Here is a 57,671-nt window from a genome sequence, read left to right as displayed (position 1 = left end):
TGATCAACATGGACAAGGTTTTTAGATTTTTTTTATTAATCCATTTCGCTGAGGGAATCCATATGACTCGCTATCATAGCGATGATCGTGCTAGCTTCTTCCTTACTGAATATAAAGTTTGTTTCATCTTTTATCAGATCATCATCTGCTGTGCGAATCCGGTTAATCCGTTTTAGCACTCCATCACCGGTTTCCTGAACAACTCCGAATTGATAGGTGACCTCCACTTCATTTTCTTGAATATAGGCTGTCACTTCAGGTGTTTCCCATTCCACATCGATTTCGTACATCTCAGTCTCTTCGGTTAGTTCTGTTTCATCGTATTCATCATCGAGATCATATTCATATTCGATGCCATCCCCTTCCAAATAGTTATGGAAGCTTTCATGGACAGCATCAACGATATCTTCAATATCAGATAAGATCACCTTGCTAACCTGGCCTAAATCCGGATCAAAGGATTCCATATAAAATTCTTCATTATGCGGATCGAAAAACAGAGTGGAAAAATAATCCCTCTCATTGTCATCCAACTCTGTATAAAATTCGATACGTGGATGTTTAGCTCCTCGCTCCACGATCAAACTGCCATTTCGATCGTATTTTTCACAAATTGATTTAAGATGATCCTGCAATTCCCCGCTTACTCTGTCGAACCATTCTAAAGACATCCAACATCCACATCCTTTCATAATTATTATTTCCCAGAAAAAGCGAACCTGTCGTTTCCATTTAAAGCCAGATGCATTTTGTCTCTTCGTTAAGTTAGGGTTTCTTAAGGTTGAAGCTTAATGGAAAGAGGATTATTTAGGTTAGATGGAGTTAAAAATCTAGGGTAAAATAAGTAAAAAAATTCGAGCTGATTAGTCATAAAAAAATGATTTAAAGGAAAATTAAATATATGCTTTAAATACTGATATATCTCTGAGAAGGCTGGAATATTTAAACAGGATTTTCCGCCCATATCGGGGTAGAAATACAATTTACTCTAATCAATATTTAGTTCGTAAACTACCCATTAGTTTTTCTTATTTATTGAAGGCGGCCTTCTCTGTAACTCCGGCTCTCGCATATGGCAGCAGAAATTAAACCTTTGTGTCCTTTAACATAAGAAAGACTATCTCAAGAAAATTGAATAAACCTGTTCAAGTACATATACTTGGGCAGTTTTTTTTGCGTTTACCAAAGAAAATAAAAAAACTTTCACCACCATGCTACTTTCACCTCGTAAAAGTTTATATAGAGTGTGAAAGGGGGTGAGCGACATGGCAAACCAAATTCCAGTATCAAGTACGTTAAGGATTGATTTTGAGACGGGGTTAAATGAAAAGGGGTCTATTGTTTTCAAGCGTAGGTCATTTTCGAACATCAAGGTTGAGGCGACGGCGGATCAGTTGTTTTCGGCAGCTACAGCGATTGCAAGCGTGCAGAATTATCCAATGGGTGAAGTGACCCGAGTGGATACGAATTCATTGATTGGCTAATCGGCTTTTAGCAAAAGGTTGGAAAAACAGGAGGTGATACAAAATGGCTAGAGTATTGGAAATGATTTTCGTAACAGAGGAAGGAAAGTCTGCGACGATTTCCGTTGAAAATCCAAAAGAACCAGTTGATGCAAATACAGTCAAACTGGCAATGGAGCAAATGATTGCGGGGAATGCCTTCCTTGCATCATCGGGCGACTTTGTCAGTATTAAAGGAGCACGCCTTGTCGAGCGTAATGTCGAGGATGTTGAACTTATCTAACTTGTCAGCAGGCAGGCTCATCTTTTAAGGACGTGTCCTGAAATGGGTGAGCCTGTTTTTTACCATACCAGAAGAGAGGTGAACAAAAGTGGATCAAATCCTGCCATTTATCAGTGATATCGGATTTCCGATTATTGTTACCCTTTATTTGCTTCATCGGATTGAAACAAAATTGGATACATTGAACGAAACCCTTGTCGAGCTGCCGGATCGTTTGCAAGAGGGATTCCAAAGTCAGTTCAGAGGATAGGTAGGGAGCATTATGGATGTTATCATTCATAGTGCTTTTTTTATTTTTGCAAAAGGGATCCTACCACATACCGATTAAGCTAACGAGTAAAAATACTATATGTAAAATTATCTTGAGAACATTTTAATTTATAAAAATAACGAGAATATACGGTATATTATCGGTTTTATTTGCACATTGTTTACTGAAAAGGGAAAATATTATTTTTTTTTAAAAATGTAACAATTATATTAAAATGTTGTGGTAGTATAAAAAAGTCAGAAAAATCCGAACAAAAAAAGAGTATTTTCAAATTACATATTTGAAAGATTATATGGGTAGATGTATTTCAATAATTTTCACGCCTTATAAAGACTGAATATTTAAAATATTGAACGAAGCTTGATTCGAAAATTAAATTGATTACACACCCTAGGAGGATTCTACTTTAGAAATACTATCATCATTTTTAGCACTAACAATAATTATTTCATCCATGACAAATTCATTAAATGCCAGCTGTAAAGGGGCAGAAGTTTATAGTGTACAACAAGAACTTGTGGGAGAGGTACAAGATAAGAACTTCCTTTATTTCGAATTATGGAATCAACTCTAATAAATAATTAACACGATTATTTTATTTGGATTATTAACTTAAAGAATTGGAAACCATTTGAATGAATTTTTTTAAAAGCGTTGCAATTAGTTTTGTAATCAGTTTAATAGTCTTGGGCACTTTAGTAATTGTTTATCATTTTTTATCTAGAAATAATACAATAGATTTGGAAAAACTTCTAGAAAGGGAAGAATATCATTTGTTAGATGGGGTGAAAATTTACAATTCAGAAAATGATGAATTGAATAATCTAATTATTAATGAGATAACGAATCTTAATAAAGAATTATCTAGTATGTTTGGAACTATTAAAATGGATGTTGAGATAAATATAATGGTATTTGAAGAATTAGAGGAATTACAAAAGTATGCGGAATTAGAAAATATCGGAGCTTTTTTTGATAAAAATTATAATTTAATTGCATTGGTTAAACCCGATAACCTTGTTAGGGAAGCAGATGAATGGTTCTTTAGAAGGGATTTACGTCACGAGTATACACATTATTATTTAAATAAATATCTAAATGAAAATAAAATTACAGCCGTTCCGAAGTGGTTCGATGAGGGATTGGCCGAGTACGTTGCGGTTACTATGGATGGGGTTGAGACTACGGACCCATTAGAGGAAGTAATTAATTTTGAATTGTTGAAGAGTAGGGAAGATTGGGCAATGCAAAGAAGAAACCATACAGAGTTATATCCTCAATCACATTATGGAATCAAATATATAATTGAAGATAATGATCTGAGCATAATAAAAAAAATAATAGATGATAGCTATAAGTTAGACTTTTCAAAATCCTTTAAAAGACATACTAACATAGACATAAATGAATTTCATAAGTTAATCAATTGAAATATTGCATGTTAAAGACTACGTATCTAATCTTTTTTTAAACTCTAGTATTTCGGCAGTTACTAAAGCAACAATCGTTTTATTTTAGCACATTGTAAAGTGTGTTGGGAGTTTAAAATGGGTAAATAAGAAAGGAAAGAAACGCCTATAAAGGGGAGAGGTGATGAAGAAGTTGATTGCTCATTATTCATTTCCACGTTTAAAAGTAGGTGGAGTTACATTGAAAAAGGTAATTCAGTTGAATTACCTTTTTTTACGTTATAAAAACCGCTTTCGAACACTTGGCGATGGTAGCATACAGCTTTCTTCTTTTTTCCCAAACCATTTGTAACGGTTCTTGGCAATGAAGTCATAAACGATGTTCCGGATGAAACTTGGAACGATGGTAAAAACGTAAAACAGTTTCCATGCCCCTTGTAAGCGACGGCAAATCCTCAGAGCTGCAGTCGATTTATAGTAGGTCTTATCCTTTTCGATCAGCACTATACTATCAATATTTGCAGGAACATCGTACTTTTTCAGCAACTCTTGTCCAGCTTCACTTTGAAGCGAAGCAAAATGAAAAAGCCCCTTCGGATCCCGCTTTATAATGAACTGTACACTCGAATCGCAAAAATTGCATTCACCATCAAATAAAATGACCGAATTCATGAACATTCCTCCTAAAGAGAGACGTTATCATACTCATGCTTCTATAATACACTACCCGTTTTGGTAAGGCGAAGACGTATGGAACATTGCTTGGGGTTTTAACTGTCTCTTCTATATTATGTCATGTTTTAATAAGGAGAAATTAAGGGTAAGGAATAGCTTTTTTAGTAGTTAAAAAAAGGAAATTTCGATATAATTACAAATAATGGGTTTGTTTACTGAATGATCAAAAGGGTTGAAGTACTTTTTAGGGGGAGTAACCTTTGCTTTTTCAAAAAATGACTGTAGGATTCCTAGTTGTATGTTGCCTTGCTGCTTGCGACGAACAACAAATCATCAAAAAAGAAATGATTCAGATACAAAAGAAAACAGAAGTGCAAGATACATCCTCCAGTAATCTCCCATCTTACAATGCACCGAAGTATCTGGGGAAATATTTGTATAGCTATTGGGTAGCGGAAGGTTCGTTCCTTGTTATTCTAAGAGATGAAATTAGCACATTTACAATGCAGAGGATCACAAAAGATGACATAGGACCAATTAGGCACTTTGAAATAATTGAACCAACCGATAACAAGATTACTGGTGTACTTTATAGTGTTGAGAAACAAAATAGAACTTCATTATTTACGTTAGAATTAAGCGAAGATAAAACGGAATTGACTATTACATTACCAAACGAAAAACCAGTTACTTTCAAAGAAACAGAAATGACTCCAGAAGAATATAATGCTAGTTATACTTGGAAATGAAATGTTATTTGAAGGAACAACTAAATTAACTCATTAATGACCTTGAAAGTGCTTATTTAAATACCAAAAGGTACGAAAGATTTCTGCAGATAAGAAAGCAGGCAAAGAAACATGGAATGAATTGTTTGCTTGATAAAGAATGAGACCAATAACCTCTAATGTGAATGGTGAATGATGGTGGATTGGATCAAATCGACTTAAAACGGAATAATTCGACGCACAAATCAAATAATTCGTCCTAAAACGAAATAATTCGACGCATACATCGAATAATCCGTCCTACACACTAAATAATTCGACCTACAGAGAGATAATTCGTCCTTCACACGAAATAATTCGACCTACAGGGAGATAATTCGTCCTTCACACTATTTAATTCGTCCTACAGGGAGATAATTCGTCCTAAAACGAAATAATTCGAACCATACACCGAATAATTCGTCCTACACACAAAATAATTCGACCTACAGGGGGATAATTCGACCTACAGGGAGATAATCCGTCCTACACACAAAATAATTCGACCTACAGAGAGATAATTCGACCTACAAACTAATTAATCCGTCCTACAAACGAAATAATTCGACCTACAAAGAAATAATTCGTCCCACACACTAATTATTCCGTCCTTGATTGATGTTGAAGTTCCAAACGCCAATTATTGCATCGCATAAAGCTCCCTGGAGGGTATTCGAATTCACATTCGGAAATAAGATTGAAGTCAAGCTTGCGACAAATTGCATTTGAAGCAGGATTATTGATGGACGGGAATGCGTGAATATACTTGTATTTCCGTTCGGCTTTGACTTTTGCTATTACAGCCTTCACTGCACGGGACGCAATCCCTTTCCCCTGAAATGATGGGAGGACACTCCACCCAATTTCGTACACAGTTTCATCATTCCACACGGTTCGCCAGTAGCCAACGGAACCAACTGCTTCTTCCTCTGGATACAGGATGATGCTAAACATACACCCTTTACTTCCAATCTCAAGATAACGTTTGTGGCGTTTCAAAATTTGTTCTTTACTCTCTGGACCTCCGAGATGTTCCATCATTTCTGGGGAATTTAGGTGAAAAAGTAAATCAAGGTTTCTATCTTCCCATGGTTTAATCTGTAAACTGTTTTCTTTGCTGCGTTCTGAAATCTCGCTCACCCCTGACATTATATTATACTCTTAATCAATACTTTCTTTGCTGAGTGTGAGATTCCTTTATTTATATGTATTTATTGTTCTATCTATTAACCTGCTTGAAAATCCTAGAAACAACGATTAATCGACATGGAAACTATTGGACATTATTAAATTGTGAGTTTTCAGATTATGTAGATGAATGTTTCCCATTAAATGCTATAATTTACAGGTGGTTCTATCAATGACAGGGGCGGAGATGATGAAATGAAATCTTCAGTAAATCAGTTTTCCACTCAATTTGAATGGATATTGAATGTGATTAATGTTGGTGTCCATATCGTTAATAAGGATGGAGATACCGTATTCTATAATAAAATGATGGCTCATATCGACGGGCTGGATCGTGAACAGGTGTTAGGAGAAAATATCTTTCAACTGTATCCATCATTGACTGATGAATCCAGTACGCTGCATGTAGCATTGGAAAAAGGCATCGAAACGATTGAGTCCATTCAAACATATGTTAATTTAAAAGAGAAAAAAATAACTTCTATTAATAGCACGTATCCTCTATACGAGGACGGTGAAATTATTGGGGCAGTAGAAATAGCAAAGGATATTACTAAGGTCATGAGCATGTACGATCAAATTGTTGATTTGCGTTCCCAGTTGGCCGAGACCCATAAGAAAAATAAGTTCTTTGAAGGGACAGCCACCTATCATTTTAGTGATTTAATTGGGAGTAGTCCTGCTTTTCAAGAAGCTATTTCATTAGCAAAAAAAGCGGCTCGTACACATTCTCCAGTCATGATTTATGGACCTACAGGGACAGGAAAAGAACTTATTGCTCAAAGTATACATAATGTAAGTGCTCAGCGAAATCAACCATTCATTGCGCAAAATTGTGCGGCTGTTCCAAAGGAATTAATGGAGGGGCTACTGTTCGGCACAACGAAAGGGGCTTTTACCGGAGCGATGGACCGACTCGGGATTTTTGAACAGGCAAATGGCGGTACCCTGTTTCTTGATGAATTGAATAGCCTCGACCTTGGTCTGCAGGCAAAATTGCTGCGAGTATTACAAGAAGGCGAGGTACGCCGTGTTGGAGGTTCGAAGGAGCAGAAAATTAATGTAAAGATCATTGCTGCGATGAATATTTCTCCTGATGAGGCGTTAGAGCGAGGAATTATTCGCTCGGATTTATTTTTTCGTTTGAATGTCGTAACCATTCAAATGCCTTCTCTTCTGGAACGTAAAACGGATATTCCGGAAATAGTAAATCACTTTATTCAAAAATTCAATAAATCATTCTTTTCGGATGTACGCGGGATCAGCCAAAAGGCTATGCAACGGCTTCTTCAATACTCGTGGCCGGGAAACATTCGTGAACTGGGACATGCCATCGAGTTAGCATTTAACGTCATGGACACAGGGGAAGTTATGATTGAAGAACATCATCTTCCTGCTTATTTATTCCCTACAGGAAAATATTCCGCCTCAAATGCGCAGAGCCATCATCCTCCATTAAAAGATAAGATTGATTTACCTGTCGTTCTTGAAGAAATGGAAAGGGAAATGATAATAAATATGTTTGAGAAATATAATGGGAATATCAGCAAAACAGCTGAGGCCCTCAATATTAAAAGACAAGGATTACAATATAAGTTAAACAAGTACGGTATAGAAAAAGTTTTTGCCGCAGGATCGAAGGAATCAAAATGAATGGGGAGTAGTTGAAAGCGCTATCATTCACTTAAACTTTTAGCGAATTGTTGTTCAATAGAATAAGTATGTAACTTGAAGAGGGATCTCGCGAATAGAGACCCTCTTTTTTCAATCTCAAAAGGATAAGCATTAAATCCGTATCACTTTGGCGCAAAGAATTTGGCTGCAAAATATTAGGCATAACGAAAAATATCTTGCGGTTTAAGGGGACGATCCGCCCTCTTTTTCCTATGTTTTTCTTGTTTTGGATGTTGGCATCATTCTTGCAAGTAGTATAGATATAGCTTCTTAAGATAATGAGGGGGGAATTTTAATGAGTTTGATGGGAATGGAAGTAAAACATGAGGAATACCTTGGTGGACGTAGACATTATAATGAGATTGAATTGTGGAAAGATGTAACGGAAGAGCAATGGAATGATTGGCTCTGGCAATTAACCAATACAATTAAAACTTTGGATGATCTGAAAAAAGTTGTGAACTTGACACCGGAAGAAGAAGAAGGGGTTCGGATTTCAACTCAAACAATTCCTTTAAATATTACACCTTACTATGCATCCTTGATGAATCCTGATGATCCTCGCTGTCCGATTCGTTTGCAGTCTGTACCGCTTTCGGCAGAAATGAACAAGACTAGATATGATTTGGAAGATCCGCTGCATGAGGATGAAGATTCTCCTGTTCCAGGTTTAACGCATCGTTATCCGGATCGCGTTCTATTTCTTGTAACGAACCAATGCTCTATGTACTGCCGTTATTGTACTCGTCGTCGTTTTTCTGGTCAGGTTGGCATGGGCGTTCCTAAGAAGCAATTAGACGGGGCGATTGAATATATTCGTAATACTCCGGAAGTGAGAGACGTTTTGATTTCTGGAGGAGATGGCCTATTAATCAATGATAAGATTCTCGAATACGTATTAAGTAACTTACGTGCGATCCCACATGTGGAAATCATTCGGATTGGTACTCGTGCACCGGTCGTATTCCCGCAGCGTATTACAGAAAATTTATGTAATATTCTGAAAAAATATCATCCAGTTTGGTTAAATACGCATTTCAATCATTCGCTTGAACTGACGGAAGAAGCCAAAAAGGCATGTGATATGTTGTCGATGGCTGGAGTACCACTTGGTAATCAGGCTGTTATTCTTGCTGGTATTAACGATAGTGTTCATATTATGAAAAAGCTTATGCACGACTGTGTTAAAGCAAGGGTAAGACCTTATTACATTTATCAATGTGATTTATCTGAAGGGATCGGCCATTTCCGTGCCCCGGTTTCAAAAGGACTGGAAATCATTGAAGCGTTACGTGGCCATACATCAGGATATGCAGTACCAACCTTTGTGGTGGATGCTCCTGGCGGAGGCGGAAAGATTGCCTTGACTCCGAATTACCTTCTTTCGCAAAGTCCGGATAAAGTGGTCTTACGGAACTTTGAGGGAGTTATCACGAGCTATCCAGAACCGAAGAACTATGTTGCCGGCAGTGCAGATGCTTACTTTGATGAAGTGTATGGTACCGAAGGAAGAAAAGGAGCTGTGGGGATTTCTGCTCTGATGACAGACGAAAAATTCAATTTGGTACCAGAAGGCCTACGTCGCCTTGACAAGAGAAAATCGTATGAAACTACTGATGAACATGCTTCTTTAAAGGATCGCCGTGATAAACGTGATGAAATGAAGGAAAAATTAAGGTTAGCCCAAGAAAAAAAGAACGCCATGGTCGGAAGTTCTGAAGGCAAGGGGGAATAAAGATGGAATGCTTGTGGTGTAATGCCCCCAACGTTGAGGAAAGTGAAAAGAAGGATTGTTACTGGATTATGCCTGATGGTAAACGATCAATAAAAGTTCTTCAGGTTCCAGCCCTGAACTGTCCAAATTGTGGAATCTATGTGTCTGATTCGATGAATCAAAAGGTGGATGAATCCTTATCTATATATGACGTGAGTGAGTATCCTGATGAGTTTACGTATGAACAGCTTCTTCAGGCTCCTGTAAAGAAATTGTTTAATTGGAAATAGAATGCCGGGAGAAGTAGATGATGCATCACTTCTCCCGAATTTTAGTTAAGGAGGGTATACATAATGTCTGTTCAAAAGCTGCCTTTTTTCACCCGAATTGAGACTGGGGAATGTTTTACGATGGAACTCTATCTTGATCATGCAAATCATCGCTTACGCATTGATGATTATCGGGGGAATATCAAAAAAGCGATAACTCGAGCTCTAGTCATCGCTCAAGAGCATGGCTTTACAAAAGTGATACTTAAAGCTAGACAAGAAGATTTATCTGCGACATGGGTCCATGGATTTATGCTGGAAGGAATATTGAGTAAGTATTTTAATGGGAATGACGCTTATTGCATGGCATTGTATTTAACCAATGAAAGGCGAACAAGCGACTATTGGATGAAGGAAGACAAGATTCTCCAAGATGTCATTGATATTCCTAGAATAATAGAAAAGCAGCAACTACCTGAAAATTATTCCCTTCGATTTGCTGAAGTTGAAGATGCACATGAGCTGGCAAATTTATACGGTGCAATTTTTGAAACCTATCCAACACCAATGAATGATGAGGGTTATATCAAAAAAGTGATGGAAGAAGGTACGATCTTTAGTGTTATCGAATATGAAGGGTCCATCGTTAGTGCAGCATCCGCGGAAGTAAATGAAATGTATCATAATGCTGAACTAACTGACTGTGCAACGATTCCTCATCATCGAAAACATGGTTTTATGAAGGTACTTATCTCAGCATTAGAACAAGAACTTATCAAGAAAAATATTTATTGTTCCTACTCTTTAGCGCGATCTTTGTCAATGGGCATGAACGCTGTCTTTCACCAGCTGGGATATGAATATGGAGGAAGATTTACGAAGAATTGCAATATTTGGGATAAGTATGAGGACATGAATATTTGGGGTAAAGATTTATCTTCTGTAAATGGATTCTTTAAATAGGAGGAAAAGTTTATGGCTAAATACACATGGGTTGATAAAGATACCTGTATTGCGTGCGGGGCATGCGGTGCAACAGGTCCTGAAATTTATGACTATGACGAACAAGGAATTGCTTTCGTTATCTTGGATGATAATCATGGGAGTGCTGTAGTTCCTGAGAATCTGTATGATGACATGCATGATGCTATGGAAGGCTGCCCTACAGAATCAATCCTGATTCAGGATGAACCTTTTAGTTGGTAAACTCGGTTTTATAGATTCATATTTGCCATCTATTCTTTCAATCAGTTAATAGGATTTTTCCAATAGTTTAAGAGTTTTAGTGAACTAGAACTTCATAAATGTGTAGTAGGTAAAAATGTAAATAAAGGAGAGATGAAATGAAGCGGAATCATTTAATTAAGCCCATTCTAGATCATAACTATCCCACTGTCTCTCATGGGAAGGGAATATATCTTTATGACACGGATGGAAAGCAATACATCGACGGATCATCAGGTGCGGTTACGGCGAGTATTGGTCATGGAGTTTTAGATGTTGTTGAGGCAATGACAGAGCAGGCAAGTAAAGTTTCTTTTGCATACCGATCTCATTTTACAAGTGAAGCCGCAGAGACTTTAGCCGAAAAGCTAAGTGAGTTAGCTCCAGGAGATTTAAATTGGTCGTTTTTTGTGAACAGTGGGTCGGAAGCAACCGAAACGGCGATGAAGATAGCTATTCAACATTGGCAAGAAAAAGGATTTGAGCGGAAAAATCGTATCGTCTCACGCTGGACGAGTTATCACGGGATTACGATGGGTGCTTTATCGATGTCCGGTCATGTGTCAAGAAGAAAACGTTTTGTTCCGTTATTAGAGGATTTTCCTAGTATATCTGCTCCGTATTGTTATCGATGCCCTTATGAATCTTCAGGCTGTAAACTGCAGTGTGCAAATGAATTAGAGACGTCCATTCAAAGACTTGGTTCTGAGAATATTGCCGCCTTCATCGCTGAACCAATTATCGGGGCATCTGCTGGGGCTGTTACTCCGCCGGATGGTTATTATCAAAGGATTAAGGAAATATGCGAACGCTATGACATTCTCTTTATCGCCGATGAAGTTATGACTGGAATCGGTCGTACAGGAAAAATGTTTGCTATGGAACACTGGGGAGTTACCCCAGATATCATCGCATTGGGGAAAGGTATGAGCGCTGGCTATACTCCAATTGCAGCCACTTTGGTTAGTGATCGGGTTATGGAACCCATTTTAAAAGGTTCAAAGTCAATCATGGCTGGACACACATATAGTGCAAATCCTCTATCTGCTGCCGTTTCTTTAGAAGTGCTTGCCTACATTGAACGAATGAATCTGGTTCAGGCAGCGGAAGAGAAAGGACAGTATCTATTGGAGAAATTACATGGGCTGGCTGAGAGATTTGACATCATTGGTGATGTACGAGGAAAAGGGCTTCTCCTGGGACTTGAGTTTGTTTCAAATAGGAGTTCAAAAACTCCATTCGACTTGCAAGATGGCATAACCACAAGAATTGTCAATAAGGCATTTGAGAAGGGATTGTTGATCTATCCTGCTTCAGGCGCAATCGAAGGAATCGCGGGTGATGCAGTTATTATATCTCCGCCGCTAGTTATTACAAATGAAGAAATTGATAGTCTTGTAAAGATACTGGAAGCTTCAGTTGAGGAATTGCAGCATGAATTGCACTCGGAAGGTCTGATAGAGAACAAGCAGGCTATTTAGGAGGAACCATATGAAGCAGGTCATTTCGAAAAAAAACAAAATTGTGACCCTGGAAGAAGCACTCGAGTATATTACTGATGGATGTACTCTCATGTACGGTGGGTTTGGGGGAGTGGGGACTCCGCCAACACTCATACAGGGCATCCTGGACAAGGGTGTTAAGGAACTAACATTGATTGGCAATGATACGGGATTCCCTGATATTGGAATTGGTCGGCTAGTGACTCTTGAAAGAGCCAAAAAGGTCATTGCCTCTCATATCGGATCTAATCCTAATGCCGGTCGGCTCATGACTGAAGGAAAGCTGCAAGTGGAATTTTCTCCGCAAGGAACATTAGCTGAAAGGATTCGTGCAGGCGGAGTAGGCTTGGGCGGGGTTTTTGTTGATGTCGGGATTGGAACGATAGCTGAAGAAGGCAAGGACAAAATGGTAATCGACGGAAAGGAATATTTGATCGAAACCGCTTTGACCTCGGAAGTGAGTATCGTCTATGCCAAAAAGGCAGATCCGTTGGGGAATTTGGTTTTTGACAAGAGTGCCCGCAACTTCAATCCGCTGGTAGCGATGGCAGGAGCCTTTACTATAGCAGAAGTTGAAGAAATTGTTCCGGTAGGCGAATTGGATCCGGAGTGTATTGCCACGCCAGGTATTTATGTAGATATGGTGATTCCAACAAAAGGGGTGAATTGGAAATGGGCATGGGAGTAGATGTACGAAATCGCATCGCCAAACGCGCTGCCAAGGAAATCCATGACGGATTAATCGTCAATTTAGGTATTGGCATCCCTACCTTAGTGGCTGATCATTTACCTCAAGATATCCATGTGCTGTTTCATGCGGAAAACGGTGTTCTTGGAACAGGCCCCAGTCCAAATCAGGGGGAAGAAGATCCTGCTCTCTGTAACGCAGGAGGGTTCCCGATTACGTCTGTAATGGGGGCTTCTTACTTTGACAGTGCAACTGCATTTGGCATGATTCGTCGAGGATACATCGACATTACCATCCTTGGGGCATTGGAAGTTAGTGAAACAGGGGATTTAGCCAACTGGATTGTCCCAGGCAAACGGGTACCGGGGATGGGCGGGGCAATGGAGCTTGCCCAAAAAGCCAAAAAGGTGATTGTCTTGATGAATCATGTAAACAAGCAGGGTGAATCGAAGATATTAAAGAAATGCACACTTCCTTTAACGGCAAGACATAGTGTAGATTTAATCATTACTGATATGGCTGTCATGGAAGTTACAAAAGAGGGATTGGTGTTAAAGGAAGTTATGGCACCTTATACAGTTGATGATGTGATTGCGAATACAGAGGCATCGTTGAAAATCGGGGCCACTGTCAACAGCATTGAATAGGTAAGAGGAGGAAGAAGCATGAATGAGGTTGTCATCGTTGCTGGAGCGCGAACTGCAGTTGGATCCTTTGGAAAATCACTCCGGAATGTTAATGCTACCGAATTAGGCCGTCAAGTATTGGAAGGCTTAATGGAAAAATCTGAATTAGGCAAAGAAAAGGTCAATGAAGTGATTTTCGGACATGGCTATGTCCATGGAGGCGGACTTAACTCGGCCCGAATTTCATCGCAGATGGCAAATTTCCCGCATAGTGTCCCAGGCCACGTTGTAATCAAAGCATGTGGATCAGGTTTAAAGGCCATTACCAATGCTGCATTAACTATCGCTGCTGGTCAAGAAGACATAATCATTGCCGGCGGAGTGGAGAGCATGAGCAATGTGCCTTATATCGTGAAAAATAGATGGGGCGGTAAATTTGGAAACGTAACGATGGAGGATGCTCTGCTGGCAGATGGATTAATATGTTCCTTGGGAAATGAGCATATGGGAATAACAGCCGAGCGCTTGGCTGAAAAATATGGTATCCGTCGTGAAGAACAGGATCAATTTGCTTATCAAAGCCACAAGAAGGCTTGGAAAGCTATGGAAGAGGGTCGCTTTGATCGAGAAATTATTCCGCTCAAAATCAAGGATCGAAAAGGGCTTCAAATCTTCAATCAAGACGAAGGGGTACGCGAGGACATTCATCTGAGTCAACTAGCCAGTCTTCCAGCAGTATTCAAAAATGAAGGAACCATAACGGCAGGAAATGCCTGTCCCATGAATGATGGAGCAGCAGCTGTACTATTAATGTCCAAGCAGCAAGCAGAAGAAAAGGGATTAAAACCGCTGTTGAAAATCAAGGCTTTCGCCAGTGCAGGTGTTGAACCTGGAGTTATGGGGATTGGACCCGTACCAGCGACTCGAAAGGCATTGGCAAAAGCAGGTCTATCGTTAGAGGATATCGGACTGATTGAACTTAATGAAGCCTTTGCTGCCCAAGCACTTGCAGTGATCAAGGAGTTAGATTTGAATCCGGATATCGTCAATGTCAATGGAGGGGCAATTGCACTTGGTCACCCTGTAGGAGCAACAGGTGCAAAATTGACAGTCACACTGATGCATGAAATGTTGCGTTCCCAAGTTAAGTACGGAATGGTAACGTTATGTATGGCAGGTGGAATGGGACTTTCAGTAATCTATGAGAATATGTGTATAAAAGGAGGATAAAAGTGCCGGATTTTAAAAAACGAATTAACCAATGGATCAAGGATCATCGGGAAGAAGGAACAGACTTATTGCAAAGGTTGGTGCAAGCACCGAGTACCCAAGGAAATGAAGCAGACGCTCAGGCTATCGTCGCCCAAAAACTAGAGGAAATGGGCCTGAAGGTTGATATTTGGGAGCCTAACGGTGGGGAACTGAAAAAGCATTCCTATTTCTATTCTCCTCGCAGCGAATTTTCCAACAGTCCTAATGTGGTAGGAATTATGAAGGGAACTGGAGGCGGCCGCTCCATTATCTTGAACGGACACATCGATGTGGTTCCGGATGGTGATCGGGATCAGTGGGATGACGATCCATATAGTGGAGCCATAAAGAATGGGAAAATGTTTGGACGTGGCGTAACAGATATGAAGGGAGGCAATGTATCCCTTATCCTTGCTATGCAGGCATTAAAGGAAAATGGCATCCATTTAAAGGGAGATGTCATATTTCAAAGTGTGATTGAAGAAGAAAGCGGCGGAGCCGGAACGTTAGCAGCCGTCTTGAGGGGATACAAAGCCGATGCTGCCCTTATCCCTGAACCAACGAATATGAGGATTTTCCCCAAACAGCAAGGGTCGATGTGGTTCCGAGTTTTGGTAAAAGGCCGGTCAGCTCACGGTGGAACCAGGTATGAAGGTGTAAGTGCCATTGAAAAAAGTATGACCGTAATAAATCATATTCGTGCTCTGGAAGAAAAGCGAAATGCACGTATCAGTGATCCGCTTTATCAGAACACACCTATTCCGATTCCAATCAATTTAGGCGTCATTGAAGGCGGTAATTGGCCTTCCTCAGTTCCTGACCTCGTGAAAATTGAAGGTAGAATGGGTGTTGCGCCAGAGGAAACAATGGAGCAGGCGAAAAACGAAATGGCTAATTGGCTGTTACAGATCAAAGAAGTTGATGAATGGTTCAAGGATAATCCGCCCGTTTTAGAATGGTTCGGAGCACGCTGGGTTCCAGGGGCAATTGATGTAGAACATGAACTAATGAATACGCTCGTCAATCAATTTCGGCAAGTTGCTGGACAAGATCCGGTCATTGAAGCCTCTCCATGGGGAACTGATGGAGGATTGTTGACTCATGTCGGTGAAACGCCTGCAATTGTTTTTGGTCCTGGAGTAACAGAGGTTGCCCATTATCCAAATGAATATATCTTACTGGACAATGTGTTCGCGACAGCGGAGATTATTGCCCTTACTTTAATTCAATGGTGTGGAATTGAACAATTGCAGGATGAGTCTTATGTGGCCTTGGCAAGTAATGAAGACAAATGATAACGTAATTGGGAGTTACCTGATGGAACAATGTCTATTTAAAATTAATTGGGCTCCATCCATTCAATGTGTTACTAATTGGAAGAGACAGAGAAAGAAATTGAATATCAACACACTACAGATAGATATGATGAATTGATGTCTAAGCCCCGTTTACTTAAAAGAAATTATTTTGTTTTTAGCCAGTAAAGTGAAGCTTCAATTGGTGAAGTAACCTTGGTAGTGAACGTATCAGGTTCTTACCTTCAGATAGAAAAGGGTAAATACATAGTCTTCCGCAAATAGGTTGTGGGAGACTATTCATATCTAATGAACTCTACTATTACCAACAATACGGCTGTTAAGACAAATCTCTTTAAATATTTCTTAAAGTTATAATTTTAATAGAAAATGAGGTAGTAACCAATGGACATGAATCTCATTGAAAATCAAGAACCGACAGTTAAAAGAAACTTAAAAGCAAGGCATATGACCATGATCGCAATTGGAGGTTCTATCGGAACTGGCCTATTTTTGGCAAGTGGTACAACTATCCAAAGTGCAGGACCTGGTGGTGCTCTCGCTGCATATGTATGCATTGGAATTATGGTGTATTTTCTTATGACAAGCTTGGGGGAAATGGCGACATATATGCCTGTATCAGGTTCATTTTCTTCCTATGCTACACGCTTTGTAGATCCAGCATTTGGTTTTGCACTTGGCTGGAATTATTGGTTTAACTGGGCGGTTACCCTTGCTGTGGAAATAGCTGCGGCAGCCATCATCATGAAATTCTGGCTGCCTGAAGTGCCAAGCATAATATGGAGTGCATTGTTTCTTGGACTCGTCTTTATGCTGAACGCCTTATCCATTAAAAGTTATGGTGAATCAGAATATTGGTTTTCCCTAGTAAAAGTCGTGGCCATTATTTTCTTTATCATTATTGGATTATTGACAATCTTAGGGGTTTTTGGTGGAGAGGTGATAGGATTTGAAAACTTCACCATGGGTGAGGCGCCTTTCAAGGGCGGATTTTTATCGATCATTAGTATCTTTCTAATCGCTGGATTTTCTTTTCAAGGTACAGAACTAGTTGGTATAGCCGCTGGTGAAAGTGAGAATCCTGAAAAAAATGTTCCGAATGCGATTCGCCAAGTATTTTGGCGCATCTTATTGTTTTACATCGGAGCCATTTTGATACTCGGGCTGTTAATTCCATATACAAGTCCAAGTTTATTAGGCGGGGATGTAGATAATATTTCTGTAAGCCCTTTCACGCTCGTTTTTGAACGGGCAGGATTCGCGTTCGCTGCTTCTGTCATGAATGCTGTTGTTTTGACATCATTACTTTCTGCAGGGAACTCGGGGCTTTATGCATCAACTCGAATGTTATGGTCGATGGCAAAAGATAATCAGGCTCCAAAGTTTCTAGCCAAAGTTAACCACAGGGGAATCCCGATGAATGCCTTGATTCTCACAGCAATAATTGGAGGACTAGCTTTTTTAACATCTGTTTTCGGGGATCATGTATTTACATGGCTATTAAATGCTTCAGGATTAACGGGATTTATCGCTTGGATTGGAATTGCCGTAAGCCATTATCGTTTTAGACGTGCGTACGTAGCACAGGGCGGTGACATAAACGAGTTAAAATACAAAGCAAAATGGTTTCCATTCGGTCCGATTCTTTCATTTATACTTTGTATGGTTGTCATTGCAGGGCAGAATTACGAGGCGTTTCTAAGCGGCAGTATTGACTGGTATGGGGTCGCAGTCTCCTATATTGGTTTACCAATATTTTTAGCGATATGGTTAGGGTACAAGGTTTTTCATAAGACAAAGGTAATTTCATTGAAAGATTGTCAATTTGAGAAATCAGCATAGGAAAAGTAAACTGAATTTCAAAGTCAGTATCGTAACGAGCATTGTGAATGTTATCATTCATGATGCTTTTTTTATTTGTGTGGTATAAGATATTGAAAAAAGGCTTAGCAGGGTTGAAGATAAATTGAATTCGATGAATAAAGGGAAGTAATGAGAAGTAACGCTGTTTTTTACCAAAAAACAGCGTTTATAGAATAGAAATGCACTAATTAGACCATAGTGGACGAAAACCTCAGTTATATCTCCGAAAATAAGAATATATCGACGAAAACCACAATTATATCTTCGGAATTAAAGAACTCAGTTTTCCATCATTAAAAGTCGCAGAGTTTCTTCCATTCCTTCTATGTATGGAGTTTTAGGGATGGGGCCGATGCGTTTTTCATATTTTTCTCCATTCAGAATGAATCCTTCTTTAGTTAAATACATGATTTCCACTACTTCCTTCATGAAAGGAGTTAAACAAGCCGAGTATCTGAATGATGTTTTTTGTTAGGGGAAGGAACATCCTTTTCTGTCCAGTTACCTGACGGGCAATTTGGATGATTTCGTTTCCGGTAATTAGCCCAGGCCCAAATAAAGGAACGTAGCATTTAACAGAAGAAACATTTAAGGAAAATATGGGCTGTGGTTTTTGAAGGAGTTAGCGGATGGTAGAGGTATCTTTTTAACCAAATATCACAATAACAGTTATGGTGGCAAAAGCAAGTAAATCAGAACTTGATTGAAAAAATGGAACTCGACTACATATAGTCGAGTTCCATTTTTGTGAGCTTTCGATTGACGCTAAATTTCAATGATTATTGGAAGGATCATTGGTTTCTTCTTCGTTTGGTTATAGAGATATTGCCCTATTTCCTTCTTAATAGTTTGTTTAATGATATTCCAACGGTATATTTTATCACTTTGTAATTCGTTGACTGTTTTCGTGACAAGGCGATTTACCTGTCTAAGGAGATCTTCGGAATTTTGAATATATACAAATCCACGGGAAATGGTATCCGGTCCTGACACTATTTTTCTTTCCATTTTGCTTAGTGTTATGACAATTACGAGCATCCCGTCTTCGGAAAGCTGCTTACGGTCCCGCAGTACGATTTCTCCAACATCACCAACGCCCATACCGTCAACAAAGGTATTGCCAGCAGGAAATTTTCTGGTTTGACGGGCGACCGAGTTTTCAATATCCACGACATCGCCATTATTGATAACGAAAATATTGTCCTTCTCTACCCCGACTGACTCAGCTAATATTCGATGTTGGTGCAACATCCTATATTCACCGTGAATGGGTATGAAATACTTAGGCTTCATCAGGGTAAGCATGAGTTTTAACTCCTCCTGGTAGGCATGTCCAGAAACATGCATGCCTGTTACACTTCCTGATCCGTAAATGACCTTGGCCCCCAGCTGAAACAAGTTGTCGATGATACGTGATACATCCCGTTCATTTCCGGGGATTGGAGTAGAGGCAAGAATCACTGTATCATCAGGTAATATACTCATATCGCGATAATTCGAACTGGAAAGGCGAGACAGGGCAGCAAACGGCTCCCCTTGACTTCCCGTACATAAAACCGCGACTCTTTCAGGAGCAAAGTTATCGACTTCATGTGCTTGGATCAGCATCCCATCAGGAATATCGAGGTACCCACGCTCCATGGCAACAGATACGACGTTAACCATACTTCGTCCTAATAAGGCGAGTTTTCGGTTTGTCTTCCGGCAAGCGTTCACAACTTGTTGGACGCGATTAACATTTGAAGCAAAGGTAGATAGAAAAACTTTCTGTTTAGCCTGCATAAAGGCCTCTTCAATATGGCTACCAACAAGATGCTCTGAAGGACTTGAGCCAGGGCGTTCAGCATTAGTACTTTCAGATAATAAAACCAAGACACCTTCACTCCCGATTCTAGCCATTTTATGAATATCAGGATATTGCTTATTCATAGGAGTTAAATCAAATTTGAAGTCCCCTGTGTGAACCACTGTACCTTCTGGGGTATGTATGGTGACTCCTAGACAGTCGGGTATACTATGATTAGTTTTGAAAAAATCTAGATTTATATTCCCAAATTCAATCTTTGAATCAGAGTCAATCTGAATTAATTCAGTATCACCCAATAGTCTATGTTCTATTAATTTTAATTCAATTAAACCAAGTGTTAAACGTGTGGCATATATGGGTACATTTATTTTTTTTAAGATGTAGGGGATACCCCCTATATGATCTTCATGCCCATGAGTCACAATTAAAGCGCGGATATTATTTATATTTTCCTGCAGAAATGTAATATCAGGAATAATTAAATCAACTCCTAATAAACTTTCATCTGGAAACTTTGCACCACAGTCGATAATAATAATATCGTTTGAATATTGGATCACATACATGTTTTTACCGATTTCATTCACTCCGCCTAAAGCTAGTATGGACAGAGCATTATCTTTCGTACTCATTTTTAGGCCCTCCTTTTATAGCAATAATGGTTAGTCTTTCCTTATGTATCCCTTATAATTACTGAAAATTGTTTTGTGAGGGAATTTAGGATTATGCTCCAATTTTAAAGAAGGGGAGAAACTAGAAAAAGAAAGTCTGTTCATAAAATGACGACTATAAATACAATGCATATAAACAACAAAAACAGATGGCTAGCTAAATCAGTTATTCCATCTAAAAAGAAAATTAGCTTTTAGTCTACGATCTGATAAGAAATGGCTTATTGAAGAATTTGTTGGAATGCCATAGACATGTTGAATCGCGAGGGAAATTTCACTTCAAAAATTAGGGTTGCTTCGGCAACTTTTTTCGTATGCATCTGAAGAGACCTTTTGGGTATAAGGTTTGTTATAATAAGTTGAATCATGTTGGAAAAGTTATAGAAATGAGGAAAAAATTTGAAAAAGGTATCACTTGTTATATTTTCTATTTTATTATTATTAGGGTTATTGGGTTGTGAAGCGGAGAACAAGAAAGCCAATTCTGAAGAAAAAACAGTCAAAGAAGATGAAGAAAAATCAATCAAAGAAGATGAAGAAGTTAAATCACTTTATACGGTCGACAGTTATATGAAGTCAGTAGAAGAAAACCTTGAAGCAAAATCGGAAATTTTAATCAGTAACATGCAGGAGTTACATAAATACACCATTTACTCTAAAGTGGAATTATTGGATTTTGTAGCATTTGTAGATGACCCTTCAGAGTTTGACTTATCCATTACTATGTTCTCAATGGATAGACAAGCTAATGAAGTCTTTAAAGAGGGTAAGGATTCTACTATCTTTGCAGGTAGTCTGGGTATGATTGAAAATGTAAGATACACCCACCTTTTAGGTAATCAAACAGATGACTTTTGGGATTTCTACGAAAAAAATGAAGAAGAACTTAACCTTGCAGAAAAACAAGCGTTTGCTACTTGGGTCGCAGATTGCTGGAAAAAAGCAGATGGACAATCAATCACATTGCCAGCCTACTTTTCTCTTCACGATGATTATGAATCCTTTGATTTAAAGAAAAATCAATGGGTTACAGATGATGAGAAATGGTCTTATTGATACTAAAAAAGGAAGGGCCTTCAATTATGAAGGTCTTTCTTGTTCATACATCGGTTACAAATACCAAAGTAAGCATGCCTAAAGAAATGAAGCCTAAAAAATTGCACTATATAATGGAACCTTAGTTTTGAGATGTTAATTCAAATTGGGTTTGGGTTTATTGTTCCACTCTAATTAAGATACATTTAATGTAAGCTATTACGTAACAAGAGGGTCAAGTACTTATTAATCACCTAAGAGAGGGTATATGAAATTAGAAGAGAAAAAGAAAAAGTACAGCAAAGAAAAGAAGAGATAAGTTATAAAATAGGGGGTTTGTACTTTGGGGACTGCACTAATTTTCATATGCATTGTATTGGTGGCTTCTATACTGCAATCAAGTACAGGTTTTGGTTTTTCCATAATGGCGACACCTTTCTTACTAATGTTATTCCAACCGCAAGAAGCCATACAAATAAATATTACTTTATCTTTAGTTATTTCAATATCATTAATTTTGAAGATACGAAATGACATTGATTTTATATTATTAAAAAGATTTATATTAGGAAGTATAGTTGGCGTACCATTGGGTGTTCTAATCTTTGTTTCTATTAACATTAATGCTTTAAAATTAGGGGTTAGCATACTACTTTTAATATTAACATTGTTACTGATAGGCAATTTTAGGGTTAAACCAACACAATTTAGGGATTTCATAGTTGGCGGGATATCAGGTGTTTTAACGACAAGTATCGGTATGCCTGGCCCTCCGTTATTGCTTTACTTTACAGGAACAGATACTGAAAAAGGAAAGTTAAGAGCAACTACCTTAGCATTTTATCTCTTTATTTATTTCATCAGTCTCATAACCCAAATAATCTTTACTGGAACCAACAAAGTAATATGGGAATCAAGTCTTTATGCAATTCCAATTGTATTTCTGGGTTTGTATATAGGTCAAATTATTTTCAAACGGCTAAACCAAAGGGTATTTAGAATATTTACATATATCCTTTTAATTTTTACAGGGATTTATCTTTTACTGGAAAGTTTAAAAGCGTTATAGAAGTAAGCGTCCTTAATCTTATTCTAAATTTCATCTGGTAGAGTGATCGACACTTTTTTTATACATATGAGTTTGACAGGGGTTTCCGATGTATAACAGCGAATATAATTAAGCGTAGTTTGTTCAGCGGAAGATAAAGAGGAGGGTTACGTTGACATCAAAACAAGAATTAGCTGTAATGAACAATGTTGTCTGGTGCGGAATTATAAGTAAACTTCATGGATGTCGAATTAGGAGTGGAAATAACCTCTGGGGTTTGGATAAAAAAGCTCCGACCTATTATCCAGATGTCATTACATTGAGTAATGATGTATGTAACGATGAATTCTTTAATTTTATAGAGGACTCACAAGCAGAGTTTATTAAAGACAGTTTTTCATCCTTAAAACTAGGAGATAACTTTGAACTTTTATATGAAGCCAGTTGGATTTACCATAAACCTGCAATTGTTGAAGATATTGAAAAGGCAGCATACAGGAGAATCATCTCAGAAGAGGAACTTCAGTGCTGGATATCGGTTTCCGGTTTAAACGGCATTCTGTTACCGGATATCTTATTTCAGCCTGATGTTGTTGTATATGCAAAAGAAGGAGATGAAATAACTGCTGGTTTTATTGCTAATGTCAGTGGAGACACGATTGGCGTATCAAATGTTTTTTCCTCTGGAAATGCTGCTGCATCCATATGGAGAGATATTGTTCATGTAATCAGTCAAAATCATGTAGGCAAGCATTTAGTCGGTTATGAGCAGGATGAAAATCTTAGTGCAGCAGTGGCAGCGGGGTGGGAAAATGTTGGGTATCTGAGTGTATGGAGAAAACGGAATTTATAGCAAGTGGGTTACAGATGATGAAAACTGGTTTTATTGATATCCACAACTGACCATTTTCCTTCACATGAATACACAATTTCTGCACATGCAAAACACCTCCAATTTTTCGTCCGTGGCCAGGAATAATACGACCTTCAGAGAGATAATTCGACCGTGACCAGGAATAAATCGACCTTCAGAGAGATAATTCGACCGTGGCCAGGAATAATACGACCTTCAGAGAGATAATTCGACCGTGGCCAGGAATAAATCGACCTTCAGAGAGATAATTCGACCGTGGCCAGGAATAATTCAACCTTCAGAGAGATAATTCGTCCGTGGCCAGGAATAATTCGACCTTCAGAGAGATAATTCGACCGTGGCCAGGGATAATTCGACCTTCAGAGAGATAATTCGTCCGTGGCCAGGAATAATACGACCTTCAGAGAGATAATTCGTCCGTCGTTACAAATAATTCGACCTTCCATCATTTCATAAAATAAAAAAACAGTATGTGTTCAATAACATACTGTTTTTTCTTTGTCTTTAGTTTTTAGGTTAGCCCATTCATTTTCATCAGACTTTATATTTCTGTTTCTAATTGGCTCAAGCAGGAGTTGATATTTTCTTCGAAATTTTCAACATTTTGCTGGGCAATTGTTGCGTATTGGGTTTTTAAGGTGTTCAGCAAACTTTCTATCAAAAATTGGCGTGGTTTGCTGGATTGCGTTATCTCTTCATGGATGAAATCAATCAGTTCAATTGCTTTGGTTCGATCTTCGCTGCAAGGTAGAGCTTTGTTTGTTGCTTTTTTCAATGCCAAGGTGGATTGCAGCAGATCATTGTGGCTTGTATGAAGATTGCACCTGAAATTAGGAATCCATGTATCAATTAGCTCTGGGTCAAGAATCTGCTCTCCGCTTTCAGCTACCTCATTGACTATATGGACGATTCGGTTCATGCAGTAACGGATGACTTTTATTTCCGGTGAACTGATAGTTTTGGCTTTATAATTAAAATGATTCAAGTGGGTCATCATCCCAAGAAAGAGAATGGCGCTATCTAACAGATACGGTTTTTTGGTTTCTCCAAATATATCGAGGAACCGACTATACACCCAGCGTATGCTTAATAATTGGATTCGGTTGATGAATTGTTTTAATTCATCGTCGTTAGACACACGCACTTCTTCGATCAGGATAAGTAATTTACTTTGTTTGTTCACCATCATATGCAGTTCCAACTGCTTAATAAAAATTTCAATATCTGCTAAATCTTGACCAATTAATAGTTCTTCACGGGCTTGGCGAAGCTTCTTATGGTAGGAACGGAATATAGCTATAAATAATTCACCCTTCGAAGGGAAATAATTATAAAATGTACCCTTAGAAATGCCGCTGCCGTCTAAAATGTCCTGGATGGACGTGGCTTGATATCCTTTTTCAATAAACAGCTTATGAGCTGTATCGATGACATTCTGCCTTCGATTATTCATCAAATCACCTAATTTCCATTATACTGCCTGTATAAATGTAATCGTACTCTATTTTCTATTACAGTACAAACCCTTATTTAAACCAGTATATTTTTATTGCAAAAATTGAACTAGAGGTATATTATAGATTTTATGCGGATTGGATTATACCAGTCGTACAATAAAATGAACTATTAGTTTGAATGGAGGAATAGATAAAAAGTGAGTACTGCTCAAATTACTGAAAAAAAGGGCTCATATGGTATCCTGATTATTTTAATGGTCGCGGCATTTATATCCATACTGAATTCGACCCTTTTGAATATTGCACTACCGTCAATTAAAACAGACCTTGGAATTGAGACGTCTACGGTCCAATGGCTGACAACAGGATACATGCTGGTGAACGGAATCATGATTCCTACAACCGCCTTCTTAATAAGAAAATATTCGGTGCGTAATCTGTTCTTGACAGCCATGCTGTTATTTTCAATCGGGACGATTGTTGCAGGTGTAGCACACGTATTCCCGCTGTTATTAGGCGCGCGGATGGTTCAGGCTGCTGGTTCGGCGATTATGATGCCATTATTAATGAACGTTCTTTTAACTGCCTTCCCTGTTGAAAAACGCGGCTCGGCGATGGGATTGTTTGGTTTAGTCATGATGTTTGCTCCTGCTATCGGGCCGACGCTTTCAGGCTGGATTATCGAACACTATGATTGGAGAATGCTTTTCCACTTTATTACTCCACTTGCTTTACTTATACTAATTTTTGGTTTCTTTAAACTTAAAGACAAGAAAGAAAAAGTTGATATCAAAATTGATATTCTATCTGTCATTTTATCAAGCTTAGGCTTTGGCGGCTTGTTGTATGGATTTAGCTCAGCAGGCAGCAAGGGCTGGGATAGCCCTTTGGTATACGGAACATTAATTGTTGGTGCCGTTTCACTGGTCCTTTTCATTACACGCCAGCTTAAAATGGAAACACCGATGCTTGAATTCAAGATTTTTAAACATCCAATGTTTGCTTTATCTGCAACCATTTCGATCGTATTAAATATGGCAATGTTTTCAGCGATGATCTTAATGCCGTTGTACACTCAAACGGTCCGAGGCATTTCCCCGTTCGATTCGGGATTATTGATGCTCCCAGGTGCTCTTTTAATGGCAATTATGTCACCAATAACCGGTAAACTCTTTGATAAGTTCGGAGCACGTATTCTTGCTTCTCTTGGTTTGCTTATCACGGTGATTACGACGTATTTCTTTAGTAAGCTGACAATGGATACTTCATATACACATATTGTACTGTTGTTTTCAATCCGGGCATTCGGGTTGTCGATGGCAATGATGCCTATTATGACAAATGGTTTAAACTCGCTGCCAGCCCGTATGAATCCGCATGGTACAGCGATGAATAACACGCTGAACCAAGTTTCCGGAGCAATCGGTACAGCATTACTTGTTACGGTCATGTCTAACCGGTCAGCTTCGACTGGTGAGGATCTTATGACTAAAGCGATGAGCAAATTAACAGGTCAGCCTACTACTGAGATGATGGATCAAATGCAGGCCCAAATCGGGATGCAGGCCATGTTGGATGGGATTAACTTTTCCTTCTTTGTGTCTACCTTTATCGCAGCTGTGGCGTTGATTTTGACATTATTTATTAAGCGTGCATGGCCGGCAAAAGATAAGCCAGCTGAAAAAGCTGATCAGACCGCTTAATCTCAAGTAATGTCTGAATGACTAAATGGTACAGATAATAATTTTAGAATAGGTTATAGATTAAGGCATGGTCATGGCGGTTTCCTTTTCGGAATATGCTTGTGATCATGCTTTCTTTGCAAGTAAAAGCGGAGAGATAAAAAAGCAGTGCCATTTCTAATCGAATGGCACTGCTTTTAGGTTATGACGCTATATCTTCTGAATTCACCTTTGCATGCTGAATATGACTCGTAATCCAGCCAATTACTGCTGCAGAAACGAGATAGGCGAGTAAAATCCAAATCTGGGTCTGTAAGTTTGACCAGCCGCCTAATGAAATGACTTCTTGTAGCTCCTGAAGGGAATGAGCCATAGGTAAAAATTGACCGATTTGTGTTAATAGCGACATTCCAAGTTCACCCGGGAATGTTCCACCGCAAGTAGCTAATTGAAATACAAGAAGGGTCACGGCTGCGAATTTGCCGACGACTCCGAATACGGTTACCAGCATAAGTATGAAAGTCATGAAGGTAAATGAAACGATGATGCTTGATAGAATAAATACAGGAACGCTAGCCACATGTAATTGGAATCCAAGGAGGACAACTGCATCCACGAGAAGTGCCTGAATCAAGCCGATTACATAAACTAGCCCTAATTTATTCGTAAAATGAACGGTTCCGGTAACCTTAAGATTCTGTCTACGGCCTAGCGGCAGGATATTGGAAGCCATAATGCCGCCTACATAAAAGGCTAGAGACAGAAAGTAAGGAGCGATTCCGGTTCCATAGTTTGGAACTTCCGAAAGGTTGGATTGGACCAATTGCACAGGTTCAGAGAACATCGAAGTGGTAGAATCGCTGTACTGAAGGCTTGATGTTTTATCCGCGGCTTCCTTAAGTTTGGAAGATAACTTGTTTGAGCCCGTTTCTAGTGAAGCAAGTCCATCCTGAAGTTCCGTTGATCCACGGGCTAGTTGACTGCTTCCGCCAGCAAGTGAAGTGATTCCGGTGTTTAGAGTGGAAAAGCCACTTGTCCATTTTATAAATCCGTTTGTGAAAAGGCTTGCTCCCTCGTTTAATTGCTTAGCACCTGAGGTAGCCTGCGCCATTTTATCACCAAACGTTTTCATACCAGCTTGAAGGGCGACTTGCCCATCTGCCACTTTTGCCGCTCCTTGCCCCAATTGCTTTTGCCCAGCGGTTAAAGTAGTGGCCGCATTGGATAATCCATCAGATAAGGCAAGGATTTGCTTGAAGTTTTGATCTTGCTTTGCTTCAGGATGACTTTGGGCATACGCATCCAATTGCTTCTTAAGGGTACTTGCTGTACTTTCCGCCTGTTCTTGTCCCTGAACCAATTTTGCATTGCCAGCTGACAAGTCTTTAACTCCCTTGCTAACCTTGTTCATACCATTTTCTAATGTTTGTTGTCCATCTGTTAGCTGTTTCATGCCGGTATACAAGGTCTGGGAACCTGATGTTAGACCTTCCGCGCCAGTAGAAAAGGCTTCTTGTCCGTCCGAAAGCTGGGTGCTTCCTGTACGTAGCTTCTGGGCACCATCATTTAATCTCTGAATTCCATCTGTTAATTTCTCACTGCCGCTTTTCGCATCGACAGTTCCTTGATGAAGCTCCTCGGCTCCATTTCCGGCGTCTGCTAAGCCTTTAGAAATATCTTGGAATTTGGAAAGGATGCCTTCTGAATAGCCTTTCGTGATGCTGGCATTGATTTTGGTGGTCATTTTTTCAACTGCAGTTGTACTAATTTGTGAGGCAACAAAGTTTTTACCCGGATTAATTTTATATAAAAGTTTAGCGGCTTCCGGTTTTTCATCCATTAAAGTGGTGACATTTTCAGAAAAATCATCTGGAATCGTGACAACCATATAGTAGGTGCCCTCTTTAAGCCCTGTATCTGCCACCTTTGCCGATACAAAGTGAAAGTCCAATTCTTTCTGCTTCTTCAATTGTTTAACAAAGTCATCTCCTGCCTCGATTGGCTTATCGTCCATTTGGGAACCTGTATCGAGATTGACCACTGCAACAGGTAGCTGATCCAACTTACCGTAAGGATTCCAATACCCTGCTAAAAAGAAACCTGAGTAAATCAATGGAACGACTAAAAGAAAAATCAAGGCGATTCTTCCGTGTTTATGTTTCCACATTGCTTTTATGTCTTGAAGTACGAGTTGTAATCCTTTCATTAATGAGCCTGCCCTTTCTAACTAAATGAGATTATTTCATCATAAGGGCTTTTTTAAATACTGTATAATACATAATTAGTTATATAATAATAGATTTAAGTCTATACGAAACGAGTGATAAAAATGGAAATATTACAGCTGCAGTATTTTCAAACCGTAGCACGCCTAGAACATATGACGAAGGCTGCGGAGCAACTTCAAATTGCTCAGCCGTCTCTCAGTAAAACCATTTCTCGTCTTGAAGAAGATTTGGGAGTGGCGTTGTTCGATCGGGAACATCGAAAAATCAGGCTGAATGCGGCCGGAAGGATATTCTTGAACCGTGTCGAACGAGCTTTTGCAGAATTGAATGAAGGAAGGCGCGAGATTGTGGAATTAGCGGACCAAGATCAGAAGAATATTACGTTGGCTGTTACCATTCCAAGAGTGTTGCCTGATTTGCTGGGGACATTTTTATCAGAATATCCAGATGTTCGTTTTCAACAATTTCTTAAATCTGTATCTTCCATGAAACAATTGCTTATTGAAGGGGAGATTGATTATTGCATTTCGTCCGTTCCGATTGAAGGCCTCGATATTAAGTGGGAACCGCTGATAACGGAAGAAATATTTCTGATTGTGCCTCCCGATCATCGACTAGCAGGGAGGGAGTGCATTCATCTTAATGAAGTGAAAGACGAAGCGTTCATTAGCATGAACACAGGTTTTGGATTCCGTAACTTAACGGATCAATTTTGCCAAGAAGCTGGATTTATTCAGAATATTGCATTTGAAGGCGATGAGCCGGCTGTGATCTCAGACCTTGTCAGAAGGGGCTTAGGTGTCGCTTTTGTATCAGAGTTAACTTGGCTGCACCAAACCGGGTCGCTGTCACATAAAATTCGAATAACAGAACCTGCTTGCCAAAGGACGATTGGATTGGGATGGTCGGAAAAGCGATACTTTACACCAGTTGCTAAGCAATTTCGCTTATTTGTCATGGATTATTTTTCTACTATCTCTAAGGAGCTTAAGGATTCACTGTAGAATATGTGCCGCCTAATGAACTAATGACGCATCGGCCGGATTATTCTTTGCGAAGGCCGATTAATCGCGAGGGACGAATTATTCTTTGCGAAGGCCGAATTATTCTGCGTGAAGGCCGAATTAAATGCGCGAAGGCCGAAATAATAGCGCGAAGGCCGAATTAAATGCGTGAGGGACGAATTAATAGCGCGAAGGCCGAATTAAATGTGTGAAGGCCGAAATAATAGCCCAACGGTCGAATTATCTTTCTGAAGGACGAATAAATGGCGCAAAGGACGAAATATCCTGCCCAACGGTCGGATTATCTTTCTGACGGACGAATTAATTCATTCGCAGATTTTGCACATATTCTAAAACAATTTCCACCCGTTCTTGAACTGTATAATCTCCTTCAATCCTTAATAAAGGACAAGTTAAGCCTGACACCCATTGTTCATGTGAATGCTTGCTCCTGACTTCCATTCCAGCCTCGTCATATAGGGAGGCCCACTCTAAAAAGTTATTATATTGATCGAAATGGCTGCCTCCAACTAAAATTTCCTTGCCATACCTTTGTGCCTCTCTTTGCTGCAGCCTTTCTATTCTTATATTTTTTGGAATCCATAAAAATATAATTAAATCAAAATAGCTTATAAATTCATCACCCCACCCGCATAACGAACCCGATAGTATCCAATCATCATAAGTTAATAAATCTTTTCGGAGTATTTGTTTTCGTTCTTTTACTTCTCTTTTTTCACTAAACTTATGCTGCCAGTAATAATCATCTGTATCAAAATGAACTGTCGATATGGAGTTTGATAATGCTTTTCCGAGAGTTGTAGTTCCTGAACCTGAGGCACCGATAATATGTATTTTTTTCATTCTTTTCTCTTCAACTCCGAATCTTTTTTATGATAGGTAATAAATATTCCATTAGATAATAAAAAATTCCTTCCTCATGACCAGAGCCTATTTTTAAAAAATGCTCCCTATTAGAGTGTAATGTCGTAGTTGAAGCTGATAAGTCTTCATTATGTGGTAGTATTAGGTTGTTATAATAGGAAATTAAGAAAGACTTTTACTTTAGCTTTTTTAATGAATGAAGTGTTTGAAAGGAGTGTTCCAAATGCAGTTAACGATTCAGGCTTCGGGCGACAATGTACAAGCTATATCTTATTTATTGTCTAAGAACCCGAGTAATTTATATGAGAGAAATCATAAAGGCCATTTAGTGCGCCTTTTTTATAGCAAGTTTACAGAAACAGAGCTGGAAGCGACGATTTTTGTTACACCTGACCCGATCGAATTGGTAAAAGGCAATTCCAATTCCTATGACATTACTCATTACATAAATGATCGGGAGTTTGCGGTAAGCAGCATTTTTTGTTCATTGATTAGGTCTGCACTGGGGACAGCTTTGAACGGTCAGCCGAAGGAAGAGCATACAGAGTGGGTGAATCATCCGTTTTCGTTTCAGTTCGAGTTTGGCCCTGTGGTTTCTTCTCTTTCTGATAACCAATTAAAGGATTTATTTGAGCCGATTGGTTATGAAGTGATGATTACCCGTCCGGAAATTGAGTACTCTTTCCAAATTAAAGATAAAAGCTCGGCAAGATACATTTCTTTAAAAGGAATGAAAACACTACAAGACGGGTTAAGGCATTTGTTTGTATTGATTCCGGTCATCGATAACTATAAGCACTACTACATTGATGAAAAAGAAATTGAAAAGCTTGAGAGATATGGAGACGGGTGGCTTAAAGATCATCCGATGCGAGATTATATCTATCGCCAATCACTTAGATTTAAGGAAGTATACAGCATCGTCGAGAACAGGAAACCTGAAGAGAAGAAGGAAGAAAAAGAAAGCAAAGTTCGGCTGAATGATCTTCGCTATGAAAAAATCGTTGATACAGTCAGTCAAATGAATCCAAGAAGCATCGTGGACTTCGGCTCTGGTGAAGGGAAACTTTCAGTACGCCTTGGTTTTGTAGAAGGGATAAAAGAAATCCTGGCTGTTGAGCCATCCCAAACTGCTGCCATTAAAGCCTTAGGACGATTCGAGAAAGTGAAAAATAAAGAGAAATTTGTGGTTCCTGAAACACTATGGGGCTCACTCTTCTACTATGATGAAAGATTAAAGAACAAGGATGTCATTATCTTGTGCGAAGTCATCGAGCATATCGACGAGTACCGTCTGCCTAAGGTGCTGGATACGATATTACATGACTATCAACCGAATGCCCTGATTATTACAACGCCAAACCGTGAATATAACGAGGTATACGATATGGAGGATGTTCTTCGACACAACGATCATCGTTTTGAGTGGACAAGAGCTGAATTTCGTCAGTGGTGTACAGAGCGAAATCACCGTGATATCTATAGCCTTAAATTTGAAGGAATTGGTGAACAGCATGATACATATGGTTATCCGACACAAATGTGTGTGTTCGAAAGAAAGGAGGACTAACTATGCAAATCGTATTGCCCCATGCAGGAATTGTCTTGCTGATTGGACCATCCAATAGCGGTAAGTCAACATGGTTAAAAAGCATGATTGAAAAAGAAGAGATTCTGCCTTCAGAGGTCGTTAGTTCAGATGCCTTTCGGGTATTGGTGAGTGATATTGAATTTATTGATTGGCGGGGCAGACCAAAGGATGAAGCGGACAATCTGATGGATGAATACCAGTCCATTTCAGGCGAAGCATTTTCCATGATGGATTCCGTCATTGAAGCAAGATGCCGTTTAAATAAATTAACCTTTATTGATGCGACCAATCTTCACCCAGATGATCGGAAAAGATATATCTCTTTAGCTCAAAAAAATAATGTCCCAATCCTATCGATTGTTCTGGATATACCTGAAGAGGATCTGCTTGTCAGAGATGAACAAAGAGAACATCCACGCGGAAAAAGACGTATTAAACAGCAATACCAGACGTTCAAAAGGGAAAAGCGCGTCCTAAAAAAAGAAGGGTATTCGTCTCTTTACACGTTAAAGGGAACAGAAGATATTCAGGTAATCAGACGTACAAATCCAATTGAAAAAGACATCCAGAATGGGATCGACATCATTGGGGATATTCATGGCTGCTATAAGGAAATGATCCTCGTCCTTGAAAAACTAGGCTATCAAAAAAATGAGGAAGGCCTCTATCTTCACCCCGATGGCAGGAAGTTTGTTTCCGTTGGGGATGTCATGAGCAGAGGACCAGAGTCACTTAAAACGATGCTCTTTTTCTATGAACATGTTCAAAAGGACGTCGCCTATATGATTGACAGCAATCACGGCTGGAAAATTGCTAGATGGCTAGATGGAAGAGACGTAACATTAAATCATGGTGATGAAAAAGTGGAAGAAGAATTTAAAGCGTACGAAGAGGAGTATGGAAGCGAAAAAGCAGAGGAAACGAAACAGTCACTTAAAGAGTTCCTCTTTCAAGCTCCTTCCCATTATGTATTTACCAAGAATGATGTACAGACTTTAGTTTGTGTTCATGCCGGAATCAAAGACGCTTTCATTGGTAAGCAGTCTGAAGCTGTTCGTGACTTCTGCCGTTACGGTGATACGAATGGATTTGATGAAAAAGGAAAGCCAGTGCGTAAAGATTGGCATATTTCTCATAAGAAAAGCTCGCTGATTGTCTGGGGACATGATCCGAAGCCACAACCGCTGCTAATTAACAATACCATCAACATCGATCAAGGTGTCGTCTTTGGCGGAGCATTAACTGCTTTTCGCTATCCGGAGGGGGAATTCATTTCGGTACAAGCGAGTCAAGATTTTTCAGGAGCCGATGACAATCCTCTAAGAGAATGGGAGAAAAACCGTTTGAATCCGCCGAATATTGGCAAGTTCATCAATGGGTATTCAGTATTGACAGAAAAAATGGGCGAGATTAAAATTCATCAGGATATTGTAAAGTCTGCGATTGATACGGTATCACATTTCACGATACCGATTGAACAATTAATCTACATCCCGCCTACAATGAGTCCAACACCAAGTCCATCCTCATTGGAAAATTATTTAGAGCATCCCAAAGAGGCAATCGACTATTACAGAAGCCATGGGATTCAAACCATGATTGCTGAAAAGAAACATATGGGGAGCCGGGCAATTCTTTTTCTATTTAAAGATACTGAAGCTGCTAAGAAGCATACAGGTATCGAATCTTTGGGAGTTATTTATACCAGAACGGGCAGACGTTTCTTTGACGTCGCGACGGAGGAAGAACTGGTCTTGAAAATCAATCAAGATTTGCATGAAAGCGGCTATTTTGAAAAGTACGATACGGACTATGTGCTCCTGGACGCTGAAATCATGCCCTGGAACCTGAAGGCAAAAGAGCTCATCAGCAGCCAATATGCCCACGTTTCTGAAAATGCGATTCTTGATCGAACGATGCTGAAGGAAAAAATAGCGGAAGCAGCTCGTGAGAATATGGAGTTAACAGGATGGTTGAAAGAGTATGAGCAAAAACTGGAAAATGCCTATACTTTCAAAGAAGTCTTTCAAAAGTATTGCTGGGAGATTGAAGATATAAATTCTATACAAATCGCTCCATTCCACGTGCTTGCTCATAGCAATGAAACCTTTTTTGAGCAGCCACATACATGGCATATGGAGATGAACAGGGAGTTTGCAATCCGATCTAGTTTATTTGTAGAAACGGAATACAAATTAATCACGAGTGAAGCAAGTGAAGAAGAGGTCATTAAATGGTGGCAGGATATCACAAGCGAAGGCCATGAAGGCATTGTAATCAAGCCGGAATTCTACATTTCAAGAAATAAAGGCAAGCTATTGCAGCCCGCAATTAAAGTAAGGGGAAGGAAGTACCTTAACATTATTTATGGAATGGACTACTTGCTAACGAAAAATCTTGAGCGGCTGAAAAGCAGGAATACAGGCAAAAAGCAAAAACTAGCGCTGAGAGAATTTTCGCTGGGAATCGAAGGCATTCAAAGATATGTAAAAGGTGAATCGATTGAGAGAGTCCATGAATGTGTTCTAGGAACATTGGCCATGGAATCGGATCCTGTGGATCCCAGATTGTGATAGGTAAGTGGAAGTATTTTTTTAGGTTCTTCGTCACTTAAGGAGTACTTGAGTTTAAAAAGAGGGGTTGCTGCGGCAACCTTTTTCTTTTTGAACTAAAGAAGGTTAGATAGTAAAAATAGCTGTTTAAGAGGGGTTAATGGTTTTTGTTATAATAAATAATTAAAAAAACTTTTAGAAAGAAAGGTTGTAATTATGAAAAAGAAATTAATATTTATTGGAATCGGAATACTGTTAGGTTTCATTCTATTATTTAGTACATATAAATTAATGAATTCTAGAACACACCAATTCTTCGGAGGGTTAACAGCAAAAGTCGAGACAAATCAAAAAGTGGTTGCTCTGACTTTTGATGATGGTCCATCGAAGAATGTAAATCAGATTCTACCATTATTAGATAAATACAATGTAAAGGCTACATTCTTCCTAATCGGTAACGAAATAGAAAGATACCCAGAGGAAGCTAAAAAAATTGTAGAAGCAGGACATCAAATTGGAAATCATACCTATTCTCACAAGCGAATGGTTTTTAAATCGTCCTCCTATATCAAAGAGGAAATCGAAAAAACGGATAAATTAATTCAAGACTTCGGATATAAGGGTGAAATTGACGTTCGACCACCCAACGGAAAAAAACTTGTAGGCTTGCCTTATTACTTAAATAAAAATGATAGAGACACTATAACCTGGAATATTGAGCCAGATAGCTATTACACTTCTGCTTCTGACAAAGTAAATTATGTGAAGGATCATATTAAACCAGGTTCGATTATCTTAATGCATCCTATGTATGATGATACTGGTAAAGAACTTCAAGCGATTGAAGGTGTATTAAAATTGTTATCAGAAGAAGGATATACATTTGTAACTGTTAATGAGCTTCAGGGTTTTTAAGTTATATAGCTATTAGTGTATTTTTAACTACCTGAATGAACCACTTCAAAAATCAGGGTTGCTGCGGCAACCTTTTTATTATGGTTTCTGGGCAAGTTATATTTCAATATTCACAGAATAGTACAAAATGTGGGGGGCATATTGTTTCTTAACGGAATGAATCTGTATTGTTTATTCTAATTATCACCAATATTTTTCTATGGTTTGATTTTCCTATTCTTTAGTATAAATAAAGATTTGAAAATGGGGCTGGTTACTTTGTATCGGAATAAAAATGCCGCTCTGATCATTATTTTGTGTATCCTGTTACTCTTATTTCTTGTTGTGATCGTTTTCCGCCACATTACTATATACTTCGTGTATAGTTCAGGCATCGGACCTTTATTATTTATCGGGGTAATAATTTTGACTATTGTTATTCTTTTTTTAAAAGGTTATAAGTAACCAGGATTTAATGGAGAAGAAGGTACTATCCATCAATAAGTGAGGTTGCTGCGGCAACCTTTTTGTTGTGTAACGAAAGGACCAGGTTAGTTACATTAAGACATCGACAAAAAAACACATTAAAAATCAATTGGTTTCTCATTAATATTTATGGATATTCTTTCACCTTTCCCATTTTGCCTTTCATTGTAAGCAGGTTCGGTACGGTTTGTATTTTGTGAGATATGATCTCTATTATTAGAGGGATTTTTTGTAGGAGGACCAATTACGACCGACTCTTTAACTGGCGATAATGAATCGGCTATTTTCTTTGAATCGACACCATAGGAAAGTTGGAAAACTTCTGGTGGAGTTAGACGTAACATACATTGGATGGATCAAGGTGGTGCAGGTACGATAGGGTGGTTCGAAATTTATAAAGATGGCCGTGTAGTGGAAGAATAAGGGGTAAATCACGTAAAAATTGTTCTCTAGTGGGATTTTTTATTAAAAAAACATGGATAGTAATACTGAAATTAAATATATCTATATTTTTCTATAAATAACAATAAAATACATATATAATGAATATGGACAGCAATTTGGTATAGTGGGCAGCGGTGACTCCTTTAAGAAAGGGGGTGTCGCTGGTGATTTCTATAATGGACGGTTTGATGCTTATGATCTCATTCGCCTCTTTAATCGTCGCAGTAATCGCGGTTACATTAAAAAAGTAACCCCCTCCATACCATCCGGCCAGATGTATGTAGGAAAAGGGTTACTTTCTTGATCGAGTAGCTACTGACTTACCACAGAAAGCCGCTGCTCTTTATGCAGTTTGCTGTTCATTAAGACGCTGGTTTTTACCAGTGTCTTTTTTTATATATGATAGTTATCTTTATTATATCCTCATTTTACCTTTACATTCAACTAAAAAACATGGCAAATGGAGTTAGGCCTAACGGTAACGGACATGAAGTTCAATTCATTTTCATTAAATCTTGAAGTTATTTCAAAGCAGATCTTGCACAAAACGAAAGGCTTTGCTGCCGGTGCCCGTTATCCAGGCCGTATCTAGGAACTTGAAGGCTTGGTAAAATGCCCGAAGTGAAATAAAAAAAGCACTAAAGCTTGCGGAGTCCAAGAGGATCCACTTTAGGGCCATGTATAACCAGATTAGATTTTTGTTAAGTTCTTGTCAGATTCCAGTTTGTATAACTTCATTCCCTTGTACGAGGTAATCGAAGGAATCAAACAAAATAGCGCCATGGGTAAACAATAAAGTATATAGACATGTCCTCCATTTTGGAGCAAGGGGATATACGCTAAAGCCGCAAAGAGCAAAACGAAAAAAATGATTGTGAAGATCCCGAAAGATTGATGATAGAAAGCATAAATTTCACTTCTTCGTTCTTCTTGATTGTGTGAAGTCTTTGCAGCTTTGTTTGTTCGAAGGAATAGGTATAAGGAGACTAAGAGAAATAAAGCGGAAAATGGTAAAGCTAAAGCAAATAATGAAACGTCTAGAATGGAAAGATAAAAGCTAGATAAAAAGAACACTTCGGAAACACCTAATGCAAAACAATAATTGAAAATACTTATCTTATCAGGTCGTTTAATCATGAAATCCCTCCTTCTATATAATAGTATGCAACTGCTTACATGTTCACCACTCTGTCACATTTAAATGGGAAATAAAGTTTCATCTAGGATTCAAGAGTCTTTAAGTCCGGTACATGTATCCTTATGTGGAAAAAGGAAATGAATATCAATAAGCCCCACTGGCTAACTAGTCAGAGGGGTTATTTTTATGAGGATTTATATTGCTTAAAGATATTGTATAGAGTCATTACTTATTACAAATAGTAATAGAATATCGTTTATTAAGGAGGGAATGAACTGTGACTGCAAAAATGGTGATTAAAGGATTGCTGATTGTTCTTCTGCTATATTTCCTTTATGTCTTAGTGACGGCGGTAGTTCTTTTCTACTTCCCCAAAGAAAAAGAAGAAGGGAAAATGATAAACAACGTAAGTACCTTTATGGGGGATGAGGAGTCGGTGGATCGTGTGCTGCTTCTCGAAAACGGTTATGAGTCAGGACTTGCTCGAATGGAAATGATTCAGGATGCACAAAATTCAATTGATATATCCTATTACTCTATTGGAAAAGGCGAGTCAACAGAACTTCTACTTGGAGCCATTATTGATGCTGCTGATCGTGGTGTTCGGGTTCGAATCCTTCTGGACGGAATTTGTTATGGCCTGAGAGGAGAATTAAGAAACGCCCGTTATGCTCTGGCATCGCATGAAAACATTGAATTAAGGTATTATGAAACTTTTAAGTTATTTAAGCCTTGGACATGGCACAATCGCCTTCATGACAAGATTATGACTGTAGATGGTAAATTAGGTATTATCGGGGGTAGAAATATCGCCGATAAGTATTTAGCGAGCAAGCCGCCTACAGATTTTGTCTACGACCGGGATGTAATCATCTTCAATGCTAAGCAAGAGAAGGATAGTGTGATTGTTCAGATGAAGAACTATATGAATGAACTATGGAATCATCCATATACAAGTGAGGCTAACCTTACGAAAAGACAAATGGACAAAGGAAAACGAGCAATAGATACATTATCAAGTCAATATAGTGAGGCGATACAAACTAAAGTGGATTTTGTTAATCCATCTATCAATTGGAGCACTTCAACCACTCCAACAAATCGAGTGTCCTTCATTCATAATCCGATTGAACGATTTAATAAACAACCTTTTGTCTGGCGAACTCTTATTGATATTGCAACGAAAGCCGATAAGTCCATCTTGATACAGAGTCCGTATGTTGTACCTGCAGATGCGATAATGAAGTACGTACCAGAGAAAATGAATTCAACTGCCGACTGGACAATACTCACTAACTCTGTGGCATCAACTCCGAATGCCATAGCCTTTTCTGGATACTTGGGACTTAGAGATAGTATCGTAAAGACAGGTGTACGACTTTATGAGTATTCAAAGCCCTATTCATTACATGCTAAATCGGTTGTATATGATCAACGATTAAGTGCAGTTGGCTCCTTTAACTTGGATTCACGATCTGCGCTTTTAAATACGGAATCAATGGTGGTCATTGATGGTGAGGAATTTGCAGCACAGTTGACAGGAGCTATAGAGACTAGAATCTCTGAAAGTACGCTTGTTGCGAACAAGAAAAGGTATATTGAGCCACCTAAAGATCAGAAAATGGACGAGTCTTTTTTCAAATCCACACTATTAAATGCTCTTTCAAAAGTTACTGTATTTTGGAGAAGATTTATTTAAATAACTGTTGCCATTTTTCTCGTTTATTATTGGACATAAATAAATAGCACGGAGAGGCATAAAGACAGCAATTCAGTGATTGTTGTCTTTTTGTTTGGAGAAATAGTATACCAAGCTTGATGGAACGAAAGAAAATTATATGAAATTCAACATATTGGAAACCTTAATTATTATAATGATAGAAATAAAGCTAACGCTATAAAATGAGTTTCTGAAAATATCTATAGGAGGAGATTTATGAGTCTTGATAGGAAGATTGAACAATTGATTCAGAAGTTTAATCCACAAATCAAGTTGCTTAGAACATGGAAGTTACAAGGTGGTGTGTCTGCTAATTAAAGGGGATGATTTCAACGCTTATCATCGTAACAGAATAGGTGAATTTTTTATGGGGATAATTAGCTAATCAACAGATGTGTAATTTTGCTATACTTAAGCAAGCTGATTGAAGTTTTGGTCAGATAATTAAACTATCCTAAGGAGAACAGAAACATGCAAACTTTACAGCATCTATCGAAACATATTGTCTACCTGACTCCAGTGGGAGAAACTGATCGGCCCATTCTCGCCGCCGTTTCTGGAGCTAAGAAAACTATCATCATTGATGCCGGTAACTCTGTCCAGCATGCACAGCTTTTTCAGGACGAATTACTACAGGCTAATATAAGCGGGAATTTTCTTGTTCTTACCCATTCCCACTGGGACCATGTATTTGGACTGGAAAATGTGAGAATTCCGGTAATTTGTCAGGAGAAAACTTACAACAATATTAAAGATATGCAGCAGCTTTCATGGGAAGATCACGATCTTGATCAACGGGTCGAAGCAGGGATTGAGATTCCATTTTGTGCCGATGCAATCAAATTGGAACTCGGGACAAAGAGAAATATTGACCTGCCGTTGCCTGATATTATCTTTGAAACAGCGATTACCATTGATCTTGGCGGTATAACCTGTGTAATTGAACACGTTGGTGGTGATCATGCAGCAGACTCTTGCATCATTTATGTTCCGGAGGAAAAAACATTATTTCTAGGAGATTGTCTTTATGCCAATCTTTATGCTGAAAAATGGAATTATACGGCTGAACAAGCTTTGCTGCTCATTAAGAAGATTGAAGCCTATGATGCCGATACATATATACTCTCCCATCACGAAAAGCCTAGCACGAAGCAGGAAATGGAGAACGAGCTAAAGCTAATGAAAGATTGTGCAAGGCTTGTCGTCAACTATCAGGGAAATCGTGATTTAATGGAGCAGGAATTGGCCAAGCAGCTAAACCGGAAATTAACCGAAAGTGAACTCGAAACAGTTGGTTTTTTTGTAAACGGATATGCTGAATAATTACGAGGACTAAAAGCGGCTATATATGGTGCTGATGTAGCTTTGATCAAATTAATACAAGAAACCCAGATAAATGTATAAATAGAAAGGGCATGTTTTGAAAAAAGATTAATCAAAACATGCCCTTATAATATTTATTCTTTTATAAAAAAGTTTGATCATTTTTGTGTTCCTTAACGAGCTAACGCACCCGTTAGTTCTATAATAAAAGCGATTCTTATTAAAGAATCGCGCCCTTTAATGAAAGATCGTCCTGATCACTATTGCAGTAGTAATTTCAAGAAAAGCCTCCTTTAGCGGTATGACTTATCTTTTCTCTGTCGACAATGAAGTAGTTTCTTTGAGATAATCTTCTCTTTTCTTCATCATTAGATTTCAAGTTTTTTTTGTATCAGGGTGCAATAATATATTATCTGTAAGGTCCAATAGTGATAAAACCAAACAAATAGAGCTATGAAACCTCATATATAAAATATGATATTGGCTAATAACAGGCATCGTGAAAAAAGTCATTAGAATAAAGGGGAAAGATAGGAATGGCAGAATTAATGGATTGGAAAAATAGTGCTCGCGGGCATAAATTTATAGCTTCTTTTAGCGGAGGAAAGGATAGTGTCTTAGCTCTATATAAAGCAGTGAAGGTTGGAGAAGCAGTTGGATTGATCGTCATGCTGGAAGAAGAAGGGAAACGTTCCAGATCCCATGGAATGCCTCCGGAACTCATTCGTGCCCAAGCTAAATCTATAGGTTTGCCCGTATATACTGCAGCTGCAAGTTGGACAGATTATGAAAAAGTATTTATGTACCTTTTAGACAAAGCTAAAAATCAAGGAGCAGAAGTGTTAGTAACTGGAGACTTAGATATGCCTGCTCATGGCTGTTGGCATGAAAAGGTTACGAAGAATGCTGGATTAAAGCTTGGGATGCCTTTATGGGAAATGAACCATCGTGAAGCTGTCGAAGAGTTCATAAATCTAGGATTTGTAACGATAATTGTAACTGTTAATTTATCATTCGGAATGCGAGAGAACGATTTAGGGCGAACATTAACCCATGAATACGTGAAGGAGCTTGAAGCCCGTGGTATTGACCCCTGCGGAGAAGGTGGAGAATTCCATACAACAGTAATAGATGGGCCCATTTTTAAATTTCCTATTCCAGTTCGTAAATGTGAGATTATTAAGGACGGAGAATATGCTTTTTTGCCCTTAGAGCTAGATCAGATGGCGGACGGTGCAACTTTTTTATAACCGGTACGAATTTATTTCAAATCCACAGCTGATTATTTTCTAGGGCCAGACAATCGCTTTTGTCCGACGTTACGGCCGATTGCATTTTGTAATCATTAGATGGGAAATTTCAAATAGAACTTGAAGTGAGTGTATCTCTAAGTCATCTAATTATCCTTCAATAAAAGCCCCTTCGTTTTATCAACGAAGGGGCTTAAACAGCCAATTAATTATGAGCTTTTTCTAGAGCTAGTTTTATCCCAAAACCTATCAGTATAGCACCCGTTATTCCTTCAAAAATCGCTTGTGTTCTAGGCTTTTTCATAAAAGCACTAATCTGATTCAATAAATAGATATAAAATACAAACCACACTAAGGTTAATACGGTATACGTTAAACCCATTATAAGAAACGGTAAAAATGTATTGGTTCCATGATCAACAAACTGTGGCAAGAAAGTTAAGAAGAAAACTGCCACTTTAGGATTCAGTAGGTTGGTAAGGAACCCTTGCTTAAAGTAAGACTGGTTTTCATACTTATTTTTGACAGCCGTTTCAGTGGTTGCTGCCACTTCCTTGTTTTTTAATCCCCATAACGTCTTGATGCCTAGATATACCAAGTAAACGGCACCGACGTATTTGAAAATAGAAAATAATAAAGCGGATTTTACAATGATTGCTGAAAGGCCAAACACTGCAGCTGATGTATGAATAAGAAGTGCGCAACACGTACCAAACATCGTTTTAAAACCTCCCGTTGTCCCAACGGTAACGGTATTCCTTGTTGTTATTGCTGTATCTGGACCAGGTAGAATAATGAGAAGAATACACGTAATCACAAACAAATAAAAGTTTTCCATTTATGGACCTCCATTCAAAGATGAAAATTCTAAAAATTGTTACATTTAATTTAACATAAATGAACGTAGTTTGGGGAGGTAAATAAGTAAGCCGAATTCCTGTAAGTAGTAGTTGTGATCATGTGAAAAAACTATGAAACACAGCATTAATAACCTCTTAAATAAAGAATGGACTGAAATCTATCTATGATTTTGATTTTTTTTATCGAACTAAGGGAGGAGATAATAATGTTATGGGAACCTTTTCTATAAGTAGGGGATGAATAGCAATTCTCCATGGGCACCTTAATTAAAAAAGATAAAAAAAACAAGCCGAATCATTTTTGTGACTCGGCTTGTTTTTTTTTATTTAAACCTAGTGAAAATCTATTTCTTTTTAGGGTAATTTTTTCAACACAGCACGTACCGGACTGCCATCTGCTTCAACTAATGGAAGTGGGAGGGCTGCTAATTCATAATCCCCTGGTAACACATCAGATAATACAAGCCCCTCCAAAATGTGAATTTCATGCCCAGCAAGTTCATGATGGGCAGACAGTTCTTTACTATCTAATGGATCTACTGATGGTAAATCAAGACCAATAAGACGAACACCGAGTTCTGAAAGATAAGCCGCTAATTCTGGTTGGATATGAGGAATAGTTTGTGGAAACACACTTCGATCCCTCCATGCATCTGTGCGAATTAACAGACGGGTCACTCCTTCTAGATCTATATTGGATAATTCATTGACTCCGATACTTGTCTTGTTTGGTAAATGGATAACTCGGGCACTTCCGATATATAAATCGAGATCAAGTTCAATCACTCTTTTTCCATCGTTATCAAAATGAAAAGGTGCATCAATATGAGTACCAGTGTGTATACTCATATTGATTTGGCCTACATTGACAGATCCACTTTCCTCTTTACTCCAATTGACTTTGTATGAGAAAGGTGTATCTCCAGGCCAGACTGCGACATTTTCATCCAGACGTTGTGAAATATCAATCCATGTACCCATGCATCTTACCTCCATCTCATCTGGCTATTGCTTTCTTGCCACTTTTTCAAAAAGAATAACCTACTTAATTTCTTCTTATAGCTTCGTTCTTAGGCTCCATAGTTCTGGGAAAAAGTGTTGGTCTAGAGCTCTTTTTAAATACGTAACACCTGATGATCCACCAGTTCCTTGTTTATGACCAATAATTCTTTCCACAGTACTCATATGATTAAAACGCCATAATTGCTGTTGATTGCCAATGTCCACTAACTTCTCGGCCAACTCATATAAGTCCCAATATTGCTCGACATCGCGGTAAACTGTCAGCCACGCTTCTTCTACACTGGTATTTGGTTCATATTTTTGTGACCAATCCCTATTAATAGCTTCTTGATCAACAGGTAGTCCACGGGCCACAAGAGCATTAATCGCCGCGTCATAAATACTTGGCTTATGAAGAGCCTGCTGCATTTGCTCGTATAGATCTGTCTGATGTTGATAGACTGATAGCGTATGAACATTTTTGTTACCTAGTGCAAATTCAATCAAACGATTCTGATAAGATTGGAATCCAGAAGATTGTCCTAGTTTATCCCTAAACTCCATGTATTCAGCCGGTGTCAAAGTTGAAAGGACACTCCATGACTGAATCAATTGCTGCTGAATTCTCGAAACGCGCGACAGCATTTTAAACGAAGGTTCCAACTTGTTTTGGCGTATACACTCAGTTGCTGCTGTCAACTCATGTAAAATGAGCTTCATCCATAATTCACTCGCTTGATGGATAACGATAAATAGCATTTCATCATGATGATCGGAACATCTATGTTGACTAGTTAAAATCTTATCAAGGTGGAGATAATCTCCGTAAGACATCGATTTTTGAAAATCGGTTTGAATTTCTTTCTCTAGACCAGTTATTGTTTGTTCATTGTTATCCATTTTCTTCATTCCGCAATCCCCTCACTTTTCATATTCAAAAAACTGTGATTTCTCCATACTATTTTTTCCGTCATTCTATTCTATCTTCTCTTCCAGAGTTTCCTCCACTACATTATGATTAATATTTCTTCTTTTCGAAACAAAATAAGCGACAGATAAAAATAGTAACCAAGGAATCCCGAATTGAAGCATAATTTTGAAATCTGTAAACCATGTCGTAATCATTAAGCTAAATAGAAGAACGGCTCCTAGTATCGTTAAATAGGGAAAACCGATCATCCTTACCGGTAACTTGCGTCCGCCTGTTTTCTCCCATTTCACCCTGAAAAACAAATGAGAAATGAAGATCATAAGCCATGTGAACATAGCACCGAACATGGAAATCCCCATCATGAAGGCATAGGAGGAACCAGGAAGTAACGCATGAACGCCTGCAGCAATAAAAATCCCAGTGGTAGAGACAGCAAGTGCTTTTGCCGGAACGCCTCTTTTGTTTAGGTTTCCTAAAAAGCTGGGTGCATGTTTTCCACGCGCCAATGAAAACATCATACGAGTTGAAGCATAGAGCTGAGCATTCATGGCAGATAAAGCAGCCGTTAAAATAATAAAGTTCATGATCCCGGATGCACCTGGAATGTTCAAGATTTCCATCACTTTTACGAATGGACTCTCCTCGATCCCAGCCGTTTTCCACGGAACGATCATCAACATGATCCCAATTGTCAACACATAGAAGGTGGATAAACGGAAGACAGTCGCTTTCAATGCTTTTGGAACAGCTGCATCTGGATCTTTTGCTTCTCCTGATGTAACCGCTATCATTTCAGTTCCAAGAAAGCTGAATAAAGAAATAAATACGGCTATCCACATCCCCTTTAAACCAAATGGGAAAAAACCGCCTTCATTCACAAAGTTTTCCGGTCCTATATGTGGCTGTTCGGATGAACCGAATAGTACATAGGCTCCAAGGAGAATAAAACCAACAATGGCACTTATTTTAATAAAGGAGAACCAATACTCAAATGTAGCGAATGTATTCACGCTGGTAGCATTTACATAAATCAGGACACCTGCAAACAACAAAATCCATACGATTCCCGGCACGGTCGGAAACCAATATTTCATATACACGCTGACTGCACTTACTTCAACCCCAACAGCCAAAACATTGCCAATCCAATAGGAATAGCGGACAAGATAGCCTGCCATAGGAGTCATGTACTTTTCAGCAATAGCTCCAAAAGAACCGGAAGTAGGATGGGCAACCGTCATTTCGGCTAAACAGCCCATCAACAGCAAAACAATGAACGCCCCGAGTGCATAGCTGAGCAATACACTTGGCCCTGCCGCTTGAATGGCAAGCCCGCTGCCAAGGAATAGCCCTGTCCCGATGGCACAGCCCATCGCGATCATGGAAAGCTGATTTGTTTCTAAATCACGTTTTAACCCTTTCTCTGGCCCATCTTTAAAGTTCAATTGAGTATTTTTGTTCTCCATAGTTCATCCCCTTTTTTTTCAAAAAGACTTTATCCTACCCTAATGGGCAGTGAGTTCCCACTTCTTTAAGCGCAGGCTAACCGCCTATAATAACCGACTGATTCGACACTAACCATTAGAGGGATGAAGACTCCTCTGGCGGAATTCACGTTATGCAACTACTTCACGTTCATTCTTGAATTTTTCATATTGTTTTTCTGTCATGATTTTTTTGAGAATTTGTACCACTTCCCAAACTTCTGCGAAGGAAGTATAGAGTGCAACTGGAGCAAGACGAATGATGTTTGGTGCTCGAAAATCCGGAATCACACCGTTTTCTTTCAATGCCTTACAAATGCGTGCAGCTTCTTTATGCTCGAGGCTCACATGACCTCCGCGACGTACGTCTTCTCTAGGAGTTCCAATGAAAAACCCCAGGTCTTTCAACTCGAGTTCGATTAAGTCTATTAAATATTGATTAATTTTAAGAGATTTTTCCCTAATATTCTCTATACCAGCTTCTATAAACATTTCTAATGACCCAATCAAAGGTGCACAACTTAATACATGTGGCGTTCCAATTTGATAAGCGCCTGCTGATTCAGCTGGTGTTAATGTATGTTTCATATCGAATTGTTTATCTTTTCTAGACCCGAACCATCCAGCCAATCCAGGCATCGTTCCAAAATGTTTTCGATTTACATATAAGCCGCCAACACCGCCAGGACCGCCATTTAAATGTTTATAATTGCACCAATACGCAAAATCCACACCCCATTCACTGAATGAATGCGGGATCGCACCAATAGAATGACATCCGTCAAATCCAATTAATATTCCTCTTTTATGAGCTTCATCAGTTAATCGTTTCATATCCAATATTTGACCGCTGCGGTACAGTACTGTTGGCAAGACGATTAAAGCAATATCATCGGTCATTGCTTCGATAATATCATCCTCTTCAAGAAATCTTCCATCGCGACTTTTCACACGGATGAGATCGGTTTCCGGATCGTATCCATGTGTACGCAGCTGACTTTGAAGAGCATAAATATCAGTCGGAAAGGTTAATTCATCTGCTAAAATTTTTGTGCGCATTCCTTCAGGCTTATAAAAAGTAGCTACAAGTTGATGCAGATTTACAGTTGTCGAGCCGGTTACAATAACTTCCTCAGGAGAAGCTCCCACTAATTGGGCAATCTTCGCGCCCAATTTCTCTGCCATGAAAAACCATGGGTGATTCCCTTGTGTCCATCCATCAATCCCATGTTCTTTCCAATCTTCTAAAGATTCCAAAAGAGTACGTTCAGCTCTTTTCGAAAGAAGCCCCAATGAGTTTCCATCCATATAGATGGAATTTGGCTTTAAATAAAACTCTTCACGATAACAACGAAGGGTATCTTCTTTATCCATTTGTTTTGCGTAATCTTGAAAGCCGTTTGAAAGCATAATTATCCTCCCTTATTCTATTTTTCTTATAATTCTAGGAGAATCGTACCAAAGAATATGACACGATGTCAATAAGTTAATTCAGAAAATTATAAACATTAAATTATTCAAATGTTTTTTATTTTTATTGAAATCCTTTATGCTAGAAGATAAGGGGAGGAATAGGCATGGATAATGGTAAAGTAGGGGATAAACGACATTTGCGCTCAATTATGACACGTCAAAAGTTATTAGAAGCTGCAAAGGAAATATTTCTTGAAGAAGGTTTTCAAGCTGCGGTTATTTCCCAAATGATCAAAAAGGCAAACATCGGGTATGGAACGGCCTATGTTCATTTTAAAGGAAAAGAGGATCTTTTAATTGTATTAATGGAGAATGTTATGGAGCAATTTTATGAAATTGCCGAGACCTCTTTCTTTCCAAAATCGAAGGACGAAGCAGAGCGTATTATAAATAAACAAGCTAATGCTTTTTTAAAAATGGCAGAAGCTGAACGCAATATGATGCAAGTTTTCGAGCAGGCTATTGGGATTTCAACTGTTATCTCAGATAAATGGAAGGCAATCCGTGTAAAGTTTATACAGCGAATTTCTAAGGACGTTGCCTATGCACAGCAAAATGGGCTAGCAAGAGCTGAATTAAACCATGAGCTTGTTGCAAGAGGTTGGTTTTTCGCAAATGAAATGTATCTTTGGGAAATTGTCCGAAACGAACATCAGAGTTCTGTCGAAGAAATTGCTAAAACCATCACGTCTGTTTACGTCGAAGGTCTTTATCTATAACTTTATTTTTAGACAATAAGCAATGAATATATATTTTACTAAAAGCATGCATGTCAAGTAATCTTCCGGTTTTATACAGTCGGAAGATTTTATTTTATTTAATCAAGGTTTTACAACTACTTTAAAGGCTTTCCCACTACACACCTCTTATCGGAAAACTTCTTATACAACCACTTATAACCAAAACCAGCTGAATTCACGAGTAAAACGACTGAATTCACGAGTAAAGCAGCCAAACTCACGAGTAACCTCTCAAACTCACGAGTAAAACGCCCAAACTCACGAGTAAAACGCCCAATTCACGAGTAAACCTCTCAAACTCACGAGTAAAGCAATCAAACTCACGAGTAAAACGCCCAATTCACGAGTAAACCTCTCAAACTCACGAGTAAAACGCCCAATTCACGAGTAAACCTCTCAAACTCACGAGTAAAGCAGCCAAACTCACGAGTAAAACGCCCAAAGTCACGAGTAAAACGCCCAACTCACGAGTAAAACGCCCAAATTCACGAGTAAACCTCTCAAATTCAGGAACAAAACGCCCTCGTTAGTGTGAGGCTTAGTACCACTACGCCTTAAGTCTTACTTAAAAATATAGCTAAGGCTCATTATACGAACTTGCAAAACTAGATAAGATAGAAACAAGGAAAGGAGGACGAAAACAATGAAGAAATTTGGTTTATTTATTGTAGGGCTGATCGCATTATTTATCTTGCTAGCGAATGTGGGTCCATTAATCAGCTTGGCGATTTGCTTAGCTATTCTATATTTTGGATTCAAACAGTTCATGAAGTCCGAATCGACAGGAGCCAAAATTGCCTGGGGATCAATCTCCCTTATCGTGCTAATAGTTGCTGTTTCTCATATCCCAGCGATATTAGGTCTGGTAGCAGCTTACGTTCTTTACCTCGTCTATAAAAAATGGAATAAAAATGATGAAATTGTATCGAAAGAAACAGACCCATTCTCGAATTTTGAAAGAGAGTGGAAAGAGTTAAATAAAAACTAGGAGAAGGGATGGAATTGGAATGAGTAATCTATTTTCAAGAATGAAACAAACGATTTCAGCGGATTTTCACGACTTGTTGGATAAAAAGGAGCAAAAAAATCCAATTGGAATGTTAAATCAATATCTGCGTCAATGTGAGCAGGAGGCAGAGAAGGTCGGAAAGCTGGTTGAACGTCAATATCTACTGAAAGAAGAGTTCACTCGTGAATATAGTCAAGCGCAAAATCTAGCTGAAAAGCGTAAACATCAGGCTGAAATTGCTAAGCAGGCTGGAGAAATTGATTTAATGGAATTCGCCTTAAAGGAAAACCTGCACTATGAAGATCGGGCGCTAAGTTTGAAGGAAGCGCAAAAAAGTGCAGAAGTTCAGTTAGATGAACTGGAGCGGAAATATGAAGAAATGAAGCATAAGCTCAAGGATATGCATCTTAAGAGAATGGAACTGATGGGCAGGGAGAATATTGCCCGGGCAAACCACCGGATCAATCGGGTTTTGAATGCTGGTAGCTCCGATGCCAAACCGATAGCGATGTTTGATGAAATGGAGCAATATATCGATCGTATTGAGAATCAAGTCCATTCAGATTATAATCGACATACTATCGATGCCAGGATTGTCCAGCTTGAAAAGGAAATGGAACAGAAAGAAGCATAGTCGATTTCTTATTAAAGCTTTGCTGTTATCCCCCAACTACTTGGAATCGAAGGTGGGGGAAAACAGTCTGTTATAACGTGATAAATTCATGGTATTCTTAAAAGGCACGGGTTCCTGTGCCTTTTAAGAATATCATGATAACTTACAGAGGAGGCGAACCGATGTTGAACAAAATGAAAACGGATTATATGGGTTGGATCTTTCTCATCGGAATCGTCCTGCTTATTTTAGAGATTTCATTTAAGGGTGGAGGTCTCTTTTTTTCCCTAGCATTTTCAATTGGACTTATCTATTTAGGAAGGAAATTTTTAAAACGGACAATTGGGAAAATCCTTTTTTATATAGGAATAATATCTCTTATTATTACTGTTCTGAATATGTTCGTCTTTAGATTTTTCCTAATAGCAATTCTTATTTATCTATTACTTCTTTATTATCAATCGAAAAAAAATCCTGATTGGATCAATCCCGTTTTAACCAATGAGGGGTTTGACGAAGAACGGATCAATAAAGAGCGATTATTGAAAACCAATTATCTATTTCAAAATAGGTTGTTCGGTCATCAACAAACGGCCGAACATGTATATGAATGGAATTCCGTAAATGTTCAGGGTGGGGTCGGTGATACAGTTATTGATTTAAGCCGGACGATTTTACCGAAAGACGACGCTGTCATTTCCATCAGAAATATAGTTGGTAATATCACAATACTAGTACCGTATGGTATTGAAATCAGAGTCCATCATTCGGTCATTGCAGGTAGAGCACGGATTTTTGAAAATAAGCCTGAATCCAGGGTATTTAATCAAATCTATTCATATCAAACGGAAGGGTTCAATGAAACGGATCAAAAGGTTCATATCATCACTTCTATCTTAGTTGGGGATTTAGAGGTGAAGCGGGTATGAGTATACTGACACGTCAGATATTGAGTGCCCTTTGTGTTTCTTTCGTTCTTTCCCTTGCCTTGCCGGCAGCGGTTTTCTTTGTTTTTCCTTTATCTGACTGGAGATTATTGTGGGATAAAGTGGTCATGGGGTTACCCTTCGTCATATTCCTGCCAAGTCTGGTCATTACGGTAGGGCTGATCTATGGAGTCGTTTCAGGGATGTTTTGGAAGAGGCAGCTGCAAAGGATGGATGAAGGGCTTTATTTACTTGAACAAGGCCGCTTACCTTCGCAACAGGAAATGTATCCAGTCCAAGAGATGGCTAAAATGGTTGAACGGATGAATCAGATCCATAAGCATATCAATGAGCAGACAAAATTATCTCAAAAAATGGCGAATGAAAAGGCCATTGATCAGGAGAAACAGATCCAGGAAATTGTTTCACAGGAACGAAACCGTTTGGCGCGGGAACTGCATGATTCAGTGAGCCAGCAATTGTTTGCCGCTTCGATGTTCATGTCGGCCATTACAGAGTCACAATCTAATATGGAAAAAACGGAAATGAAACAATTCAAGGTAGTGGAAGAGATGATCCATCAATCACAGCTCGAAATGAGGGCTTTATTGCTGCACCTGAGACCCGTCGCGTTAAAGGGAAAATCATTGCAGGAAGGAATGAAGGAGCTCCTTGAGGAATTGGCCCAAAAAGTGACGATGGATATAAATTGGAAGATGGAGCCCGTTACTCTGGATAAGGGGATTGAGGACCATCTGTTTCGGATTTTACAAGAATCGATTTCCAATACACTAAGACATGCAAAAGCGAACTCGCTTGAAGTGCTATTGATCGTTCGTGATGGGTTGATCATTTTACGGATTACAGATGATGGCATCGGCTTTAACGTCGAGGAATCGAAAACCGGATCATATGGTCTGCAAAACATGCATGAACGGGCTGTTGAATTAGGCGGAACGATGAAACTGGTAAGTGTTCCTAATAAAGGAACACAACTTGAAGTGAAAATCCCATTATTAAATACTGGAGGTGATCATGATGATTAAAGTATTATTTGTCGATGACCATGAAATGGTAAGAATAGGGGTGTCTGCCTATTTATCCGCACAAGCAGATATCGAAGTGATTGGTGAAGCGGACAATGGTTTGAAGGCTGTTGAACTGGCAATGGAGTTGCGTCCAGATATCATTTTGATGGATTTGGTCATGCCAGAAATGGACGGCATAGAAGCGACTAAGCGAATTATTGAAAAATGGCCTGAAGCAAAAATCATCATTGTGACAAGCTTCCTGGATGACGAAAAAGTATATCCGGCATTGGAAGCCGGTGCGACAAGCTATATGTTGAAAACATCAAAGGCCAGCGAAATTGCGAGAGCCGTTCGTTCCACCTTTCAAGGGCAAAGTGTACTTGAACCGGAAGTGACTGGGAAAATGATGGAAAAGTTACGTCGCCCGCAGAAAACTCAGCTTCATGAACAATTGACAAATCGTGAAATGGAAATTTTGCTGTTGATGACACAAGGGAAAACGAATCAGGAAATTGCGGATGAACTATACATAGCCCTGAAAACAGCCAAAGTACATGTCAGCAATATATTAAGTAAGCTTGCGGTGCAGGACCGCACTCAAGCTGTGATTTACGCATTTAAACATTCGCTCGTTCAAGAAGAACAGTGATATTGAAAAACCGGCTTCAATTTTCAGGGATTTATAAAAATGACAGACAAGCCGAACAAAACAAGTACTCCCTAATTTGTTTCTCCATGCTAATGATAACGGTTGTCTCCTTATATCGTTAATGGGAACTTCATTTAAATGCAAAAAGAGCATGTTTTGATTAAGTTTAATCAAAACATGCTCTTTTTTATACAGTTATGTTTTCAGATTATACAGCTTCCTCTGCAGTATCGAGCCTCTTGCCATATATCCGATAAAGAACCAAGGCAAATACCATTCCTATAAAGGAGATGGAGGAGATGAACAGGTAAAGAGTCTTGCCTCCGAAAGCCCCATATATTGCTCCGCCTATATAAGAAGCAATGATTCCCGAAACTCCAAAGAACAATAGCGCCAGTACGGTCTGGCCTGTGGCACGCCACTCCACCGGAACAATCCGATACAGGTACTGAATGGCAGCAGAGTAGAAGATCGGGAAAGTCAATAGCTGCATGACTTGCAAATAAGCTAATAGATGTGGATCGGTAATCCAGGCAGAGACGAAGTAACGAATAAAGAAAAACGCAGCTGCGAACGAAATAATAATGATTTCCTTACCTTTACGCAGCCACCAGAAGCTTAAGGCGAAAACAACAATTTCACTTCCTGCTGCTAAGAACCAGGTCAAGCCTACAAGCTTGGCACTTCCTCCAAGTTCACGGATATATACTCCGAGGAAAGTATCATTCATCCTTGCTGGAACAGCACAGATAAAGACCAATAACAAGAAAAGAAGAGTCTCTTTATTACTGAAAAAATGCTTAAGGCTCTTTAAGGAGACAGGTTTCCCTGAAACGGGTGCATCAGGCATCATCCAGCTGACAATAAAACTGATCAAACCTATGACGGCAAAAAGTAAGGCCAGGCTGTTTGCTCCGAAATATGACATAACATAGCCAGTGATCAGTGAGATGACCGCATAACCCAATGCACCATATGTCCGGATGGAACCGTAACTGATCCCAGATTTCTCCGCAATGGTAAAGTTGAGGCTTTCCGTCAGGGGATCAATCGGCATCAGAAAGAAATAAAGCAGCATGGCAAACAGGATGAGTTGAAGATAACTGCTTGAGTCATATAGAAAATATCCGATTACGCTCGAGAAAAAGATAAGTAACAACAGGACTTTACGTATAGTCCTCGTTTTGTCGCTGATCATTCCCCATAAAGGCTGGGTAATGAGGGTGACAAAACCTCCTGTACCAATGATGAATCCGATTTGGGCTGGACGCAAACCTTGATCAGCCAGATAGACTGGGAGAAACGGAATGAAAATGGCAAGCAGTCCAAAATATAAAAAGTTAAAACTTTTTAATAATCGTAGTGCTTTCATAAAAAGTATGATACCTCACGTGTTCTATAGATTGGTTTAATTTCAACTTTGTTATTGTAACATTGATGACAGTTTTTGAAAAAATAGATTTTATTTTTATGGATGGAAATAGATAGATAGAGTTGGTTTCGAGGTTTGGAAAATCCTCACTTTTACTTTTTAAAAATGGATGCAAATGATAGAATTAACACTTATTGTTAATGAGGGGGAGTGGAATAAATAATGGATCAAGACACAAAAGTGATTCAAGAGTTGCAAGTATTGAAGAAAAAAGTCGGTCATCTTGAAGACTTATTAACGGAGCAAGCGAATAAAAAAGAGAAGGTAGGACCAGTTCGTACCTTTATTGATGCTATAGTATCTTTGTTATTTGGCTTAATTGTTGTTGGACCGGTTGTTGTGGTCGTCGTTGGGGTTTTAATGGTTCTTGCATCATGGTTAGGGACGGAGTTTTAACACTTGAGGTGAGTATTAGGGAAATTTAGAAGCGGAGGAAAATAGATTGGTAGATTTAAATATCTTTTTAGCATTTAGCGCAGGAATACTTTCTTTTATATCTCCATGTTGTTTGCCTTTATATCCTGCTTTTTTATCTTATATTACAGGTTTTTCAGTTAGTGAGTTAAAAGAAGAAAGTAACAAATTAAATCGTAAGGCACTGTTTCATACCTTTTTCTTTTTGGTCGGATTTTCAATCATTTTTGTGGTGCTAGGGCTTTCGACATCGTTTTTTTATGAACTGTTTTATGAATATATTGATTTTATTAGACAAGCAGGAGCCATTTTAATCGTTATGTTTGGACTAATCATTGTCGGAGTTTTTCAGCCGAAATTTTTAATGATGGATAGGAAAATAACCTTTAAAAGCCGTCCATCTGGCTATCTAGGTTCTGTTTTGATCGGAATAGGATATGCAGCTGGATGGACTCCTTGTGTGGGTCCGATATTAGGTGCCGTAATGACCCTTGGGTTATATACGGGACAAGGTTTATTATATATGATTGCTTATATCCTTGGATTTTCAATACCTTTCTTTATCATGTCATTTTTTATCGGAAAATCAGGCTGGATAAGGAAGTATAATCATAACTTCACTAAAATTGGCGGATATTTCACGATTGTTATGGGTGTTTTCTTGTTTTTTGATTGGATGACTAACATGACTTCTTTCCTAACAAATTATGTATTTGGAGGCTTTACTGGTTTCTGAGTATCATACTTACTAAATGAGCTAATGATTTGCTAATTTTAATAAAGAAAAGAGGGTGCCCCTAACTATTCTGCGGTATATCCTCTTTTCGGAAGAATTAGGATAAAGTTAAGAACAAATCATTTAAATATATAATGCAAAAAAAGGACTGTTACTGCAAGTTTGTATCTTTTCTCGATTGAAAGAGAATCATTTTCTTTCATGAATTTTTCGATATCTTCACACTCAAGATTAGAGAATAAGGAGATCGTCTCTACTGGTATACCAAATTCATTGTTCAGTGCTTGAGTTATAGCGGAGACCCTTTCATTTGCATCGGTTGAAGGAATCCCTATGACTAAAAGGCCCACTAAATCTATTAGGTCCGTCATTTCTGTTTGAGTTATCGAAGAATGAATATTATGACCATTTGTAAAATCTAAAAGAACTTGTTCAGATATTCCGGTAATTTTACTTAATGATGCTGCAGGCATTTTATAATCATTTAGAAGAGTTTTTAATAACTCTTTAGGTTCATGACTAATCATCTTGAATAACCCTCTTTCACTTTTAACTCTATTATACTTATAAGAGACAGAATCAATAAATCCTGAAACAGCAGTTCTCCAGTGGACATACATCATACTTAATTTTAAATAGTATTTTACTGATTTTATATAGCAAGTTCACCACAATTCACTAAGATTTGTTTCTTTTAAAATGTTATTCTAAAAAAATTATTGACAAATTTACATCGAATCCGTATAGTATTGGATATTATTAAAAATATTCAGATATAATTTTCAAAACGCAAAGATCAGGAGTAGTAAAAGCAAATTATTCGGTAAAGAGAGCTGCGGGGTGGTGTAACGCAGTCCAATAATACTTTGAACTTGCCTGGGAGTGGTAAAGCAAAAGATTAGATCAAACCTATTCTCTTTGTTTTAACGATTAACCTTCGTTACAAGGTTTTTAAAGCAGGGTTCAAAAGAACCAATAAGAGTGGTACCGCGGTAAGCATAAGGCATATCGTCTCTTTCTTCATTTGATTATGAAGGAAGAGACGATATGCCTTTTTTGATTTTGGGAGGTAATGATATGGAAACGGACAAACGAAATTTACAGAGGACAATGACTTCACGGCATATTACGATGATGGCATTAGGCGGTGCTATTGGAGCAGGTTTATTCAAAGGAAGCAGTTCAGCCATTGATATGGCAGGCCCATCCGTAATTATTGCGTACTTAATTGGTGGAATCATCTTATTATTCATTATGCAAGGTTTAGCTGAAATGGCGGTCCGCAATAGCGGTGCAAGAACATTCAGGGACTTAGTTCAATCGATCCTAGGAAAGTATCCTGCCTATTTTCTAGATTGGATTTATTGGAAAATGTGGGTATTGAACATAACGGCAGAATCCGTCGTTGCAGCGATTTTCATTCAATATTGGCTGCCTGGATATCCAATTTGGATACTGGCATTAGCTGTTTCTGTGTTAGTTACAGCGATTAACTTGCTGTCGGTAAAGGTTTTTGCTGAAACTGAGTACTGGCTTGCGTTAATTAAAATTACCGTCATTATTGTGTTCATCATGGCTGGATTATTGTTACTGCTCGTAACTTTTGGTGATCATACAGCCGTCGGTTTCTCTAACTTGACTGACCATGGTGGTTTCTTTCCGAATGGATCAACAGGTTTAATCACTGCGATGCTTGTTGTGATCTATTCATATGGTGGTACTGAAATTATTGGGGTCACGTTAGCTGAAACGAAAAATCCCGAAAAAGTGGTTCCAAAAGCCGTTCGCAGTACATTGGTCAGGATCATTTCCTTCTATATCATTCCATTTTTCATCATCGTTAGTTTAATTCCTTGGAACGAAGTAAACGGGGTGCCTGAAAGTCCGTTTGTGATGGTCTTTCAAATGATAGGGATTCCAGGTGCCGACCATATTATGAACGCAGTTGTTCTACTAGCAATCATTTCATCGATGAACTCTGGACTGTATGGTTCATCTCGCGTTTTGTATACACAAGCCGTGGACGGTCGCATTCCGAAAATCTTTTCACGTTTATCCAAGAAGAAAGTTCCTGTTTATGCAATATTAATGTGTACTTC

52 protein-coding genes, 1 pseudogene and 1 other annotated feature (1 of these 54 cut by a window edge) are annotated in these 57,671 nt (G+C 38.7%); of the genes and pseudogenes, 36 read left to right on the top strand and 17 right to left on the bottom strand.

The window, feature by feature from the left end:
• Nucleotides 1-35: 35 nt before the first annotated feature.
• A complete protein-coding gene (locus NST21_RS22460; RefSeq protein WP_340891361.1) occupies nt 36-671 on the bottom strand; it encodes a hypothetical protein in 636 nt (211 codons plus the stop codon).
• Between the two features lie 594 nt (nt 672-1,265).
• Here NST21_RS22460 and NST21_RS22455 point away from each other — a divergent pair.
• The 4 genes from NST21_RS22455 to NST21_RS22440 all read left to right on the top strand — a co-directional run bounded on the left by NST21_RS22455 (nt 1,266) and on the right by NST21_RS22440 (nt 3,447).
• Nucleotides 1,266-1,484 carry a DUF1659 domain-containing protein gene (locus NST21_RS22455; RefSeq protein WP_057219837.1) on the top strand — a complete coding sequence of 73 codons (219 nt, stop codon included), beginning with the start codon at nt 1,266-1,268 and terminating at the stop codon, nt 1,482-1,484.
• A 43-nt stretch (nt 1,485-1,527) separates the two neighbouring features.
• A complete protein-coding gene (locus tag NST21_RS22450) occupies nt 1,528-1,746 on the top strand; it encodes a DUF2922 domain-containing protein (protein WP_340891360.1) in 219 nt (72 codons plus the stop codon).
• 88 nt (nt 1,747-1,834) lie between these two features.
• The gene (locus NST21_RS22445; RefSeq protein WP_056530289.1) at nt 1,835-1,996 is read left to right on the top strand and encodes a YvrJ family protein; all 162 of its coding nucleotides are present in this window, start codon (nt 1,835-1,837) and stop codon (nt 1,994-1,996) included.
• Between the two features lie 656 nt (nt 1,997-2,652).
• Nucleotides 2,653-3,447, top strand: coding sequence for a hypothetical protein (locus NST21_RS22440; protein ID WP_340891359.1), 795 nt, complete (start codon nt 2,653-2,655; stop codon nt 3,445-3,447).
• Between the two features lie 258 nt (nt 3,448-3,705).
• Here the strand turns inward: NST21_RS22440 and NST21_RS22435 are convergent, their stop codons facing one another.
• Nucleotides 3,706-4,098 (bottom strand): thiol-disulfide oxidoreductase DCC family protein, encoded by a 393-nt coding sequence (locus tag NST21_RS22435; protein WP_340891358.1) that lies wholly within the window; start codon nt 4,096-4,098, stop codon nt 3,706-3,708.
• 263 nt (nt 4,099-4,361) lie between these two features.
• Here NST21_RS22435 and NST21_RS22430 point away from each other — a divergent pair, with 263 nt between their 5' ends.
• On the top strand, nt 4,362-4,850 hold the full coding sequence (locus NST21_RS22430) for a hypothetical protein (protein WP_057219841.1): 489 nt from the start codon (nt 4,362-4,364) through the stop codon (nt 4,848-4,850).
• Nucleotides 4,851-5,468: 618 nt separating this feature from the next.
• Here the strand turns inward: NST21_RS22430 and NST21_RS22425 are convergent.
• Nucleotides 5,469-6,017, bottom strand: coding sequence for a GNAT family N-acetyltransferase (locus tag NST21_RS22425; protein WP_340891357.1), 549 nt, complete (start codon nt 6,015-6,017; stop codon nt 5,469-5,471).
• 234 nt (nt 6,018-6,251) lie between these two features.
• Between NST21_RS22425 and NST21_RS22420 the strand changes: the two genes are divergently transcribed.
• From NST21_RS22420 to NST21_RS22370, 11 genes are all read left to right on the top strand, one after another.
• On the top strand, nt 6,252-7,709 hold the full coding sequence (locus NST21_RS22420) for a sigma-54 interaction domain-containing protein (RefSeq protein WP_340891356.1): 1,458 nt from the start codon (nt 6,252-6,254) through the stop codon (nt 7,707-7,709).
• A 331-nt stretch (nt 7,710-8,040) separates the two neighbouring features.
• A complete protein-coding gene (gene ablA, locus NST21_RS22415) occupies nt 8,041-9,465 on the top strand; it encodes a lysine 2,3-aminomutase (RefSeq protein WP_340892609.1) in 1,425 nt (474 codons plus the stop codon).
• A gap of 2 nt (nt 9,466-9,467) precedes the next feature.
• Nucleotides 9,468-9,734, top strand: coding sequence for a YokU family protein (locus NST21_RS22410; RefSeq protein ID WP_053347558.1), 267 nt, complete (start codon nt 9,468-9,470; stop codon nt 9,732-9,734).
• A 63-nt stretch (nt 9,735-9,797) separates the two neighbouring features.
• Nucleotides 9,798-10,676 carry a putative beta-lysine N-acetyltransferase gene (ablB, locus tag NST21_RS22405; RefSeq protein WP_340891353.1) on the top strand — a complete coding sequence of 293 codons (879 nt, stop codon included), beginning with the start codon at nt 9,798-9,800 and terminating at the stop codon, nt 10,674-10,676.
• A gap of 12 nt (nt 10,677-10,688) precedes the next feature.
• Nucleotides 10,689-10,919, top strand: a complete 231-nt coding sequence (locus tag NST21_RS22400; RefSeq protein WP_340891352.1) for a ferredoxin — start codon at nt 10,689-10,691, stop codon at nt 10,917-10,919.
• 137 nt (nt 10,920-11,056) lie between these two features.
• Nucleotides 11,057-12,418, top strand: coding sequence for an aspartate aminotransferase family protein (locus NST21_RS22395; protein WP_053347555.1), 1,362 nt, complete (start codon nt 11,057-11,059; stop codon nt 12,416-12,418).
• A 10-nt stretch (nt 12,419-12,428) separates the two neighbouring features.
• Entirely contained in the window at nt 12,429-13,127 is a 699-nt protein-coding gene (locus NST21_RS22390) for a CoA transferase subunit A (protein ID WP_340891351.1), read from the top strand.
• Nucleotides 13,112-13,774 carry a 3-oxoacid CoA-transferase subunit B gene (locus NST21_RS22385; RefSeq protein ID WP_053347553.1) on the top strand — a complete coding sequence of 221 codons (663 nt, stop codon included), beginning with the start codon at nt 13,112-13,114 and terminating at the stop codon, nt 13,772-13,774. The genes NST21_RS22390 and NST21_RS22385 overlap by 16 nt, the downstream gene beginning before the upstream one ends.
• A gap of 18 nt (nt 13,775-13,792) precedes the next feature.
• Nucleotides 13,793-14,983: a thiolase family protein gene (locus NST21_RS22380; RefSeq protein ID WP_340891348.1), complete on the top strand. Its 1,191-nt coding sequence runs from the start codon at nt 13,793-13,795 to the stop codon at nt 14,981-14,983.
• A gap of 2 nt (nt 14,984-14,985) precedes the next feature.
• Nucleotides 14,986-16,299, top strand: coding sequence for a peptidase (locus NST21_RS22375; protein ID WP_340891346.1), 1,314 nt, complete (start codon nt 14,986-14,988; stop codon nt 16,297-16,299).
• Between the two features lie 405 nt (nt 16,300-16,704).
• Nucleotides 16,705-18,162: an amino acid permease gene (locus NST21_RS22370; protein WP_340891345.1), complete on the top strand. Its 1,458-nt coding sequence runs from the start codon at nt 16,705-16,707 to the stop codon at nt 18,160-18,162.
• A 300-nt stretch (nt 18,163-18,462) separates the two neighbouring features.
• On the opposite strand, the gene NST21_RS22365 is transcribed toward NST21_RS22370, so the two are convergent.
• Both NST21_RS22365 and NST21_RS22360 read right to left on the bottom strand, forming a co-directional pair.
• Complete coding sequence (locus NST21_RS22365; RefSeq protein WP_340891344.1) at nt 18,463-18,591, bottom strand: hypothetical protein; 129 nt, start codon at nt 18,589-18,591, stop codon at nt 18,463-18,465.
• A gap of 357 nt (nt 18,592-18,948) precedes the next feature.
• A complete protein-coding gene (locus NST21_RS22360) occupies nt 18,949-20,622 on the bottom strand; it encodes a ribonuclease J (protein ID WP_340891343.1) in 1,674 nt (557 codons plus the stop codon).
• Nucleotides 20,623-21,060: 438 nt separating this feature from the next.
• Here NST21_RS22360 and NST21_RS22355 point away from each other — a divergent pair, with 438 nt between their 5' ends.
• The 3 genes from NST21_RS22355 to NST21_RS22345 all read left to right on the top strand — a co-directional run bounded on the left by NST21_RS22355 (nt 21,061) and on the right by NST21_RS22345 (nt 23,597).
• Entirely contained in the window at nt 21,061-21,717 is a 657-nt protein-coding gene (locus NST21_RS22355) for a hypothetical protein (RefSeq protein ID WP_340891342.1), read from the top strand.
• Between the two features lie 322 nt (nt 21,718-22,039).
• Nucleotides 22,040-22,765, top strand: coding sequence for a sulfite exporter TauE/SafE family protein (locus tag NST21_RS22350; protein WP_056530334.1), 726 nt, complete (start codon nt 22,040-22,042; stop codon nt 22,763-22,765).
• 151 nt (nt 22,766-22,916) lie between these two features.
• A complete protein-coding gene (locus NST21_RS22345) occupies nt 22,917-23,597 on the top strand; it encodes a hypothetical protein (RefSeq protein WP_340891340.1) in 681 nt (226 codons plus the stop codon).
• A 562-nt stretch (nt 23,598-24,159) separates the two neighbouring features.
• Here the strand turns inward: NST21_RS22345 and NST21_RS22340 are convergent.
• Complete coding sequence (locus tag NST21_RS22340) at nt 24,160-25,071, bottom strand: TetR/AcrR family transcriptional regulator (protein ID WP_340891338.1); 912 nt, start codon at nt 25,069-25,071, stop codon at nt 24,160-24,162.
• A 258-nt stretch (nt 25,072-25,329) separates the two neighbouring features.
• On the opposite strand from NST21_RS22340, the gene NST21_RS22335 reads away from it, so the two are divergent.
• Nucleotides 25,330-26,778, top strand: a complete 1,449-nt coding sequence (locus NST21_RS22335; RefSeq protein WP_340892607.1) for a DHA2 family efflux MFS transporter permease subunit — start codon at nt 25,330-25,332, stop codon at nt 26,776-26,778.
• A gap of 181 nt (nt 26,779-26,959) precedes the next feature.
• On the opposite strand, the gene NST21_RS22330 is transcribed toward NST21_RS22335, so the two are convergent.
• A complete protein-coding gene (locus tag NST21_RS22330) occupies nt 26,960-28,963 on the bottom strand; it encodes a YhgE/Pip domain-containing protein (protein ID WP_340891336.1) in 2,004 nt (667 codons plus the stop codon).
• Nucleotides 28,964-29,086: 123 nt separating this feature from the next.
• On the opposite strand from NST21_RS22330, the gene NST21_RS22325 reads away from it, so the two are divergent.
• Nucleotides 29,087-29,989 (top strand): LysR family transcriptional regulator, encoded by a 903-nt coding sequence (locus NST21_RS22325; protein WP_340891335.1) that lies wholly within the window; start codon nt 29,087-29,089, stop codon nt 29,987-29,989.
• 321 nt (nt 29,990-30,310) lie between these two features.
• On the opposite strand, the gene NST21_RS22320 is transcribed toward NST21_RS22325, so the two are convergent.
• Nucleotides 30,311-30,853: an ATP-binding protein gene (locus NST21_RS22320; RefSeq protein WP_340891333.1), complete on the bottom strand. Its 543-nt coding sequence runs from the start codon at nt 30,851-30,853 to the stop codon at nt 30,311-30,313.
• Between the two features lie 244 nt (nt 30,854-31,097).
• On the opposite strand from NST21_RS22320, the gene NST21_RS22315 reads away from it, so the two are divergent.
• The 3 genes from NST21_RS22315 to NST21_RS22305 all read left to right on the top strand — a co-directional run bounded on the left by NST21_RS22315 (nt 31,098) and on the right by NST21_RS22305 (nt 35,932).
• Nucleotides 31,098-32,444, top strand: coding sequence for a 3' terminal RNA ribose 2'-O-methyltransferase Hen1 (locus tag NST21_RS22315; RefSeq protein ID WP_340891331.1), 1,347 nt, complete (start codon nt 31,098-31,100; stop codon nt 32,442-32,444).
• A gap of 2 nt (nt 32,445-32,446) precedes the next feature.
• Nucleotides 32,447-35,038 (top strand): polynucleotide kinase-phosphatase, encoded by a 2,592-nt coding sequence (locus NST21_RS22310; protein WP_340891330.1) that lies wholly within the window; start codon nt 32,447-32,449, stop codon nt 35,036-35,038.
• A 195-nt stretch (nt 35,039-35,233) separates the two neighbouring features.
• Complete coding sequence (locus tag NST21_RS22305) at nt 35,234-35,932, top strand: polysaccharide deacetylase family protein (RefSeq protein WP_340891328.1); 699 nt, start codon at nt 35,234-35,236, stop codon at nt 35,930-35,932.
• A 689-nt stretch (nt 35,933-36,621) separates the two neighbouring features.
• Here the strand turns inward: NST21_RS22305 and NST21_RS28955 are convergent.
• Both NST21_RS28955 and NST21_RS22295 read right to left on the bottom strand, forming a co-directional pair.
• Nucleotides 36,622-36,741, bottom strand: a pseudogene (locus NST21_RS28955) (cupin domain-containing protein); the annotation flags it as partial.
• Nucleotides 36,742-37,531: 790 nt separating this feature from the next.
• Nucleotides 37,532-37,978, bottom strand: a complete 447-nt coding sequence (locus NST21_RS22295; protein ID WP_098175622.1) for a hypothetical protein — start codon at nt 37,976-37,978, stop codon at nt 37,532-37,534.
• A gap of 278 nt (nt 37,979-38,256) precedes the next feature.
• On the opposite strand from NST21_RS22295, the gene NST21_RS22290 reads away from it, so the two are divergent.
• From NST21_RS22290 to NST21_RS22280, 3 genes are all read left to right on the top strand, one after another.
• Complete coding sequence (locus tag NST21_RS22290) at nt 38,257-39,678, top strand: phospholipase D-like domain-containing protein (RefSeq protein ID WP_340891325.1); 1,422 nt, start codon at nt 38,257-38,259, stop codon at nt 39,676-39,678.
• Nucleotides 39,679-40,170: 492 nt separating this feature from the next.
• Nucleotides 40,171-41,022, top strand: coding sequence for an MBL fold metallo-hydrolase (locus NST21_RS22285; protein ID WP_340891323.1), 852 nt, complete (start codon nt 40,171-40,173; stop codon nt 41,020-41,022).
• A 536-nt stretch (nt 41,023-41,558) separates the two neighbouring features.
• A complete protein-coding gene (locus tag NST21_RS22280; protein ID WP_340891321.1) occupies nt 41,559-42,272 on the top strand; it encodes a Dph6-related ATP pyrophosphatase in 714 nt (237 codons plus the stop codon).
• Nucleotides 42,273-42,477: 205 nt separating this feature from the next.
• Here NST21_RS22280 and NST21_RS22275 read toward each other — a convergent pair whose 3' ends face one another.
• The 5 genes from NST21_RS22275 to kynU all read right to left on the bottom strand — a co-directional run bounded on the left by NST21_RS22275 (nt 42,478) and on the right by kynU (nt 47,959).
• On the bottom strand, nt 42,478-43,110 hold the full coding sequence (locus NST21_RS22275; protein ID WP_201186453.1) for a LysE family translocator: 633 nt from the start codon (nt 43,108-43,110) through the stop codon (nt 42,478-42,480).
• A gap of 376 nt (nt 43,111-43,486) precedes the next feature.
• A complete protein-coding gene (gene kynB / locus NST21_RS22270; protein ID WP_340891320.1) occupies nt 43,487-44,113 on the bottom strand; it encodes an arylformamidase in 627 nt (208 codons plus the stop codon).
• A gap of 75 nt (nt 44,114-44,188) precedes the next feature.
• Nucleotides 44,189-45,034: a tryptophan 2,3-dioxygenase gene (gene kynA, locus NST21_RS22265; RefSeq protein WP_377377735.1), complete on the bottom strand. Its 846-nt coding sequence runs from the start codon at nt 45,032-45,034 to the stop codon at nt 44,189-44,191.
• A gap of 75 nt (nt 45,035-45,109) precedes the next feature.
• Nucleotides 45,110-46,531, bottom strand: coding sequence for an amino acid permease (locus NST21_RS22260; RefSeq protein WP_340891317.1), 1,422 nt, complete (start codon nt 46,529-46,531; stop codon nt 45,110-45,112).
• A 150-nt stretch (nt 46,532-46,681) separates the two neighbouring features.
• Nucleotides 46,682-47,959, bottom strand: coding sequence for a kynureninase (gene kynU / locus NST21_RS22255; protein ID WP_340891316.1), 1,278 nt, complete (start codon nt 47,957-47,959; stop codon nt 46,682-46,684).
• Nucleotides 47,960-48,126: 167 nt separating this feature from the next.
• On the opposite strand from kynU, the gene NST21_RS22250 reads away from it, so the two are divergent.
• From NST21_RS22250 to NST21_RS22225, 6 genes are all read left to right on the top strand, one after another.
• Nucleotides 48,127-48,741, top strand: a complete 615-nt coding sequence (locus NST21_RS22250; RefSeq protein ID WP_098175631.1) for a TetR/AcrR family transcriptional regulator — start codon at nt 48,127-48,129, stop codon at nt 48,739-48,741.
• Nucleotides 48,742-49,405: 664 nt separating this feature from the next.
• A complete protein-coding gene (locus NST21_RS22245; protein ID WP_057219870.1) occupies nt 49,406-49,750 on the top strand; it encodes a lmo0954 family membrane protein in 345 nt (114 codons plus the stop codon).
• A 19-nt stretch (nt 49,751-49,769) separates the two neighbouring features.
• On the top strand, nt 49,770-50,405 hold the full coding sequence (locus NST21_RS22240; protein ID WP_340891310.1) for a PspA/IM30 family protein: 636 nt from the start codon (nt 49,770-49,772) through the stop codon (nt 50,403-50,405).
• A 161-nt stretch (nt 50,406-50,566) separates the two neighbouring features.
• On the top strand, nt 50,567-51,313 hold the full coding sequence (gene liaF / locus NST21_RS22235) for a cell wall-active antibiotics response protein LiaF (protein ID WP_340891309.1): 747 nt from the start codon (nt 50,567-50,569) through the stop codon (nt 51,311-51,313).
• Nucleotides 51,310-52,356 carry a sensor histidine kinase gene (locus tag NST21_RS22230; protein WP_340891308.1) on the top strand — a complete coding sequence of 349 codons (1,047 nt, stop codon included), beginning with the start codon at nt 51,310-51,312 and terminating at the stop codon, nt 52,354-52,356. Before liaF ends, NST21_RS22230 begins: the two co-directional genes overlap by 4 nt.
• The gene (locus NST21_RS22225) at nt 52,349-52,990 is read left to right on the top strand and encodes a response regulator transcription factor (protein ID WP_056527172.1); all 642 of its coding nucleotides are present in this window, start codon (nt 52,349-52,351) and stop codon (nt 52,988-52,990) included. The genes NST21_RS22230 and NST21_RS22225 overlap by 8 nt, the downstream gene beginning before the upstream one ends.
• A gap of 208 nt (nt 52,991-53,198) precedes the next feature.
• Here the strand turns inward: NST21_RS22225 and NST21_RS22220 are convergent, their stop codons facing one another.
• Entirely contained in the window at nt 53,199-54,362 is a 1,164-nt protein-coding gene (locus tag NST21_RS22220) for an MFS transporter (RefSeq protein WP_340891307.1), read from the bottom strand.
• A gap of 222 nt (nt 54,363-54,584) precedes the next feature.
• On the opposite strand from NST21_RS22220, the gene NST21_RS22215 reads away from it, so the two are divergent.
• Together NST21_RS22215 and NST21_RS22210 are read left to right on the top strand one after the other, a co-directional pair.
• On the top strand, nt 54,585-54,818 hold the full coding sequence (locus NST21_RS22215) for a hypothetical protein (RefSeq protein WP_340891306.1): 234 nt from the start codon (nt 54,585-54,587) through the stop codon (nt 54,816-54,818).
• A gap of 46 nt (nt 54,819-54,864) precedes the next feature.
• Entirely contained in the window at nt 54,865-55,572 is a 708-nt protein-coding gene (locus NST21_RS22210; RefSeq protein ID WP_340891304.1) for a cytochrome c biogenesis CcdA family protein, read from the top strand.
• Between the two features lie 119 nt (nt 55,573-55,691).
• Here the strand turns inward: NST21_RS22210 and NST21_RS22205 are convergent, their stop codons facing one another.
• Nucleotides 55,692-56,099 (bottom strand): HTH domain-containing protein, encoded by a 408-nt coding sequence (locus NST21_RS22205; protein WP_340891303.1) that lies wholly within the window; start codon nt 56,097-56,099, stop codon nt 55,692-55,694.
• Between the two features lie 256 nt (nt 56,100-56,355).
• Nucleotides 56,356-56,591: a binding site (T-box leader), on the top strand.
• 58 nt (nt 56,592-56,649) lie between these two features.
• Between NST21_RS22205 and NST21_RS22200 the strand changes: the two genes are divergently transcribed.
• Nucleotides 56,650-57,671: the 5' portion of an amino acid permease gene (locus tag NST21_RS22200; protein WP_340891302.1), read on the top strand. Its footprint extends 328 nt past the window's final position; only the first 1,022 of its 1,350 coding nucleotides appear in the window; its start codon is at nt 56,650-56,652; its stop codon lies off the right edge, out of view.

It is taken from the genome of Peribacillus sp. FSL K6-1552 (assembly GCF_038005205.1).
Classification (GTDB): domain Bacteria; phylum Bacillota; class Bacilli; order Bacillales; family DSM-1321; genus Peribacillus; species Peribacillus butanolivorans.
Note: the sequence above shows the minus strand (reverse complement) of the source record. Positions and strands in the feature narration are given on the sequence as shown.

Bases quoted from the DNA above. Each gene is read 5' to 3' on its own strand.
- NST21_RS22460 (WP_340891361.1), bottom strand. From the start codon at position 671: ATGTCTTTAGAATGGTTCGACAGAGTAAGCGGGGAATTGCAGGATCAT.
- NST21_RS22455 (WP_057219837.1), top strand. From the start codon at position 1,266: ATGGCAAACCAAATTCCAGTATCAAGTACGTTAAGGATTGATTTTGAG.
- NST21_RS22450 (WP_340891360.1), top strand. From the start codon at position 1,528: ATGGCTAGAGTATTGGAAATGATTTTCGTAACAGAGGAAGGAAAGTCT.
- NST21_RS22440 (WP_340891359.1), top strand. From the start codon at position 2,653: ATGAATTTTTTTAAAAGCGTTGCAATTAGTTTTGTAATCAGTTTAATA.
- NST21_RS22435 (WP_340891358.1), bottom strand. From the start codon at position 4,098: ATGAATTCGGTCATTTTATTTGATGGTGAATGCAATTTTTGCGATTCG.
- NST21_RS22425 (WP_340891357.1), bottom strand. From the start codon at position 6,017: ATGTCAGGGGTGAGCGAGATTTCAGAACGCAGCAAAGAAAACAGTTTA.
- NST21_RS22420 (WP_340891356.1), top strand. From the start codon at position 6,252: ATGAAATCTTCAGTAAATCAGTTTTCCACTCAATTTGAATGGATATTG.
- ablA (WP_340892609.1), top strand. From the start codon at position 8,041: ATGGAAGTAAAACATGAGGAATACCTTGGTGGACGTAGACATTATAAT.
- NST21_RS22410 (WP_053347558.1), top strand. From the start codon at position 9,468: ATGGAATGCTTGTGGTGTAATGCCCCCAACGTTGAGGAAAGTGAAAAG.
- ablB (WP_340891353.1), top strand. From the start codon at position 9,798: ATGTCTGTTCAAAAGCTGCCTTTTTTCACCCGAATTGAGACTGGGGAA.
- NST21_RS22400 (WP_340891352.1), top strand. From the start codon at position 10,689: ATGGCTAAATACACATGGGTTGATAAAGATACCTGTATTGCGTGCGGG.
- NST21_RS22395 (WP_053347555.1), top strand. From the start codon at position 11,057: ATGAAGCGGAATCATTTAATTAAGCCCATTCTAGATCATAACTATCCC.
- NST21_RS22390 (WP_340891351.1), top strand. From the start codon at position 12,429: ATGAAGCAGGTCATTTCGAAAAAAAACAAAATTGTGACCCTGGAAGAA.
- NST21_RS22385 (WP_053347553.1), top strand. From the start codon at position 13,112: ATGGGCATGGGAGTAGATGTACGAAATCGCATCGCCAAACGCGCTGCC.
- NST21_RS22380 (WP_340891348.1), top strand. From the start codon at position 13,793: ATGAATGAGGTTGTCATCGTTGCTGGAGCGCGAACTGCAGTTGGATCC.
- NST21_RS22370 (WP_340891345.1), top strand. From the start codon at position 16,705: ATGGACATGAATCTCATTGAAAATCAAGAACCGACAGTTAAAAGAAAC.
- NST21_RS22365 (WP_340891344.1), bottom strand. From the start codon at position 18,591: ATGTATTTAACTAAAGAAGGATTCATTCTGAATGGAGAAAAATATGAA.
- NST21_RS22360 (WP_340891343.1), bottom strand. From the start codon at position 20,622: ATGAGTACGAAAGATAATGCTCTGTCCATACTAGCTTTAGGCGGAGTG.
- NST21_RS22340 (WP_340891338.1), bottom strand. From the start codon at position 25,071: ATGAATAATCGAAGGCAGAATGTCATCGATACAGCTCATAAGCTGTTT.
- NST21_RS22335 (WP_340892607.1), top strand. From the start codon at position 25,330: ATGGTCGCGGCATTTATATCCATACTGAATTCGACCCTTTTGAATATT.
- NST21_RS22330 (WP_340891336.1), bottom strand. From the start codon at position 28,963: ATGAAAGGATTACAACTCGTACTTCAAGACATAAAAGCAATGTGGAAA.
- NST21_RS22325 (WP_340891335.1), top strand. From the start codon at position 29,087: ATGGAAATATTACAGCTGCAGTATTTTCAAACCGTAGCACGCCTAGAA.
- NST21_RS22320 (WP_340891333.1), bottom strand. From the start codon at position 30,853: ATGAAAAAAATACATATTATCGGTGCCTCAGGTTCAGGAACTACAACT.
- NST21_RS22315 (WP_340891331.1), top strand. From the start codon at position 31,098: ATGCAGTTAACGATTCAGGCTTCGGGCGACAATGTACAAGCTATATCT.
- NST21_RS22310 (WP_340891330.1), top strand. From the start codon at position 32,447: ATGCAAATCGTATTGCCCCATGCAGGAATTGTCTTGCTGATTGGACCA.
- NST21_RS22305 (WP_340891328.1), top strand. From the start codon at position 35,234: ATGAAAAAGAAATTAATATTTATTGGAATCGGAATACTGTTAGGTTTC.
- NST21_RS22295 (WP_098175622.1), bottom strand. From the start codon at position 37,978: ATGATTAAACGACCTGATAAGATAAGTATTTTCAATTATTGTTTTGCA.
- NST21_RS22285 (WP_340891323.1), top strand. From the start codon at position 40,171: ATGCAAACTTTACAGCATCTATCGAAACATATTGTCTACCTGACTCCA.
- NST21_RS22280 (WP_340891321.1), top strand. From the start codon at position 41,559: ATGGCAGAATTAATGGATTGGAAAAATAGTGCTCGCGGGCATAAATTT.
- NST21_RS22275 (WP_201186453.1), bottom strand. From the start codon at position 43,110: ATGGAAAACTTTTATTTGTTTGTGATTACGTGTATTCTTCTCATTATT.
- kynB (WP_340891320.1), bottom strand. From the start codon at position 44,113: ATGGGTACATGGATTGATATTTCACAACGTCTGGATGAAAATGTCGCA.
- kynA (WP_377377735.1), bottom strand. From the start codon at position 45,034: ATGGATAACAATGAACAAACAATAACTGGTCTAGAGAAAGAAATTCAA.
- NST21_RS22260 (WP_340891317.1), bottom strand. From the start codon at position 46,531: ATGGAGAACAAAAATACTCAATTGAACTTTAAAGATGGGCCAGAGAAA.
- kynU (WP_340891316.1), bottom strand. From the start codon at position 47,959: ATGCTTTCAAACGGCTTTCAAGATTACGCAAAACAAATGGATAAAGAA.
- NST21_RS22250 (WP_098175631.1), top strand. From the start codon at position 48,127: ATGGATAATGGTAAAGTAGGGGATAAACGACATTTGCGCTCAATTATG.
- NST21_RS22245 (WP_057219870.1), top strand. From the start codon at position 49,406: ATGAAGAAATTTGGTTTATTTATTGTAGGGCTGATCGCATTATTTATC.
- NST21_RS22240 (WP_340891310.1), top strand. From the start codon at position 49,770: ATGAGTAATCTATTTTCAAGAATGAAACAAACGATTTCAGCGGATTTT.
- liaF (WP_340891309.1), top strand. From the start codon at position 50,567: ATGTTGAACAAAATGAAAACGGATTATATGGGTTGGATCTTTCTCATC.
- NST21_RS22230 (WP_340891308.1), top strand. From the start codon at position 51,310: ATGAGTATACTGACACGTCAGATATTGAGTGCCCTTTGTGTTTCTTTC.
- NST21_RS22225 (WP_056527172.1), top strand. From the start codon at position 52,349: ATGATTAAAGTATTATTTGTCGATGACCATGAAATGGTAAGAATAGGG.
- NST21_RS22220 (WP_340891307.1), bottom strand. From the start codon at position 54,362: ATGAAAGCACTACGATTATTAAAAAGTTTTAACTTTTTATATTTTGGA.
- NST21_RS22215 (WP_340891306.1), top strand. From the start codon at position 54,585: ATGGATCAAGACACAAAAGTGATTCAAGAGTTGCAAGTATTGAAGAAA.
- NST21_RS22205 (WP_340891303.1), bottom strand. From the start codon at position 56,099: ATGATTAGTCATGAACCTAAAGAGTTATTAAAAACTCTTCTAAATGAT.